The organism is Vibrio sp. Vb1166 (assembly GCF_033338695.1).
Taxonomy (GTDB): domain Bacteria; phylum Pseudomonadota; class Gammaproteobacteria; order Enterobacterales; family Vibrionaceae; genus Vibrio; species Vibrio alginolyticus.
In genome coordinates, this window is the sequence record NZ_JAWOTE010000030.1 from 1 (window position 1) to 48,777 (window position 48,777).

The window sequence follows — 48,777 nt, forward strand, 5'->3', positions numbered from 1 at the left end:
CTATGCGTTGGTTTTAGTGTTTAAGGTGGTATGCAGTGGCTTCGGTATTGCGTTGCTCACACCTTAACAGGGCGTTAGCTGTTTGTGCAATGTGGTATTGGAGAGTGAAACTAAATGGAAGCAAGATTTAATAAGTTATTAGCGTTCAGTATTGTTTTAGTCCATTTTTTTGCTTTCTCTGGGCTACTATATAAATCTCAAATTTATGGGCATATAGCGGTCTCACCCGGAGAACCTTATGGGTTCGGTGACGTTATAGATTTATTGTTTGCTTGTTTAGTTGTCTTGATGTGGTGTTTTGCGATGGTATCCTCAATTGTGGTGACTTTACTTAATATTAAAAGTAACTGGCTAGCTTCTCTGAAGGCACTTTTATACGGCACGGTTGGTCTTGTTGGTTATTTTTACGTTAATAGTCCAGTCTCCTAATACGAAACAGCTAACAAACTGTTTAAGAGGGATTCGCAACGCGTGGCATTTTTACTATGCGTTGGTTTAAGTGTTTAAGGTTGTATGCGGCGGCTTATGTATTGCGTTGCTCACCCCTTAACAGGGCGTTAAGTTTCAATAGGTAGTTCAAATGAACAAAAATACATTCTACAAATACAAATCATTAAGTAATTTTGAGTTCGTATTGGACATATTGCTTCGAGAAAGATTGTATGCAAGTAAGTATAGTGAGCTAAATGACCCTATGGAGGGAGTCATTAAGGTTGATGGTACAATCCCCGATGACCTAGAAGAAACGTGGAAGAACATACTCGAAGATCTGCGAGTATGTTGTTTTACTCCAGACGACTCAAACACATTAATGTGGGCACATTATGCAGATGGGGGACGTGGTTGTGCCATTGAGTTTGAACTGCTACCAAGTTCGGAAGTTGTTAAAGTTTCCTATCGCAACAAGCCAAAAGTTTCTAAAAATCAATTAACAACAGATAAAGCGATAGAAATTCTAAAGTATAAGGATTCGAGCTGGAAATATGAGAAGGAGTTCCGTTGTATCACATCGGACACATATGTACCGATTGCAGTGAAAAAATTGATACTCGGACCTAAAGTACAAGCCTCAACAGTAGAGCTATTACAAGGGATTCTTCGTTGCTGTAAGCCTGATTTACAAGTTGTTCAGCTCAAAGGTAAGGGGGACAGCGTTGTTGAACGTGTGCAAATGATCATAGGAAATAAAAGAGTCTATTACCGTGAGAGTGAAGAAGAATGCTCAAAATGCTTGGAGTTAGGGCACTATAGGGAACAGTTTGTTCATCGGTAAAAGAAACTTAACAAACAATTTAAGAGTGATTCAGCACGCTTGGCATTTTTGGTTTGGGTTAAGTTCAGTGTTTATGGTGGTCAAATTGGGTGTAGTGGTTGCGTGCTTCACACCTTAATTGGGCGTTATGTTCTAGAGGGATTATGGGACTAAAAAGGATTAATCACTACGTTGAAGTTCTACCCAAGATGTTTGTTGGTTGGCGGATGGGTGAAGACCTCGAAATGTTATCTGAGCTGCCTAATGGTGTCTTGTGTATTAACTTGCTCGATGGAACAGTTTCACATTCGATTGCTGGCGAGCTAGAACTGTATATTTCCAATGAGCTATCAGCTTGGTTTAGAAGTGAAGCGATAAAGGAAAATATCGATTTATCAACATTATTGAAAGCTTCTTTAACAGTTGAAGTAGATACGGATAAAGTAAAAACTATTAAAAAACGTGTAGTGTTGTTTAATTTTGACTGTATAGCTCATATAGCAACAGTGAATAAGGTCTATGAAAGTAGGCTCACGGACGTAACTAGATGGCACACGAGGCTACGAACATAACAAACTGTTTAAGAGTGATTCGCAACGCGTGGCATTTTTACTATGCGTTGCGTTTAGTGTTTAAGGTGGTATGCGGAGGCATCGGTATTGCGTTGCTCACACCTTAACAGGGCGTTAACTAACTCCTTCGATCCAGTTTATAAATTAAAGAGAAATGTTTATATGACATCAAAAGAACACTTTAAACCAATGCCATGCCATGCAGACCACCTAAAAAGGCTTTCGAATCCATACGGGATGAAATGTAAACTACTGCTAGATGACTTTGAGCTTTACTCTAAAATCGGGAAAGTCGATTTATATCGCGTGAGTCTTGCAGGCCTTTATCTAACCAGTAGTTTATACCACAAGGCTGGAGACATAGAATCCAGTCTTAGAGCAATGGATATGCATCAGTACTTTGATATTAAATTAGTGCAGTCACAGCTATTGAGTAATGGTGAGACGATTTCGGTGGTGCTCCCCAAAGCGGAGGTGACTCTAGTAGCAAAGAAAGAGGAATACAATGCTCTCGATGGCGCGCGATATTTGACCTATTTAAGTTGGCTATCTTTATTCTGTGAGCAAGTGAGTGACATCGAGTACCTTGCCAACTTAGCCGACCACCCAAACACTGAGTGGTATAATGTTCGGTCTCGTACCTTCTTTGAGCTCCAAATGGTCATGCTCGGAATAAAATCTGGCGACGTTAAGTCGTTAATTCAGAAGTTTATTGATGTGAGTACGCCTGAGTATCTTGAGGGTTTAGCCTTTGAACACGCTAACCTTGTCGATTTGCCAACGATTAATGTGATGACAAAAGTTCTAAACAAATCAGGTTGTGGTGAAGCGGAATATCAACAAGCGATGTATGAAGCGGTCAAAGGGCACCACAAGTATTGGAGTCAAAAAAAGTTAAAGGAAGAGCGTGTAGGCTATTTTGCTATGCCGTTACTGGCACTGGCAAAGCTTACTTACCAGAAATACGGTTTTCGCTTAGGGTTTGAAACGGATTATGTTCCAGAAGTGTTCTACACCCGTAATATGCCCGAGCCGAGCTATAGCTTTTTAGATATTTACAAATCGTAGTTAGTTAACAAACTGTTTAAGAGTGATTCGCAACGCGTGGCATTTTTACTATGCGTTGCGTTTGGTGTTTAAGGTGGTTTGCGGCAGCTCTTGTATTGCGTTGCTCACACCTTAACAGGGCGTTAGTACTGAATTGGTATCAAAGGTTAGAAGTTTCTGTGTTTATTGGTTTCTTTTCCTAACTTTACACCTGTTCAAATGTGCTTTTCACGTTCGCTCCGGTGGCACTAGATGCGAAGTTTTTGCTTTGATTTCATCGTTTACGGTTTCTAACTTTTGGGCTATTTCTTTGGCGCGGCTTCTTTGATGCTGTTGGTTTCAGCATCAAAAATGTAGCTTCATTGTCGCTGCGGTTGAGTTTGGTGAGCGTATCCTTTGCTAATGTGAAAGCGGTGAAAAAGAGCAGTTTGGCATGTTTTTCTTTTAGCCAACTTACGTCTTGAAGCTAGTTTTCAATTTGGCCGTTGTCCGTTTGGTTTCAGTGTTTTAATCCATAAATTTCGTGCTATATTTCAACATCTTGGGGTATGCCCAAGGCTTCAAGGGCAGCGTACTAACAAACAATTCAAGAGGGATTCATAACGCGTGGCATTTTTACTATGCGTTAATTTTAGTGATTAAGGTGGTTTGCGGCGGCATTGGTGTTGCGTTACTCACCCCTTAATTGGGCGTTAGCACTGGGTTGGCATCAAAGGTTAAAAGTTTCTGTGTTTATTGGTTTCTTTTCCTAGCTTTACACCTGATCAAATGTGCCTTTCATGTTCGCTCCGGTGGCACTATATGAGTTGTTTTCGCTTTGATTTCACCGTTTACGGGTTCTAACTTTTGGGTGCTTTCTCTGGCGTGGTTTCTTTAACGTTGAGATATTTTCGTCAAAGCTGGGTTTCTTTGAAGCTGCTGTTAAAGTCCTAAGCCTGTATCCTTTTCTAATTTGAAAGCGGTGAAATAGGGCACTTTAGCATATTTTTCTTCTATCTAATTTACGTCTTGAGGTTAGTTTTCAGTTTGGCAGCAGTCCGTTTGGCTTTAGCGTTTTAAGCCATGAGTTTCGTGCTATATTTCAACATCTTGGCATGTGCCAAAGGCTTTAAGGGCAGCGTGCTAACAAACAATTCAAGAGGGATTCGTAACGCGTGGCATTTTTACTATGCGTTAATTTTAGTGATTAAGGAGGTTTGCAGCGGCATCGGTGTTGCGTTACTCACCCCTTAATTGGGCGTTATGTGCTTTAGGAGAAAACGATGAATAAGTGTCTAATCATCATATTAGCTAGTCTTTCATTTGGTGCTCTTGCTGAAGAAGAGTCCATTGACTGTAATAATGCGATGACCACAATCGAGATAAACCAATGTACTGCTATTGAACTAGAGTCAGCACAAGTTAAATTAGACAAATATCTAAACACTAGCTTTGAGCACAACTCTCATGACCCAGAACTGATCGCAGCAATTAAGCTTGCTCAACAGGATTGGCAAGCATATATGTCCTCTCACTGTGATTCGGTTTATACGCAATGGCGTGATGGAACTATTCGTGGAGTTATGGCGATATCGTGCAAAACTAAGTTAACTAAGCAAAGAACGCACGATTTATGGGAAAACTTTTTAACTTATATGGACAGTACACCACCAGTTTTACCGGAGCCAAGTGTAGAGTAGGTTTCAACCACGCACATAATAAACTGTTCAAGAGTGATTCGCAACGCGTGGCATTTTTGCTATGCGTTGAATTTAGTGATTAAGGTGGTATGCGGGGGCTTCGGTATTGCGTGCTTCACACCTTAATTGGGCGTTATGTGCCCGAGTACCCCACGTTTAGTAGACACTTTACTAAGTTAGATCTAGGGTCTAATTGAGAGGTGATTTATGGCTAAACATCGTAATCCAGCGTACACCGAAGAGTTCCGTAAAGAAGCAGTTCGCTTGGCCAGTCTTCCTGGCCGAACAGCCGTCTCCGTTGCTAAGGAGCTGGGCATCAGTGCCCAGCAGATCCGGAACTGGAAGCGCCAGTTCACACGCCTATCTGATAAACAGTTTAACACTTTAGACGGTGTCGATTATTCGAAGAAAGAGTCTGAAGAGCTTCGAGCGCTAAGGCGCGAGAACAAGCGGCTCAAAGATGAAATGGAATTCCTAAAAAAGGTCTCGGCGTACTTCGCGAAGCAGCAAGAGTGAAGTACGAGTTCATTGAAAGCTATACAGGCGAGTACTCGATTAGCTTAATGTGCCGTACGTTAGAAGTGAGTCGAGGTGGTTACTACAAGTGGCGTCATCATGCGCCGAGTGAGCGTTCAAAGCGGCGAGAGCGCTTTGAACAGCTCGTCATGTGTACCTTTGCCCAATATCGGGCACGTTACGGCTCTGTGCGAATTGCAGAAGAGCTAAACGAAGCAGGCTATGCCTGCTGTGTGAATTATGTGGCTGATATCATGAAGGAAAAAGGTATTAGGGCGCGTAATGGTAAAGGGTTCAAATACAGCAAGGATGTGGCTGCTATGACGAATGTTGCCGACAATTTACTGCGTAGAGACTTTGAGTCTGAGACGCCAAATCAGAAATGGGTTACGGACATTACGTATATCTGGGTGAAGAGCCGTTGGCTCTTCTTAGCGACAGTGATGGACTTGCATTCAAGACGCATTGTGGGTTGGTCGCTTGGGACAACGATGACCGTCGAGCTAATCACTAACGCTCTAAAAATGGCGTTTGAGTCACGTAAGCCGCCTAAGGGCGTCATTATCCACTCAGACCGTGGTGTACAATACAGAGCCTACAAATATCAAGACTTCATGCGTAAGCATGGAGGTGTACCGAGCATGAGTCGGCAGGGTAACTGCTGGGATAATGCGGTGATGGAGTCGTTCTACAGTCGACTGAAAGTCGAACTGATATACGCAGAAGACTATCAAACTGTCGAAGAAGCCCGAATGGGCATCTTCGAATACATCGAGGTATTTTACAATCGCAGAAGAAGACACTCAGCGTTGGGGCAGGTCAGCCCAGTTGAGTACGAAAGTATGTAGTTATGTACTGTCTACTTTTTGTGGGGTACACCAACCGCAATCAATCATCTAACCTTTTCATGGCTTTACGGTAAACATCGCTACGTTCGCGTTTTCCAACTGCTAAGACGGTTACAATGATGACATCGTCTTCAACTTTGTAGACGAGACGGTAGCCCGATTGACGCAACTTAATTTTATACATGTTGTCAGCTCCAGAAAGCTTTGAAGCCGGAACATGTGGGTTATCTAAGCGCTCGATTAGCTTTTTCTTAAATTGTTGTTGCAGAGTAGAGCCAAGCTTTTTCCACTCTTTGAGTGCACTCTTTTTAAAGTCGAGTTTATAGGTCATCAATATTTACCGAAATGCTCTCTTCAGATTCACGCTCTTTAGCGATAGCTAGTAGTTCCAGATCTTCGAGTCTGTCCATCATCATTTCGTACGCTTCGGCAGGCACGCAATAAAATGCTGGTTCATTTCGGTTTAATACAGCAACAGGTTCGCCGTAAGCACTAGTTGCAACTTTCATAGGGTTAGCTTTCAACTCAGTAATGCTTGCAGCAACATCGGCTAAAATTCTAGTGGTCATATAATCGGTCTCTTAAGTGGTTTTTATGTTGGTCATTTTAGCCTCAACCAAGCGGTATAACAAGTTGCTTAAGAGTGATTCGCAACCCGTGGCATTTTTACTATGTGTCGGTTTATGTGTTTAAGGTATTATGCGGAGGCTAAGGTATTGCGTTGCTCACACCTTAGCAAGGCGTTATGTTTCACATTGATTTATAAGCAATAAATAGTTTTTGGTTTACTTCTTTGGTTACTCTAATAAGTTGTCTTCATGGTTTCAGAAATTCAATATCGGTGGCCTAAATTCTTGGATTTCTCAACCGATTTTGAGCTTCAAACCTCAGGGTTGCTTCCATTGAAATTATGGATTTATTCTGAAAATTTATCTTGCTTAAAGTCGCTTTGGTTTTGGTGATAGGTCTCAATTATTATGCGCTTTGCATTTGTTGCACTTGTCATAATGGTTGGTTGACTCGTGTGATGTGAGTTGAACAATTTCTTGAGCACAGCAGTTCTTTGTCAAGAAAGTGAGTCGTTTGTGGTAAAACATAACAAACAATTCAAGAGCGATTCGCAACGCATAGCATTTTTAGTTTGAATCGGCTTTTGTGTTTACAGCGCAATGGTTTAAGTTCTTTGGTGGCGTCGCTCACGCCTTAATTGGGCGTTAGCCGTCATGGAGCTTGCTATACTCAAAGTGATAGAATAGTATCACTTTAGTATTCCTTTGGAGCAGCTCTCATGAAAGTAGAACTAGTTACATCACTCAAACGTCAAGCAACTAAGATCCTCGCCGATCTCCACGACACCAAAGAACCAGTGTTAATTACTGAGCATGGTAAGCCATCTGCGTATCTAGTTGATGTTGATGACTACGAATTTATGCAAAATCGTTTAGCTATCCTTGAGGGTATTGCACGAGGTGAGCGTGCACTAGCTGACGGCAAAGTGGTAAGTCATGATGAAGCCAAGGACAAAATGTCAAAATGGCTGAAGTAATCTGGACTGAACCTGCGTTATCTGATCTCAATGATATCGCTGAATACATCGCACTTGAAAATATCGTAGCTGCAAAGCAGTTAGTACAAACGATCTTCTCCAAAGTCGAACGCCTACAAACTTTCCCAGAGTCAGGTCGTATTCCACTCGAGCTAGAACATTTAAGTTATCGTGAAGTTGTCGCTAATCCATGTCGTGTTTTCTATAAACAAGACGGTGACAAGGTGTTTATTCTGTTTGTTATGCGTGCAGAGAGAGATTTGCGTAAGTTCCTGTTGAGTAAGCAGTAACCTTTGGGAATGAGCGGCTAACAAACTGTTTAAGAGTGATTCGCAACGCGTGGCACTTTTACTATGCGTTGCGTATGGTGGTTAAGGTGATATGCGGCGGCATCGGTATTGCGTTGCTCACACCTTAACAGGGCGTTAGTTGCCAACGAGAAAAACGCAGCTAAAGCAGAATGTTTAGGGTTAATGTTCGTGTGTTTTTGGCTCGGTTTTCGTATTTCAATTTCTAGTTATTTGGGTTTGTAAAATCGTGCGTTGGTTTCTTTTGTTGTTGTATTCTCTATTTCAGAAATCGATTTATATGTTGAAAGTTAGCTCTGTAACATTGTTTGCCCAAAGGCGCTTTTTGGTGTTGTTAGCTCGTTTTCTACGGCGTTGTATGTTCCAAGTGGTTTCAGTGACAGACGCTTGGAAACTGCGCCTGATTTGAGTTTTCCGAAATACGCAAAGACAGTGTTGGCAAAGCGGCAACTAACTATCAAATCAAAGCTTTAGGTTTGGCAACTAACAAAGCATTCAAGAGGGATTCACAACGCTTGGCAGTTTTGGTTTGAATTGGCTTTAGTGTTTACGGCACAATGCCTTAGGCCGGGTGGTTTGCGTTGTTCACCCCTTAATGCGGCGTTAGTTGGTTCAAAGGATTGCAAGCTATGTATAAACAAACAGAGGTTAATAAAGTATTACTAAACCTCCTTTTTATCCTAAGCGCGATCATAATATTTACGTCTAGCCACATAAGCAGCGCAGTGATTGCATTATTAATCAATTTGGTTATAGCTGTATTGTTTTACTCTATGACAGTCGGAGTCAGTGGAAATAAAATTTACTGGTATTTTGGTTTCGGCTTTCTTCGCAAAGAAGTGGAACTGTCTGACATTGTACAGACTTCACTTTATGAGACTAAGTTGTATCAAGGTATAGGGATCCGTATGTTAAAAGATGGCTGGCTGTACAATGCTTCTGTGGGTAAAGCTCTTAAGTTAACACTGACTAGTGGTAAAAATGTTTATCTTGGGTGCAAAGACTGGAAAGGTCTTCAGAACGCGTTAAACTCCACCAACTAACAAAGCATTCAAGAGGGATTCACAACGCTTGGCAGTTTTGGTTTTAATCGGCTTTAGTGTTTACAGCACAATGGTTTAGTTTGGGTGGAATGCGTTGTTCACCCCTTAATGCGGCGTTATAGCTCAGGAGATAATCGTGGAATCAGAGGTACAGTCAACGGTGTTAAATTACACTCCTTTAATTACAGCTAGTTTGGGGGGGTCTTGGTACTCTACTAGGCGTGATAGTTACAAGTTTTGTTAATCACCAAAGATCAAAGCTTGAGCACAAAAATACACTAGAGCTGAAAAAAATCGAATTTAAGCGAACAAAATTAGAAGAGCTACATCTACTTTTTCAAAAGTGGGAAATTGATTTGCAGGGTATGTGCTTGGTTTTTATTCCCGTTTATAAAGGCGCAAACACTGCGGAAAATGCAATGAAGTTATCTACTGAAAATCGACTTCAGGAAAAAGGTGACTTTCAGAAGCTACAAACCATTTTGCAGCTACACTTCCCTGAGTTGTTTGATGACTTCGGAAACTTGATCAAATTGCGCGATGATGTACTAGATTATTGTCGTGAAAACAGGAGTTTTAAGCGCCAAAAACTTGATGAATTAATAAAGACTCAAGAAGCTTTCGACAATAAAGCAAAGGAACTTAAAGTTATGATGGCGCAACAGGCTAGTGAGCTATAACAAACTGTTCAAGAGGGATTCGCAACGCGTGGCATTTTTACTATGCGTTGGTTTTAGTGATTAAGGTGGTATGCGGCGGCTTTGGTATTGCGTTGCTCACCCCTTAACAGGGCGTTAGTACGGGGTTGGCATCAAAAGTTAAAATTTTCAGAGTTTACCGGTTTCTCTGCTTTGCTTTACACCTGAAACATTGTGCCTTTCACGATCTTTCCGGTGGCACTATATGCGGAGTGTTCGCTGTGAATTTACCGTTTACGGTTTCTAACTTTTTGGCTATTTCTTTGGTGTGATTTCTTTGATGCTGGAACATTTTTGTCAAACACTGAGTTTCTTTGGCGCTGCCGTTCAGTTTCGAAGTCCGTATCCTTTGCTAATTTGAAAACGGTGAAAATAGGTCAGTTAAGCAAGTTTTTCTTCTCGCCAGCTTGGGTTTTGAAATTGAGTTCAAGTTTGGTAGTTGTCTGTTTGGCTTCAGCGTTTTAAGCCATAATTTTCGTGCTATATTTCAATATCTTGGTGTGTGCCAAAGGCTTTAAGGGCAGCGTACTAACAAACAATTCAAGAGGGATTCGTAACGCGTGGCATTTTTACTATGCGTTAATTTTAGTGGTTAAGGTGGTTTTCGGTAGCATTGGTGTTGCGTTACTCACCCCTTAATTGGGCGTTATAAGCAAAGTCAGATTCAAAGGGTATCAAATGGAAATTGAGTATAAAGTTAACTGTCCAATTACAGCGGTACAGTTTATTGAATTGTTAGAAAAAACATCACTTGGTGTACGTAGACCGCTTGATGACAACCTTACAATTCAAGGTATGTTGGAAAATGCTAATCTAGTTGTTACTGCATGGTTTAACAACCAGCTCATCGGGATTGCACGTTCGGTGACTGACTTTCATTATTGTTGCTACCTTTCTGATCTAGCCGTCGATGAAAGTGTTCAATCTAGTGGTATCGGAAAAAATTTAATATTGATTACTAAAAAGCAACTAACTCCAAGCTGTAAGGTTATTTTATTATCGGCACCGCAAGCTGAAGGTTATTATCCAAAAATAGGTTTTGAACATCATCATAGTGCTTGGGTGTTATCGGAGGTTGAGCAATTAAAGAGCAGCTAGACATCGGTGCTATTTTGCTTATAACAAAGCGTTTAAGGCAGATTCGCAACGCGTGGCATTCTCAGTTCAAGTTGAGTTTTGTGTTTACGGTGTAGTTGTTTAGGTAAGGTGTAGGCGTCGCTCACTACTTAACGCGGCGTTAGCACAGGGTTGGCATCAAAGGCTAAAAGTTTCTGTTTTTATTGGTTTCTTTTCCTCGCTTTACACCTGATCAAATGTGCCTTTCAGGTTCGCTCCGGTGGCACTAGATGTGAAGTTTTCGCTTTGAGTTTATCGTTTACGGTTTCTAACTTTTGGGCTATTTCTCTGGCGTGGTTTTTTTGGTACTGAGAAATTTTCGGCAAAACAAGTGTTTCTTTGTCGCTGTTGTTCAAGTTCGAAGCCCGTATTCTTTGCTAATTTGAAAGCGGTGAAAAAGGGCAGTTAAGCATGTTTTTCTTCTAGCCAACTTACGTCTTGATGTTTGTTTTTAGTTTGGCACCTGTCCGTTTGGTTTTGGTGTTTTAAGCCATAAATTTCGTGCTATATTTCAATGTCTTGGCGTATATCAAAGGCTTTAATGGCAGCGTGCTAACAAACAGTTCAAGAGGGATTCAGCACGCGTGGCATTTTTAGTATGCGGTGGTTTTGGTGTTGAAGTGCAATGCGGCAGCTTAGGTATTGCGTGCTTCACCCCTTAACTGGGCGTTAGTTTGCAAGAGGAAAAACGCAGCTATATCGCAAGTTCTAGTGGTAAAAGTTCAAAGTTGAAATTGTCGTATTGGTGTTCAATTTCAGTGTTAATTAGCGTGGTAAAAGTCCAAAATTGGCATCGTTTCACGGTTGATTTGTTCTTTGGTGCGGCGACTTTTTGGTTAACTAAGTTGAACTTTTTTGCTGAAACTCTGCTCGTTGAGTTTGTTGCTACAAAAGCCGATTTACTCGCTGCGAGGACGTTTTCTCTGGTGTGGTAAGTTCACGTGGTTTCAGTGGCTTTGTTGAAAGTCCGCATTGTGAGATTGCCTTTCCAAAAGCAGTTTCTGGTGTAGTGAGTTCGTTTTCTGCGGCGTTGCTTGTTCCAAGTGGTTTCATTGACTAGCCGCTTTGAGACTACGCCTGACTTAAGTGCATCAAAGCACATAAATTTTGTTGTTCGCAAAGTTTAAAACAACGTAAAATCAACCTTTTGGGTCTGCAAACTAACAAACTGCTCAAGAGGGATTCACAACGCGTGGCATTTTTACTATGCGTTGATTTTAGTGATTAAGGTGGTTTGTAGCGGCTTCGGTATTGCGTTGTTCACCCCTTAGCAGGGCGTTATGCGTTTTATCGACTAGAGGATTATCGTGTTTGAGAAATTAATTGTTGTCATTTTAGGCGGTTTGGTCGGTTTTCTTTTAACTATCCTCAAAGAGTCTGTTGCTGCGAAAAAGTCAAAAGCAGCAGAAACGTACTACCTTGCAATTATTGTCACGAGTAGTATCGAGCAGTTTATAGTCGGTTGTCGTGAAGTCGTCACTGATGATGGCACCGAAGATCAGAATGGATACACTTACTATCACTCGAAAACCCCAAGCTTTATTCCGTTAGAACTTGAGGTTGATTGGAAAATACTTCCCCAGGATTTACTCTACGATTTGTTAAACCTACCTCAATTGGTTCACGAAGCTAATTCATATATCTCAGCTGTAAGTGATTATGCTGCTACACCTCCTGATTTTGCGGAATTTTATGAGGCGAGAGCAACGAAATATGCTGCTTTAGGTTTATTAGCCATTCAAATGTCTGAGAAACTTAGAGAATTAGGTGGTTTGCCAAAGCGTAAAGTAGAAGAGTGGGGTGATCGGCAAACATTCTTGTTGGTTCTTCATGAGAACGAAGAAAGAGAAATAATGCGAAAAGAGTTTCAGCAGAAAATGCTAGATTCTTTGAAGGCTCAGGCACACGCATAACAAACAATTTAAGAGTGATTCCCCACGCTTGGCATTTTGAGTTTGGGTTAAGTTTAGTGTTTACGGCGTCTAATTTTAGTATCGTGGTCGCGTGGGTCACACCTTAATTGGGCGTTAGCCGTCAAAACGGAGAAAACATGGAAGTACAATTTTTAGAGAAAAATTCTGATTACGAGTCAGTCCTAGAAGTGTTGTTACAACTTCGCCCAAATTACAACTTAGATACTTTGTCTGGTCAGATCGAGAAGCAGCAATCAAATGGTTACCAAGTCGTCTATGTCAAATCGCCAGAAGGCGTATTAGCAGCAGGCTTTAGCGTAGGTGAAAAGCTTGCTTGGGGTAAGCATATTTACATTGAAGACTTGGTAACTAATGTGCAATTTCGTTCGAGTGGAGTAGGTAAATTTATTATCGATTGGTTTAAAACATATGCTTTAGAAAGCGGTTGTGAACAAATACATTTGGATTCTGGTGTTCAGCGTTTTCCAGCACATAAGTTCTATTTACGCGAAGGTTTCAATATCGCTAGTCACCACTTTTCTATAGTCGGCGTCCAAAACGGCTAACAAAGCGTTTAAGACGGATTCACAACGCTTGGCATTTTTGGTTTGTATCAGCTTAAGTGGTTACGGCACAATGGTTTAGGTTAGGTGGTCGCGTTGTTCACCACTTAACGTGGCGTTAGCCAACATTTGGAGTTTATTGCTTGAAAAAGATGATAGAAGAAGCTTTTGCTCAGTATGATGCAGGGAAAAGACCCCAAAATTACGGAAAACCGGGTCACTGGTATGTATTAAGTGATAGCAATGGTATATATCCAGCGAAGATAATTTGGGCTTTGGCAAACGGTATTTCGGATACAACAGAGTTTCATTCAAAATATGCACGAGAGCAGTTCTCTCGTCTTGGCTTTCGCTTGTTTGATAACAGAGATAGTGAGCAGAATGACTTTGACGAAAAAATTAAGAACTCACTTAGCACAAGCTCCGAAGCTAGGAGAAAACGCTTAGCTAAAGCTAATAAAAAACCTCAATTTGTATTGGAGTTGGTTACAAAATTCAAACGAAACCCTGATGTAGTAGCTGAAGTATTAGTAAGAGCAGGGGAATACTGTGAGGGTTGCAGTAAAAAAGCTCCATTCCAACGTAAAAAAGATAGGAGCCCATACCTTGAAGTGCACCATATTGTCCCTTTAGCGAAAGGAGGAGATGATACTGTAGAGAATGCTATTGCTCTGTGTCCCAATTGTCATAGAGAAGCCCATTTTGGCTAACAAACTGTTTAAGAGTGATTCGCAACGCGTGGCATTTTCACTATGCGTTGGTTTTAGTGTTTAAGGTGGTATGCGGCGGCTTTTGTATTGCGTTGCTCACACCTTAACAGGGCGTTAGGCGTCATTTATAGATGATAGGTTCAATGTGAAAGATATAAATACACAAATGATTTTGCAGTTAAAACGAAGAATTTTAGAAAATTTTACTGCTGAAAACTGGATCGAGTTAGGTTTGATAACTGACTGCACACACCTTATCGAACATCATTCAAGGTTATTGCGTAGTCTACATTTTGGTGATGAAGACTATAGCGGGTGTATTATTAGCGTTTTACGCTCTATGGTTGATCACAATGCAAATGCCCTAAAAGAAACCGAGGCTTACTTAAATGAATGGTATCCTGATCAAAGCGCTACATACATTTCTGCCAAACCGTCTGAGAGGAAAATTACGTTTTCACCAAATGTGTTTTCAATACCGGATAGTGACGTGGAAGATGATTTAGTAGCGGTTATGATGCCTTTTGCTGGTTTTAGTAGTGTTTATGACGCGATCAAAGGCGCAACAGAAGATGCAACGCTTAGATGTCTACGAGCTGACGATATATGGAAACACTCGTCCATAATCCAGGATATATTTAGTCTTATCTACCGTGCAAAAATTGTGGTGGTAGACTTTTCCAATAAAAACCCGAATGTTATGTATGAAACAGGTATTGCTCATACCCTCGGTAAAACAGTCGTCCCAATAGCACAAAATGTAAGCGACATTCCGTCCGATATGATTCATCACAGAGCTCTGATCTATTTAAACAACGGTGAGGGCCTTCAAACTTTGAGAGAGCAGCTAGCAGGTAAACTCAAGCTCCTGAGCGCCTAACAAACAATTTAAGAGTGATTCAGCACGCTTGGCAGTTTTGGTTTGGGTTTAGTTCAGTGTGTACGGTGGTCAAATGAAGTACCGTGGTCGCGTGCTTCACACCTTAATTGGGCGTTAGGAGGGATTATTTTGAAGCGATTTTTACTAGCAGCTTTATCCATAGTGTTTTTGACAAGTGATTCAAGTTCTTGCAAAAGCAGAAACGACCCTAGTAGTCCTATAAATATCGCAATTTATCAGATGATTGAGGGAAAAAGCAGCTCGTATGCTCAACGTTTGTTGAAGAAGGGAATGGACGTTAATACAGTCAATTCATGTGGAGCGTCACTATTACTCATGGCGTCATTTCTTGGTGACCATGAACTTGTAAAAACTTTACTATCAAGTGGTGCGCTCCCCAACATACAGAATTATGAAGGGAATAGCCCAGTTTTTGCATCTGCTAACTTCTCCAATAACAAAATATTAAAGCTACTTCTTGATAATGGAGGTGATCCCAATTTACTTCTTACTCAGGAGTATGTTTACAACTCACCATTAATGATTGCTGCAATCAATGAGAATATCGAAGGTGTTAGGTTATTATTAGAGGCGGGAGCCGATTGTAATTACCGCAATCAATTGGGAAATTCAGCAAGAAAAATTGGTGAGGCTTCATTGAATTTAGAGCTGAAAGCATTGCTTATGGCGTGCGACAATCCCACCTAACAAACTGTTCAAGAGGGATTCGCAACGCGTGGCATTTTCACTATGCGTTGGTTTTTGTATTTAAGGTGGTCTGCGGCGGCTTTGGTATTGCGTTGCTCACCCCTTAACAGGGCGTTAGTCGCCAGAAAAAGCTAGAAGTCAAAATCATGTTTCTAAGCTCAAAACTTGGCTACTGGTTGTTTGATTCATAGTTCCATCTTCGACGGTCAAAGCTCAGTTTCATCGGTTCTAAATCAATGCATTGCTATTTTCCAAGCGGTTGTTTCGTTCTTTGGTGGTGATAGAGCGGGGCAATCGAAAATCTGTTTTTGGTTGCAAATCTGCTCGGTGAGTTGGTTGGTTTAAAAGCTTATTTAATTGCTGAAAGGACGTTTTCTCTGGTGTTGTAAGTTCCACGTGGTTTCAGTGACTTTGTTGAAAGTCCGCACTGTGAGATTGGTTTTCCAAAAGCGCTTTTTTGGTGTTGTCAGTTCGTTTTCTGCGGCGTTGGCTGTTCCAAGTGGTTTCATTGAATAGCCGCTTTGAGACTACGCCTGACTTAAGTGCATCAAAACACATAAAGTTTGTTGTTCGCAAAGTTTAGTTCGGCTTAAAATTGTCGCTCGGTGCCTCGCGACTAACAAACTGCTCAAGAGGGATTCGCAACGCGTGGCATTTTCACCATGCGTTGAATTTAGTGATTAAGGTGGTAAGCGGCGGCTTCGGTATTGCGTTGCTCACCCCTTAGCAGGGCGTTATGCTCTAGGAGGGAATTTTGCTCAATTTACTGAAGAAAGTGGTGCTAATCAATCTTGTTGCAGCATTGATTGTTATTCTCTTAGCTCAGTTTGTCCCCTTCTTTGCTACTACTCAGCCAGTCGACTTTCTGTTCTTCGTTGTTATCGTGAACTGGGTTTTAGCAAAGCTTATGTGGGAAGGTGGCGTATATAGTAAAACAGCGCATATGGATGATTCTAGAACAGATAAAGTTTACAAAATGGTAGAAGGTCATGATTTCGAAGAAGACCAACGAGAGCAGCATAGAATGAACTTCCAGACAGGTTTGGTTTTCTTTATTGCAGGGCTTCCAGCGTTTATCACTTGCTTAATTCTCCAATTTCTTTGAGTACGAGCATAACAAATTGTTCAAGAGTGATTCGGCACGCGTGGCATTTTTACTATGCGTTGGTTTTAATGGTTAAGGTGGTATGCGGAGGCTTCGGTATTGCGTGCCTCACACCTTAACAAGGCGTTAGTCGCCAGAAAAAGCTAGCAATTAAAATCATGTTTCTGAGCTTAAAATTTAGCAGCAGTTTGTTTGGAACACAGATTCATCGTCGATCTTTAGAACTTAGTTTTAGCTGTTTTGAGTCCAAAATTTTGCAAGTGTCCTAGCGATTGTTTTGTTCTTTGGTGCTGACAGAGCAGGGCAATCGAGAGTTTGTTTTTGGTTGCAACTCCGCTCGGTGAGTTTGTTGGTACAAAAGCCGATTTACTCGCTGAAATGACGCTCTCTCTGGTGTGGTAAGTTCCACGTGGTTTCAGTGACTTTGTTGAAAGTCCGTACTGTGAGATTGGCTTTCCAAAAGCGCTTTTTGGTGTTGTCAGTCCGTTTTCTACGACGTTGTTTGTTCTAAGTGGTTTCATTGAGTAGCCGCTTTGAGACTACGCCTGACTTAAATGCATCAAAGCACATAAAGTTTGTTGTTGGCAAAGTTTAGTTCGGCTTAAAATTGTCGCTCGGTGCCTCGCGACTAACAAACTGCTCAAGAGGGATTCGCAACGCGTGGCATTTTTACTATGCGTTGAACTTAGTGATTAAGGTGGTTTGCGGCGGCTTTTGTATTGCGTTGCTCACCCCTTAGCAGGGCGTTATGTTCAAGGAACGTTAATAATGAAAAACGCAATTTTTATTGCATTAATATCAATGTTTATTGCTGGGTGTGTTGGTTTCAATGATTCGCCAGAGGCTAGACTAGTTCACAATGCATCCTTGATGAAAGTTCGAATACAAGATGAATTGAACCAGCAAGATGAGTATCTAGGGTACGATGTCCGTGTAAACTTCAAACTTAATGATAAAGCTGAGGTTACCGAATTCTCGGTGCTAAAAACTAGTGGGCTTCGCTCGTTTGATAACGCGGTCGAAAAAGCAGTAAAGAACAGCTCCCCATTCGAATTTTTATTAAGTCTAAGTCCGCAAGAGTTCGAGCAGTTTAAAGATATTAACCTTACCGTTGATTTAGAGTAGCCGTGAACATAACAAATTGTTCAAGTGTGATTCGGCACGCTTGGCATTTTTACTATGCGTTAGTTTAGTGGTTAAGATGGTATGCAGAGGCTTTTGTATTGCGTGCCTCACACCTTAACAAGGCGTTATGCGTATTAGGGAACATCGTAGAAGGAGATATCGTGTTTATTGAAAAGTATCAGTGGTTTTATGCCGCACTTTCAGGCTATTCAGCCACTTCGCTTTTAGTTCTTACAAACGTAAGTCCCGCAAACTTTGGCTTTTGGCTTATGTTGGCTACGATTGCGTTCGCAATATGTTTACCTGTATTCGCAACTTTTTCAATGACGTATTGGATATTTCTAAAGTACAGAGTTCCTCAGAAGAATGTAGCTTTGTTAATAAATAGCCCAAAGAGCCAGAAAGTAACAAGTTACAGTATGTATCTAATAGCATTTGCATCGCTATTTATAATAATACATCTAAGTTATATCGCCGGAGTTACCGCTGCCGTAGCCTTGTATTTTAGTAAAAATTTCAGTCTTACTGCTTATACAAAGTAGGTATAACAAATCCGTGGTTGGATGCTGTAGAAAGAAGTCCAGGTAATGCACCCGATTTAGAACCCAACTAAAATACGCATAACAAACGCTTTAAGACGGATTCGCAACGCTCGGCGGTTTTGGTTTGATTTGGCTTTTGTGTTTAAGGTGCAATAATCAAGTGTTGTGGTAGCGTTGCTCACCACTTAAGCGGGCGTTAGGGCACAGGGCGAAAATGGATAGAATCGTAGAATTAATCAAGCAAGATCCAGTTAGAGTTAAAGCCTTAGAGTGCGTATCTAAATTGGGCTTGCCTCAGTGTTACATTGCAGCTGGTTTCGTTCGTAATCTTGTTTGGGATGCACTGCATGGCTTTGATGTAGCAACACCATTGAACGATGCGGATGTTATTTACTTTGCTCCAGACGAGAACGACCCTAATGCATATTTACACCGCGAATCTCAGCTCAAGCAGCTAATGCCAGAAGTTAACTGGCAAGTTCGTAACCAAGCACTAATGCATACTCGGAATGGCGATTTACCCTACACATGCTCCCTTGATGCTATGAGCTATTGGCCAGAACAAGAGACAGCTGTTGCCATTCGACAAGTCGCACCTGATAGCTATGAATGTATTGCAGCTTTTGGGTACGAATCCTTATTTGGTTACTGTGTCACACATAACCCTAAAAGGTCACGAGAAACGTTTGAAAATCGTGTAAATTCAAAGGGCTGGCTAGTAAGGTGGCCATCTTTGAGAACAGTGCCCTAACAAAGCATTTAAGAGTGATTCGCAACGCTTGGCGTTTTCGCTTCGCTCAAGTATAGCCAAGCGCTGCTCACACCTTAATGCGGCGTTATATTTTTGAGGTGGTTCCATGAATAAACATATACTTAGAGATGTGGCAGTCTGGCTAGCTGCAGGTACAGGTGTTCTTTATATTCTCGGAAATACCTACTACATATCTTGGTTAAGGACACTTGGTCTTAGCTCATCTTTTTTGCCTAAAGACACCCCTCAGCTTTTACAGATCGGCTTCGCACCATTTTATACGTATGGTTTATGGGCTATTGCTTTTTTAATTCCAATTTTATGGTTGTTGAGATCTCTCACTAAGCAGTTATTTAGATTAATTGTTATAACTGTTCGGAAGTTAATGCCAGATTTTTACAATGAAGCCGCGAAAGCTTGGAACAACGAGGGAGCAACTTCTAAGCCTGTGACGCCTCAAAAAGTTAGTGAATTTTCAGAAACACTGGACTTTGTCATTAACAACTTAATGTTTTTATTCTTGTTGGCTCTAGTTTACGGATTTTTAGGATCATGGTTTGCATTTGATAAGCTGGAAGATATAAAAAAGAAATTGTGTATCAACTAGGTGATAGTGAATTGAGCATACTAACATGTTCGAGTATTACATCTTTGTGCGCGGTATATAACTATGATGACCACCAAACAGAGATCATCAAGATAGAAAGCCTCGCCAGTTCAGTTGTCGTGTCAAAGCCTGACGGGCTGTACGAACGACTATTTTTGAAGTCTGCGGATAAAAAAATATAACAAAGCATTTAAGAGTGATTCGCAACGCTTGGCAGTTTCGCTTCGCTCAAGTATAGCCAAGCGCCGCTCACACCTTAATGCGGCGTTAGCTTAATGGAGAAAGTTTTGACTAAAGTAGTTGTAGGGATCTTGTCCCTAATGGTAACTACAGCATATGTAATCGGTTTTTTATATGATGCTGCTTTTCTAGAAAAACTAGGATTTGCTCACTATGAAATGATTGGCGACTCTTTGGAATACCTGTCTATCGGTGGCATGTATCTGTTTTTCAATTTCTCTTCAGGTCTCGCATTTTTTATGCTTGTTGGTGCGTTAATTGGTTGTGGCTATATACCTCTGAAAAGGTTTATAACGGCTAAAGCTAATTGGGTTGGTTCCTATTTAGACTTGCAAAGTTTGCCTTACATTCTAATTGGCTTACTTCCTGTCTTATTTGTTGCTTTCGTACCTGTGGTAAATGATGCGAACGAACTATCAGATCAACATTTAAAATCTGAGGCAAATACGCAAGTCTGTAAACTATCTGATCAACAGTGTCTCAATGGTATTGTTGTAAAGTATAGGGATGGAAAGTTGGTTTTTTTATCTAAGGACAAGTCTACTTATAATCGAGTCATTGTAATACCTGAAAAAAACATCGCTATTGTTCAGCAATTAAGCTAACAAACTGTTCAAGAGGGATTCGCAACGCATGGCATTTTCACTATGCGTTGGTTTAAGTGATTAAGGTGGTATGCGGTGGCATCGGTATTGCGTTGCTCACCCCTTAACAGGGCGTTATGTGTTCCGTACGGAGAGAGGAAATAATGACAAAGAGAACACTGGTTTTACTCTATCCGGGGGCTATTTCCTATGAAGTAATGTAAGCGATAGAGTGTTTAGGAGCGTATGGGAGAGTTGATATCACCACCCCAGAGAACCACAATCATACCGATTCATCAGGTCTAAGAATTTGCCCCACTGTTAACTTTGAGGACATATGTATTACGGACTATCAAGCTCTTCTGATCCCTGGAGGAAATCCTGACTCAATAATGGAAAGCGACCCAATTGCTAGTTTCATCCAGAAAGCCTATGAATCATTACTAGTTATTGGTGGCATATGTGCGGGAGTATTAGTCTTAGCAAGAGTTGGCATCCTAAAGGGCGTTAAAATTACCCATAATTATACGGAAAAATATGCCCCAGAATCTTCGGTACTGCTCACTCGACCATATTGGGAGGGGGCTATCTATGAAGAGTCGTTGGTTCAAATCGACAAGCGTATAGTGACAGCGATGCCCAATGGGTACGTTGATTTTGGGTTAGCGGTGGCTGAAGCCCTAGAGTTGCTAGATCGTAAGCAAAAACAGTTTATTCTGAACTATCACAAGCAAGGTGCTCATTAAACACATAACAAATTGTTCAAGAGTGATTCGGCACGCGTGGCATTTTTACTATGCGTCAGGTTTAGTGGTTAAGGTGGTATGCGGAGGCTTCGGTATTGCGTGCCTCACACCTTAACAAGGCGTTAGGCTTCGTAATTGTACAAGCCCTTACTTGTGGTGTGGCATTCTAAAGGTTGTTGTAAATTTGGATAAAAATTATGTGTAATAAACTTCTAACGTCAGTGCTAGCGAGCTTCCTACTATCAGGATGTGTGTACTCTGTCCATACTTCCAAACTTGATACACCAATTAAGAAGCAAGTTTTAGAAGAGCAGGAGGCAACTAACTTTTACTCTGAAATGTCGATTGATAATGTAGAAAAAACGGCATCAATTGGCGATGAGTTGTTTAATGTAGCTCGTTATTACGAAACTGTTGATTTCTATGAAATCATTCCGTTTTCTAGCCCAACTAGTGTTCGTTTCCCTCAGAATCAAGAATGGACAGCAACTCACGAATACAATGACGGTATATCTGGTGATTTACTCGTGTATACAACCCCCGCATACCACCGCAGCCAAATCGGTGTAATTTTGGATGAACAGTATGTTGTTTCCACTTCAGAGCCGCTGGTTCAACTTAGTGGTGCAAAAGAAGGGCGTCGTTGGAAGCTGGCTGGAGAGGGTAAATTTTTCTCTTTAAGAGAAAAAAGCACCCGTGTTACAGACGACCCACGTTGGGGATTGAGATTTGGTGGTGTTCAATCAGGAATGTATGTTTTTGAAATTATTAATCGCTCTGAGTCAACAGTTACCGAAGTTTTACAAACTTTGAAAGTTACTGAACAAGATTTTATGTCGGGTTTTGTAGTAAGAAATGTATTTGTAAAAGGGACTCGTAGCTATAAGGCTGGTGTGATTGGGTTTAAAGCTAAAGACTTGAAAGCAACCAAAGCCTAACAAGGCGTTTAAGACGGATTCCCAACGCTTGGCGACTTGAGTTCAAATCAGTTTTAGTGTTTAAGGTGCAATGGTTTAAGTTAAGTGGTGGCGTTGCTCACCACTTAACGCGGCGTTATGTGCTTGGAGGAAAAATGCAATTTATCGAAGTTAAAAGTAGCCAAATTCCGCTAGATTTGCTGCTCGAAGCAGATCCTTCTAAGGCGAGTGTTTCATCATATTTATCAGAATCATGGTGCTTTGCTGCGCTAGATAATGAGCGTATTTTGGCGGCATGTATAGTGAAGCCTGAACCCCAAAACCTTGCTGAAATCTTCAATGTTTCGGTATATCCCGAGCTACAAAGTCAAGGAATTGGATCTCAATTACTCAAGTCAGTTCTGTCTCAGCTACCAAGTAAGGGAATCACTCGTGTTGAATTGGGTACAGGTACCTTTGGTTATCAACTGACTTATTATCAGCGCCTTGGTTTTCGTGTTGACTCGATCATCAAGGATCACTTCTTACTGAATTACCCAGAGCCAATCTATGAAAATGGTATTCAACACAAAGACATGCTGAGATTGTACGCACAGATTTAGCACGCACATAACAAGCAATTTAAGAGGGATTCACAACGCTTGGCACTTTAGCTTCTACTTCAGTTTTAGTGTTTATGGCACAATCCCTTAGGTTTGGGTGGAGGCGTTGTTCACCCCTTAATTGGGCGTTAGGCATCAAGGAGTCGTTGTGAAAGTTGGTGATATAAATATTGGTGAGTTAAAGCCAATCCCAGAACCGGAGTTATGTGACGAAAAGGAAGTTTTTGCCTTTTTTGGGTTAGCTTCGTTCAATGCACAGTGCGCTGAAAAAGCCCTAGTAAACTTCGCGATGGGTTATAAAGTCGTCGATAATTCAGCACTGAATCAAGAAGAGTGGTTAGAAATATACAATGGGTTAAATGCCCATACATTTGGTCGTCTATTGGGACAAGTTAAGAAGAACGTTGATCTACCTTATGAGTTAATAACACATCTTGAAGCTACTCTGAAAAAGCGTAACTGGCTAGCACACGATTTCTTTTACGATTATGCAATGCATATGTCAGATACTGATGGTCGCAAAGAAATGATCACTGAACTCCAGAACTTGATACACACTTTCCAAGTTGCTGATCATGCGGTAGAAAAACTGAGTTTGAAAGTGTGGGAAACAATGGGGATTACTGAAGATTGGCTACAAAATGAAGTTGCAACTCAACTTAAAGAGTACCATTCGGGAAAAGATGCCTAACAAACTGTTTAAGAGTGATTCGCAACGCGTGGCATTTTTACTATGCGTCAGGTTTAGTTGTTAAGGTGGTATGCGGTGGCTTCGGTATTGCGTTGCTCACCCCTTAGCAGGGCGTTAGTTGCACAGGGAGGTTTCGTGGAAGAATTAGCAGGCGGAAGAAAGTCCGCAATATATCGAGATGGTGAAGTTGTCTATCGACCTGTGCAACCGTGGAGTTCTACAATTCACCTTATTTTGAAGCATCTTGAGCGAGAAAATGTAGCTGAATGCCCCAAATTTCTTGGTGTTAGCCAAGATCAGGAAGTCCTAAGTTTTGTTGCTGGTAATACTTATAACTACCCACTAGTTGGTGCAATCGCAACTGATGATGCACTCATATCAGCAGCCAAATTATTGCGTAAGATACATGACTCAACTGCGCTGCTTTTAGAACAATTAGATGTTAATACACACAAGTGGATGCTAGAGCCAAGAGAGCCTTTTGAGGTAATCTGTCATGGTGACTTTACCCCGTACAATGTTTCCCTTTCCGAGAATACAGTTGTTGGTGTATTTGACTTCGATACTTCGCACCCAGCGCCAAGAATATGGGATTTAGCATATTCGGTTTATTGTTGGTCACCTTTCAAAACAGACAGAAATGATAAGTTAGGTACAATCTGTGAGCAGGTGGCTAGAGCTAAACTATTCTGTGATAGTTACGGTGCTACGGAGTCCGAAAGAAATCACCTAGCTGACGCAATGGTTCAGCGATTACAGGCTTTAGTTTCATTCATGCGTAGGGAAGCGAAAAATGGTGATGAATCCTTTGTTGAAAATATAGAGCAAGGTCATCTCCAAGCCTATCTAAATGACATAGAATATATCACTGAAAATAAACATAAAATTCAGTGCGCATTGTGCAACTAACAAAGCATTTAAGAGTGATTCTCAACGCTTGGCATTTTCCATTCTATCGTTGAGTTCAGTGTTTACGGTGGCCAGGTTTAGTTTCGTGGTTGCGTTGTTCACACCTTAATGCGGCGTTATGTGCTTGGAGGAAAAATGCAATATATCGAAGTCAAAAGTAGCCAGATTCCGCTAGATTTGCTGCTTGAAGCCGATCCTTCTGAAGCGAGTGTTTCTTCATATTTATCCGATTCATGGTGCTTCGCTGCACTAGATAATGGGCGTGTTTTAGCTGCTTGCATAGTGAAGCTACAAACCAATAGTCTTGCTGAGATATTCAATGTCTCTGTATATCCAAAGTTACAAGGTCAAGGTGTTGGTTCTGAATTGCTTAAGTCGGTTCTGTCTCAGTTATCAAGTAAGGGAATCTCACGTGTTGAACTGGGTACAGGCACCTTTGGCTATCAACTGACTTATTATCAGCGTCTTGGCTTTCGGGTTGACTCAATCGTCAAAGATTACTTTTTGCTGAATTATCCAGAGCCAATCTATGAAAATGGTATTCAACACAAAGACATGCTGAGATTGTACGTACAACTTTAGTACGCACATAACAAAGCGTTTAAGAGGGATTCTCAACGCATGGCAGTTTTGGTTCAAAGCTTAGCTTTTGTGTTTATGGCACAATGGTTTAAGTTGGGTGGCATCGCGTTGTTCACCCCTTAACGCGGCGTTAGTACTGGGTTGGCATCAAAGGCTAAAAGTTTCTGTTTTTATTGGTTTCTTTTCCTCGCTTTACATCTGATCAAATGTGCCTTTCAGGTTCGCTCCGGTGGCACTAGATGTGAAGTTTTCGCTTTGGGTTTATCGTTTACGGTTTCTAACTTTCGGGCTATTTCTCTGGCGTGGTTTCTTTGGCGCTGAGAAATTTTCGGAAAAACAAGCGTTTCTTTGTCGCAGCTGTTCAAGTTTGAAGCCCGTATTCTTTGCTAATTTGAAAACAGTGAAAAGGGCAGTGAAGCATGTTTTTCTTCTAGCCAACTTACGTCTTGAAGTTAGTTTTCAGTTTGGCAGTTTTCCGTTTAGCTTCATGGTTTTAAGCCAACAGCTTCGTGCTATATTTCAATGTATTGGTATGTACCAAAGGCTTTGCGGGCAGCGTACTAACAAACAATTCAAGAGGGATTCGTAACGCGTGGCATTTTTACTATGCGTTAATTTTAGTGATTAAGGTGGTTTGCAGCGGCATCTGTGTTGCGTTACTCACCCCTTAATTGGGCGTTATGTACCTAAGGGGTAACTGGAATTATGAGTGATTTTGTTCGTAAGGTTGGTGAAAACTGGAGTCAGATTGGTGCTGGCGCTAGTATAAAACGTCAATCAGCTGGTGCGACGAATCATGTTTTTCGTATCCAATCCTCAGAGACTTATTATCTTAGAAAATATAGTGTTCGCAATGTTGCTAAGATCAAGTTAGAACATGAGCTGCTGAGAAAGTTATCGCAAAATTTGAATACTATAATTGCCCCTGTTTTGACGCGCGATCACCACTCCTTTTGTAAAATAGGTGATGAGTTTTATGCTCTATTTCCTGAAGCAAAAGGAACGTTAATCGAAAAAAGTGCTCTGTCTGCGTTTCATGCTTTTCAGTTGGGAAAAGCCCTTGCTGACCTGCATGTTCAACTCGCTTCCGAGGTTGGAAACGACTTTCCAACAATTGAGCTTTCTTGGGATAAAAGTGCTTGGGTCGATAGACTACAAAAAATAGTCGCAGCTATTGAAACAAATAGTGAATTTGATATGAATAACTCGGTGCTACGAAGAGTAAAACAACAGCGTGATTATCTAGCTAGCTCAGAAGCTACGCACTCATATACCCCGTTAACAAGCAGGCAACTAATCCACGGCGACTTTCATCATTTCAATGTCTTTTTTGATTCTAATTGCACAGTAAGCGATGTGATCGACTGGGATTTAGTGCAAAACATGCCTCCTGGTTATGAATTGGCGAGAGCATGCATGTATATGTTCGATTTGGAGCTTCATAGGTCATTAGCTTTATTAAAAGGCTATCTGTCTGTCAAGCCTCTATCCCGATTAGAGCTTAACGATGGAGCAAAGGCGTGGGCTGTTTACGCCGACCACTATGTGTGGGCTTTGGAGGAAGTATTTTTAAAAAATAATACAGCGGCACAGAAGTTCATACCTCAAAGGGACTTTATCCCTTTTATGGAGCAATGGCTCCAAATTGAAAGTGCCTTGTTTTGAGGCGGTACATAACAATCTGTTTAAGAGTGATTCGCAACGCGTGGCATTTTTACTATGCGTTGGTTTTAGTGTTTAACGTGGTATGCGGTAGCATCGGTATTACCTTGCTCACACCTTAACAGGGCGTTATGTGCACAATCAAATTCAACTAAAATTTGCAGTATTGGGAATGGTGTAAAATTTAGAGTTTTCGAGTTCTAACATCGTCATAGCGCTTAAGCCAACATTCTCCCTATTTAAGTTTACCCATTTCAAAAAGTTTGTTTGTGGAACGAACTCAACAAATTTTTTCCGAAGCACTTCGCTTGAGATCGGAATGATTACACCAACACTTTTAAAAGCAGCTTTGATTATCTTAATGTCACACTTGTAAAGTTCTCGGGAGTAGTCTGCAGAGGTTTTATTTAGATAGTTAAGCTCAATATTAAAGCAATAGAGCTGACGAGATATGCTGACTTCATAGCTATGAGCAGTTTGTACGCCCACTTTGTAAGCGCAGTGAAATTCCCAATCCTTAACACCACCAATACCTACAGACTTCATGTTAGACAGTCTATGCCTAGGGTTCTTTGTAATCCCTATTTTAAAGACATCTATAGACGGGGAGTAAGCTACATAAATATGGTCACAGATGTATTTATTTCTACGATAAGGCGTATCTAATGCACCTTCAGGTATTTCGCTAACCAAAGTAACCGCCATAATGTAATTTATTGCTCAAACAGTAGCATATTTGTTAACTACGAAAGTTGAGTTAAGTGGAAAAATGCACATAACAAAGCATTTAAGAGTGATTCCCAACGCTTGGCATTTTCAGCTCAAGGTTGGGTTTCGTGTTTACGGTGGTATGGTTTAGGTCAGGTGGTAGCGTTGCTCACACCTTAATGCGGCGTTAACTGGCGCAGAAAATACGAAAGCACAATGATACAGTTTCTCGGTTCAGAGATTTAACGTGTTCGGTCGGTTTCCTTAGCTGAGCTAATGCGACTAATTTCAGTTTGATACTTAAGTTTACTGATGTGAAAGGCGGCACAAAGCCTTCTAATAATATAAGGCATTCGCGATTAGTTCGGCGCACTTACATCGCCGAAGTATGGTGTTGTGAGACGCATTTCAAACTAAAGATAAACGGTAATTTTTTGGTTAAATACATATTTGAGTTAGCTTTGCTAATCATTAATTAGCAAAACGAGCTTTGGCGAAAGTGGCTGAAAGATCGGCGAAAACTGAAAGGCGCTCAGTTAACAAACTGTTCAAGAGGGATTCGCAACGCGTGGCATTTTTGCTATGCGTTGGTTTTTAGTGTTTAAGGTGGTATGCGGCGGCTTCAGTATTGCGTTGCTCACCCCTTAACAGGGCGTTAGTTTCATAACATTTCCTATACGCCACTGAGTGCATATGTTGTTCTTTTTACTTCATAAAATAAGCCCTAAAATTATACATGGATGAGTGATGAGTAACGTAATTTCAGTTAGCAGTTTACCGTATAATTTGCCAAGCCATGAGCAAGAACAATTAAGAATATTAGCTAAAATAATCGGTTTTAAACCAGAACTACTTGTTGGGACTGGAAAAGTAGAAGTAGATGCGATTTGTTCGATGATCTTGTATAGACATCTCAGTCAGAAGCAACGAGTAGATGCTATGAAACTGATACGAAGTGTTTCGAATAGAGCCTTAATGGGAAAACTAGTAACAGGAGCGCTAGACACTACTTTTGTTAACCCACAATATGGCATGTGGTCAATGACTGAGAAAGAGTTACAGTCTGATAAAGATTTTCATAGCTTTTTAGACAATTTCGCTAGTTATATAGGTATTGGTGCTTCAAGCCTTGGACTCAAAGACCTATACAAGGAATCTAAAGCTAGAGGTAAACTTGGCAGAGGTGGTTTAGCTATGCTTGTCATTTGGGGATCTGTTGCGTTTAATAAGTCTGAATTAAAAAAAGTTAATACAGAGTTAGAAAATCGAAGTGTACGATTGGTTTCGGGGCTTCATCAATGATTTCAAATATTATTTCTTATGTGCTTGTCACTGTCTTCGCTATATGGTTGTGGAATGATGCTCCAGCTCAACATAGAGATAACCTGTTCTATGTGGCCGTAGTATGTTCTCAAATCGGTTTCTTTATTTATTCTCGAAAGTTAGAGAAACTTAAAAATAAGGTAGAAGACTTGGAAAATAAGCACTCTCTAGAAACAAAAAACTAACAAGGCATTTAAGAGTGATTCCCAACGCTTGGCATTTTTTATGTCATCGTTGGGTTTCGTGTTTAAGGCGTACAGGTTTCGTCTGGTGGTAGCGTTGCTCACACCTTAATGCGGCGTTAGCAATATAAGAGGAAACCGATATGTCAGGTATCACAGACCTAGACGAATTATTGCGTTCGATGAGTCCAAAACTAATGGAATCAGAGTTTGTGTTTTGTACAGTTTCTGGTGTGCTAGCAGACTATGTTGACCTAAATCCAGTTGCCACGTTTATTGAATCTGAGGGTTTAACTTTGGTTCTAGAGAAATCAGCGGCAGAAAAGGCAGGTTTGTCGTTTGATGGTACATATAGTCAAATAACTCTGACGGTGCACTCCAGTTTGGAAGCTGTAGGTCTTACAGCAGCAGTGGCTAGCAAGTTAGCATCAAAGGGTATTAGTGCTAATGTCATTGCAGCTTATTATCACGACCATATCTTTGTTCAAAGTGGTAAAGCAGAAGCGGCAGTTTCAGCATTAGAAGAGTTCAGTGCATAGGGTTAAGCCATATTGCTAACAAAGCATTTAGGACGGATTCCCAACGCTCGGCATTTTTGGTTTACTTTGAATTTAGTGTTTACGGTACAATACTTTAAGTGCGGTGGTCTGCGTTGCTCACCACTTAATGCGGCGTTAGGTGCTAGAGGGAAAAGGTAGATATGGAAATCGCTTTTCGGCAAATAAGTATCGATGATTTAGACTTATGTGTTGATGCTAGAAAAGATGCATACTTTTGTAGTTTCGGTCATTACGACGGATTCGATGATTTCATTAGTGGTTATCGCGAGCGAGTTATTGAGCGTTTGGTGACTCCAGAGTAGTTCTACATTCATATTTTTGTTTCTGGTCAGTTCGCAGGACAGTTGGAGTTTCGCAGTTTTTCACCAGAGCCTGAAACTGGTTATGTGCATCTGATTTATTTAAAATCAAATTTCCGTGGCTTAGGGCTAGCTCCTAAGTTGCAGGATTACATCGCAAATGTCTTGTTTAGAGCAGGTTGTAAGCGTGCAGTACTTTCAGTAAGTCGAACTAACACTAGGGCTCTTACTTTTTACAAGCGCCATAATTGGGAGTTTGTGCGTAAGAATCCAAAGCACGATGAAACTGACTTTTATCAGCTGTGGTTACGCACCTAACAAATTGCTTAAGCGTGATTCAGCACGCGTGGCATTTTTAGTATGCGGTGCTTTTGGTGTTGAAGTGCCATGCGGCGGCTTGGTCATTGCGTACTTCACACCTTAGCAAGGCGTTATGGCGCAGGGCAAAATTCAGCTAAGGGAACTAGATGAGTGATAAAGTTAAAGTAGCCTTGCAGTGGCTCAAAGAAATCTTGGATGCAGAGGATGTGGAGTATCAAATAGTCGGTGGGTTAGCGGCAACCATTCATGGTGGTAGTCGGGAAATCGCAGATATAGATCTTTATATTCATAACTCTGACGCAGACAAGGTGTTATCGCATGTAGCAAAATACATATCAAAGCCGTTAGATCATTATGCCGAATATGGTTGGGATTTAGAGTATTTCCAGTTGGTTTACCAAAGTCAAAAAATTGAAATCGGTTTGTCTCAACATACGAAGATACAATCACGTCAAGATGGTTCTTGGCACCAGCTTGAAATCTACTTTTCAGAATCAGTTCTTAAAGATTATCAAGGTATCGAGTTGCCAGTCATCCCAGTTAATCGTTTAGTCGAGTACAAGCGGATATTGGGTAGGGAAGTAGACCAAATTGATATACAAGAGCTAACTTTGAGTTCATCGCCATAACAAAGCATTTAAGAGGGATTCTGGTTTTTTGTTCAAGTTTTTGTTTTATATGAATAAAATAAATTTTGCCCTAGGTTGGGGTGACATTTGGGGTTACACCGGAAAATAACTTTTAAATGTGATTTGTATCACGTTATTTTTGTAGGTGATTCTTGTTGAATGGTCTTGTTCCATGCTCAGCCACTTTAGGTGGGCAGTGGTATTTTGCTGACCGAAACTGGCTTCATCTGGGAACCTACATTTACCACTTCAAGTTCCATGTGTTCTGGGATCTTGATGACTTCAATTTCGATTTTTTTTAAAGTCGTCTTGGGGGCTCTGGGATTGATTGGGATGTTTGTTTGGGGCGTGAAGTTATCTAGGAAAAACCATGTGATTGAGCAATTAGTAGATTGGATCCGGATAATAGTGCTTACCAAACCTTCCTTAACAATATAAGCATGAATATCGCGATCAGTTAATCGCCCACCGGATGAATCCATCGCTCGGGTCATAATATACGGGCGTAACTGCTTACGCTCCCCCAGCGCTAAGAGAAGCTGGTTGATCATTCATGTAATCCTTCAGCCTCCTCAGCTAGGAGTATTTGTACCTATTTGTTCAATCTGCTTCAGCTGATTTCGAGGAGCCTAGTGATTTGGATTCGAGACTGCGCGTCTTTGAAATGTGCTAATGCGAGCAAGCGCATAAACCTGCAAATCACCCGCAGCCCCACAATACATAATCTGCTGAGTTCCTAGTGATGCAATTCTTAGACAACCAAATCCTGTTTGAACTCTACCACAGCAAGTTAGAGCAGGAGAAAGAAGAGTAATGATATTTGAAGAACTAAGGTATAAAAGCGATAAACAAACCGAGCAAGACGCAGTTCAATCAGTACGCAATGGGAACTGAACTGGTGGTTAGTGTTGTTTTAGATCCACAAAACCTAGGCTAACACTTGAGAAAAGTGATCAAAATACAGCTGATTCGTCGAACGCATTTTCGACCGCGTCTATGGTTGGAGTAAAGGAGCCGGATGAAGTCACTAAAGACTGGTTTGTTTCCCCCCGACTTCATGACCTTACACCATAGTAGCGAATTGGGAATTTTGACAAATGACAAACCAAGATAGAATTGAGTAGTTTTCCACTATTTGCAGTGTTTTTTTTCTAGAGAGCAGGCTGTTTCACGATCCTTATAAGCTTGCTCCGACTTCCCTAGATGGTCAGCTGCGATAGCACGAACATCAAAGTATACGGCTTTAGTCGGATCGAGTGCAATCGCCTTATTCAAATCAGCAAGAGAGGCATTATAGCGTTCTATAAGCCCTAAACCATATCCACGGGAAGCAAATAAGTTTGCCATTGTGGTCTTGTCTTCGCTTCCGTCTTCTTTGATTGCTCCCAGATCGTTCAGGTATCCACAAGCGCTGATTGATCTGATACCCGAGTGTATCCCAATAGGAAGGAGCGGACTCTGGGTTAGCTCTCTGAACCCGTTTGATGAGATCGGAAAGTAGTGCTTTAACTTGCCTGCAATTCGCTTGCCCCTTACAGAACAGTCCTGGTGGAATAAGTCCTCGTCGCGTTTCCTCTCCTGAAGCCTGATAGCTAAAAATGCCATCGTCAATACAATCGCGCCATCCTATTTTCTCTTTATCCTTAGTGTAGCCAAACTGAAGAATGGCTCCTTCACCTACAGAAATTGTTGAAGTCGGTTCAATAATATCAAGTGAGAATGGGTCTGCTTTTAAAAGATCGACCATTAGGTTTGAAACATTCCATTGTCGCAGGTCTTTCGGACATCCTTTAATAAGGCGCTCTCCTTTCGTAACAGGATGGAGGTCACTTTGAGGGCCATCGCTGACGCAAGTCACGTTAACGATCTGAAGATGACCTGATAGGGCGGGACGCAATGTCGCAGGGCTGGCTTTATATTCTATACGGTTCTTACCATACATGATCCACTTGCCACCACGTACAAGTTCTTTGATTTGGTGCAACAATGCTCGCTCTCCTTTTGCCTCCAGACGCGGTTTGAGGCGGTTGGAGGCAGAGATTCCCGATTGGTCGGCTAACGTAGGAATTCTGACCAGTTTTGACCTGAATTGTTTGAAGTCCTCTAGAAATTTTTCTTTAAATTCGATGAGACTGATATTTGCCTCATCCAGTTTTCCAGAATCTGCAAGCACGAGAATGAGAGCCTTGCGTGCTTCAACATTACTTGGTGCTATCGCAATCAATCTCCGGTAGTCCGTGATCGCTTCAGGAAATTGTCCAGCTTTTGTCAGAACTTGTGCACGATAAAGGAGATGACGATTATAGCTGTCACTTCCGGTATCTGACATTGAAAGAGCAGTTGTGTAGTCGGTTATTGATGAAGTTAAATTGCCTATACTGGCGTAACTGCTGGCGCGGTTGGCATAAAGCGCAGCCGATGGGATGACTCGGATAGCTTGGGTGTAATCTGAAATAGCGTCGTCATGTTTCCCTGCAAATGTGAATGCCATGCCTCGGTCGAAATGGGCACTAGCGCGTTCGTAATCGTTACGAGCGAGTATTAGGAATTTGCTTCGAACTTTTGCTGATTCATCGAACTTACTATTTGCGGAATAAGCTTGGGCGATGGTATCGAGTAAAACAACATTATTGGGCTGTTGGATTAGATCATAATTCGCGGCTTTGATGATGAGATCAGGGCAGTAAAACATCGCACCGGGATCTTCGGTGAGCTTATTGAGTTGTGGCAGCAATCTGAAGCCTCCTCTCACTGATTCAGTTTTGTTGACATCAGCGCTTCGAGCGTCGGAATATTTCTGGTGTCAGTTCAACGGCTTCGCACATGGCGGGAATGTCTAGCAGCGTGATATGACTTTCGCACTCAGTAATAAAACCATCGTTTTTCAGTTTTTTGAACGTTCTAGAAAGCGTCTCTGGCGTCATACCTAGCTGTGTTGCAAGCAGCTTTTTCGTCACGGGTAACCTAATTTTCCCTTCGCTTCTCGATTGAGCGCGATAGAAGTCAGCCAGCTTCATCACCAGTCTTTGATTCGCGTTTACTTGCGTCAAAATGTTCACGGTATCCATCAGCTGGTGGATGCGATTTGTCATGTAGTTCATTACTTTTAATGAAGTTTGTGGAGATTGAGTAAACACCGCTAACACATCTTGGTAGTGGAAAACAGACAGCTCGGTGTCCTGAACGACGCGGGCACTCATCGGATAGGTCCTTGGGGACATAAACATCGCCATTTCCGCAATCATTTCTCCCGCCATGAATACTCGAAACAGCTTTTCGTCGCCGTTTGGCATCAAACGAAACAATGAAACTTTTCCTCTCTCTACCAAATACATTTTTTCCGCAGGTTCGCCACGTTCAAACAGTTGATGCCCTGCATCGCAATGCAAAGGCGAGCGTTTTGAGAAGAGTTGTGTTTTTTCTTCTTCGTTAAGGAGCGAAACAATAGAGCCGGGCACGCTGTTTTCCTTAGCTTGATAATTATCAAGCAGCAAATTCGGACTTGGAGGATAAGATACAAATAATAATCATTATTGATTAATGTGCCAACTTATCCAACCTGAGAAAGGAGAACAGTTATGGACGGTATTAGCCACGTATTTCGATGGGTTGCCTTGTGCGGTCTGGTCGTTCTTTTTGTTCCCGTCGCCATCTTTGCTTAGGAGTCATTATGTCTAAACGATTAGCCATGCCTAATGAAGGGCGAGAAGTGACAAAAACACCGGGACACTGGGTACTCGCTCAACTGGGTAAGAAAGTGCTGCGTCCTGGTGGCAAAGAGCTGACACAAAAAATGTTGCAAGGGTTGGCAATTACCCGTGATGACCGCGTTGTCGAATTCGCACCCGGTATGGGTTACACCGCACGTTTGTGCTTGGAAAAATCCCCAGCAAGCTACACCGCTATCGAACAAAATCAGCAGGCAGCCGAGATTGTTCGCTCTTACTTACAGGGTTCAAACCAACGTTGTCATGTCGGGAATGCACAAGAGACAGGGTTAGAGCCGGAATGCGCTTCTGTGGTTTACGGCGAAGCCATGCTGACGATGCAATCTGATGCGCGTAAAAACGAAATTATTGCCGAGGCTGCTCGAATCCTCGCGACTCATGGGCGTTACGGTATCCATGAGTTGTGCATTACGCCAGATACAATCGATGAAGATAAAAAGCGCGCGATTCAAAGAGAAGTTTCCGAGACCATTCAACACCCCGCCAAACCCATCACCCCCGCTGAGTGGAAAGCTCTGATGGAAGAGAATGGCTTGGTCGTTGAATTTGAAGCCGTTGCTCCAATGCATTTACTCGAACCAAAACGTGTTATCGCCGATGAAGGCTTGAGTGGGTTCTTAAAAATCGTGAAAAACGTACTGACTAAACCGCAAGCGAGAAAGCGTGTGTTAGGCATGCGTAAGATTTTCCGCAAACACGAAAAGAACCTATCTGCGATAACGCTTGTCGCAAGAAAGAAGGAAAGCTAAATCATGTTTGAATACACCTTGTATGAAGATCTCGCCAGCGAAGTGGATATCCCCAAAGCGGGCATTACGAGTTGTCCTATGTACAAAAGTGAGCGTTTGCGAGGCGTTATCTTCGGTTTCGCCGAAGGTGAAGAAATGAGCGAACATACTGCAGCAGTGTCAGCGATTGCACAAATACTCGAAGGAGAATGTACGTTCACGTTAGAAGAAGAGGCGAAGGAACTAAAAGCTGGCGCTTGGTTGTTGATGGACGCGCATTTGCCTCACAGCATTATCGCGAAAACGCCATTGAAGCTGATGCTGTACCTGTTGCGCGAGCCTAAGTAACACGTAGTATTGAAATACAAATCAATGTAAATTCAGCCCCAACCAAGTGTTGGGGCTTTTGCGTTTATTGCTGGCGGTACTTATCTGACGAAGTTCTGCAATCCTGCCACGCTGGCAAAGTTATAGAGAATAAAACCCGATGCCACCATGGTGACTGCTAACACGAGGTTAAGCGTATTGCTCAAGTTGGCATTGGGTTTGGCGCTGTGATTTTTCATTTGGCGTTGAATCGTTAAAGCGTTGAACACCAATATCGAGTTGGTCATTGCCGTTCCTAAAGCCATCACGAATGTCGCGACCATGCCCCACATTAAGCTGCCTAGCATGTTAGAGAGAAACAGGACCAGCACCGCACCAGTACAAGGGCGGAAGCCGATGAGTAGCAGTGCTTTCCATGAAATATTGTCATTAGAACCTGCGGAGTCATCATCTTCTTGAGATGGTGTTTGCTTGATACGGCGTTTAACCACAGACGCAAACTCTTTCAAGGCTAATAAGATAATAAACACCGCACAACCTTGCGTCAGCAGACGAACATTATCGGAAAGGCTGAAAGCAAACTGCTCTGCAATCTTGGCAGTAATCACGAAAAGAATGCACGCGCTCGCGGCTTGTAGGGCGGCAATAATCGCCATTAACACAAGTGCTTGTCGGCGACGGTAGCCATGAATCAAGCTCATTGACGTCACTGCCGTTTTACCGTGTCCAGGGGCAACCGAATGCAGTAAACCATACAGAAAGCTGAAGCCCAACAAGTACAACAGTTGCCCTTGGCTGATGAGCATCAGGTATTCACTGATATACCGTAGTTAATCATTTTAGCTTTGTGAAGAAAAAAATGGATTCCTTTGGAATCCATTGAGTTGACTAATTGCGATTCTTTATTTTGTCTTTGGTAGGGAGTAATACTATTCTCTATACATGCCGTACACACAAGTCACGATGTACTTAATAAACGTTACGAAAAAAGCAGATTTATCTGCCTTAATAGACAATACATCCTTAAGTTACTATATAACAATAACATCGGAGCACTTTGTGTTGTTAGAATTGGTAATCAGCCACAAGACCGAATGTACGAGGTCCGCCCATTTCGATAAGATCATTCTTATGGCGAAGAACGTAATCTTCATCTGTTGCATTCTTAATGTAGGCCCGAATGGTGAGATCATTCATGGCATAACCTGCATTGAGATTCAATATGGTGTAGTCGCCTGCTGACGTACTTCGGGTGTTGGCGAGATCTGTAAAGTAATCCGTTACGTGATTAACACGAGCACCAAAGAAAATGCCCGAATCTAGCTGTTGGGTGAAGCCAAGACCAGCCGACACTTCAGGTGCATAGCTGAACTCATTCCCATTTAAGTTTTCAACAGTACCGCTTGGTCCTTCGGTGATTTCTGTTTTTAACAAGCCTACAAATGCGAATACGTCCAGACCTGAGTCAAACCAGTAATTGGTTTCAACTTCAGTACCGTATGTTTTTCCTTTAGGGATGTTTGCTATGTAATTGTCGAAACGATTTCCACTGTCACCATACACGACCGTTTGATAGTTTTCATAGTCGTTGTAGAAGACATTTGCAGTCAAACCAAGTCTATTTTCAAGGAAAGTTGAACGGGAACTTAGCTCATAAGTCCAGACTTCTTCCTGCTCAAACACAAAGACCTGTTGTTGGTACTCGTTGTATCCAAGTCCGCCAGCGTTGTATCCTTTACGAGCAGTAAGTCCAAGCATTGAATTGTCTGATACATTTAAAGTTACACCGACTTTTGGTAGCAAAATACCGTTACTTTCATCAGCATTGAAATCGAGTGGGAACCTTGCGTGGTCAAAATCACGCTTCAGCTCATCTTTTTCGTAACGAGCGCCAAGTAGCAAGCCCCAACGGTTATTGAGCTGGACTTTTGAATCGAAGTAAATTGAGTTGGTCAGAACTTTATCTTTACGCTTCATCGAGTCTGTTTGCGTATCCTGATCTTTGTAAAAACTGCTTACCCCGACAATGGCATTGTATTTGTCATCTAACGAGTTATAAGATAGCTTCGCTTCTGCGGTGTAGTTTTTTTCATCAACATCACCCCACCAGTCCGTACGAGGATAAGCTTTGAATTTCGTATTATAGTCTCGGCGCGCAAGCAATACATCAAGGGTTAATTCATCATTGATTAAGTAATTTATGTCAAAATTTGCATTCCAGCTTTCGGTTGTTTGACGTCGAGTACCGTTTTCATCAATGTATTCAAACTTACCTTTTTCAGAAACCAGATTTGTATATTGACCTTCTTCATTACGGCTAGCCAATGTTAGTTTTAGCGTAAGCTTATCGTTAGACATCGGTTTGAATAACAGCTTACCTCTCACATTATAGGATTCAACTTCAGAAGGGTCCCATGGATATTGGTCATTATCGGGCAGCGAGTAATCAATTGGTGTATTACCCTTTGTGCCCTCGGCGGCTAATCGAAATGCGAGCTTTTCAGACACGATTGGGGCAGAAACAACACCAGCTAAGTGATATTTGTCATCTTCGTTTTCGTAGCCACCACGAACTTTACTTTCAAAGTGGAACGTTGGATCTTTGGTTTTGATGACCACCGCGCCGCCAATACTATTTCGGCCTTGGTTGGTTGATTGAGGGCCTTTATAAATCTCTACTTGTTCTGTATCCCACAATCCGGCTTTACCAAAGGCTTCACCAGTCCATGACTCTGACACGCCATCAACGGTTGTATTCACCCTTGGTGTCGCTCCTGTCATGAAGGAAAGGAAGCCTTCACCAGGCCCACGACCATCGACACCTCGAATATGTGGAATACCAGAAGGGGCATTCAGTACATTCGGGACGCGATCGAGTAGATCGTAGTATGTTTGATCTTCGCCATTGTCTGCTTCATCAGTAAAAACGGTGACTGAGCTTGTGTTCTCAGCAAGTGTACCACCGAGTTTTTCACCAAGTACCACAATGGTTTCTAGGGTTGTTAGGGTTTCTTGGCCTTTCTTAGTATTGCTGTTGTCCACTTGCTCTGCTGAAAGAGTGGTGCTGGCTCCAAGGCAAATTACACCAATGAGCATGGCAAGTTTAGTCTTGCCAGTATTAGTGATGGTGATGCCACTGTTTAAATCCATGGGCTTCATGACCTGAGTATTCCTTAATAAAAAAAGAAGAAAACATTTGATGTTGTAACAACATTTATGTAAAAAAGTGTTGCGGCAATAATACTAATGATAATTATTATTATTTACAACAATGATGATATAAGTTTGTGCTATCTCATTACTAGAAGATATGCATGAAGTATCGACGTACAAGTTGGATTTGTGATGGATATAAAGGCTTTTCGAATAATAGAAAATAAGAATATCAATAGTGTTTTAAGTGGTTTGCTTGAAGATAATGAAGAAGTAGGAGCCCCATGTTGGTGGAACGAGGTGCAGACAAAAGGAACACCTTTTATCCTTTCCCAAGATAATACAAGCGTTGAGCTGCTATTTCTTTGGCGAAACACGGATGACAGTGTTAAGGAAATATACATTGATATCAATGGTATTACTGATCATCACAGCTTTGATATGGCAAGGCTTACTCATGTCAAAGGAACGGATGTTTGGTTTTATAAGGCAAGGGTAAACAGTACGTGGCGTGGGAGCTACACGTTTATTCCAGTGACACATGAACGCGTCCAACCAGCGTACCACGGAACATACCAAGAGAAACGCACCAAGCATCGGGAGTGGTTGAGAACCATTTTTCCTCTTAGTGTTCGCGATGATTTAAGTAAAAACAATTTGTCAGCCTGCGAATGGGGACGTTCGAAAACGCCGCTATCTATGCCAAAGGCAGTATCGCAAAGTGCTTGGTCAAGGTTCGATACAAAAAATGGCAATGTTCAGGCAGGAGCGGGCATGCAGCTGGCTTGGACTAGCCAGTGTTTAGGTAATGAGCGCTATGTTTGGTTGTATTCGACAGCCAGCGCTGACCAAATGGATGAACTGCCATTGGTTTTAGTCTTAGATGGTCAATTTTGGTCTCAATCCATGCCTCTGTTCAGTGCGCTGACCGATGCGACGAGCAGCGGTCAGCTTCCACCTGCCTTGTATGTCTTCATTGATGAAATCAATGGAGCGCTGCGTAGTGAAGAATTCAGTTGCAACCCTTTGTTTTGGCAGGCTATCACTCAAGAACTGCTGCCGTTGGTTGGTCATTATTTCCCAATTACTAATGAGGCTAATCGTACGGCTGTTGTTGGGCAAAGCCTTGGTGGTTTGAGTGCGATGTATGCCGGATTGAACCATCCGGACCGTTTTGGTGCGGTTGTTTGTCAGTCGGGTTCATTCTGGTGGCCTGATTTTTCGTTAGTGAAGCCACCTAGTGAATATTCTCCTCTTCAAACAAGCGAACCTTTAACTCAAATGAGTCAATTGGTTCATTCTGGCCTTGGTTCTAACGTAAAGCTAAGTGTTTTTATGGAAGTTGGGTTAGGGGAAGACATCATGGTGGACTTGAGCCAAGACCTATACCAGCAACTTAAGCAACAAAACCATCGGTTATCGTTTCGCACCTTTGATGGTGGACATGAACGCCTGTGTTGGCGCGGAGGCATCATTGATGGGTTGTCATATGTTTTTAATTTTGAATCCTGATTTTTCTATGATTGGAGTTAACTATGTCTGAGAAATACATTAATCCTTTTGACGAACCTGAAAACCAGTTCTTTGTGCTGATTAATCACAACAATCAATATAGTTTATGGCCTGAGTTCAAAGGGATCCCTCCTGGCTGGAAAAGCACATTTGGTCCGTCACTAAAGCAAGGCTGCATTGATTATATCGAAGCGAATTGGCACGACATTCGTGTGTAAAAAACAAACAAATAGCCACGACGATAATAATTAAATTTCTAAGGAATAAACCAATGCGCACTCAACAAGTGCAAGATAATTTATGGCCTCTATTGGGCACACAACAAGGAATTTGGTTCGCTCAGCAAATGATGCCAAACCCTGAAGAATTCAACGTCGCACATTATGTAGAAATTGAAGGTCAAGTTGATACGTCGGTTTTTAGGCAGGCAGTGGCCAAAGGGCTTAACACTGCAGATTCATTACATTGTCGTTATGTAGAAGTCGAAGGCGTAATCAAACAGCAATTTCTAGCCGGAACGGCTTTAGAAGATGTTCTGGAGGTTTTCGATTTTTCCCATTTAGAGCAGCCAAAAAATGCTGCATTGGAATGGATGGAAAAAGATCTGCAAACAGCCATTGATATTCAAGGCAATGTAAGACGCTACCGTCACTGTCTAATTCAAATTGGCTCCAAGCAAGCACCAAAGTGGCTTTGGTACCAGCGTTATCACCATATTGATGTTGATGGATTCAGTTTTAACGCAATTAGCCAAAATATCACCCGTCACTACAATCACATGACACTCGGAACGTCCGAGCCTGAAGGTTTTACACCAATGGCCAAGGTAGTCGCGGAACATGGTCAATTTATCGAATCAGAGCAATACGACAAAGCACGATATTTTTGGAAGGAGGCCGGAAGGTCGTTGCCCGCTCCGCCTTCTTTAACCACAGGTGGAACCGATAAGGCACGTTTTGGTGTTGTTAAGCAGCACATTAGTCTTCGTGGTGGCGATTGGCTACATGCGCAAGGCAATAATGTACTGCCTTCAGAGCTCGCAATGGCTCTTGTGTTTGCGTATTTACATTTACACAGTGGCAATGACGACGTCTGTGTCGGCTTCCCGTTTATGCGCCGAATGGGCAGTTCGGCAATGAGTGCCTCTGGTGCGGTTGTGAATGTACTACCTTTGGCATTTTCTGTTGATAAAACTATGAGTATTACTGATGTCGCTCGGGTGATGAATAAAGCCATCAGACAAGCTCGTCGTTACCAAATGTATGATGCAGAGCAAATCTCGCGTGATTTAGGCAAAGTAGGGCAACCCTTGTACGGACCAATGCTCAACTTCAAGCCATTTGAAGATGAACTGCATGTTGGTAGCAATAAATCGAAAACGAATATCTTATCTGCAGGTCCGATCGATGATATTGAATTTTCTCCTGCATTAAGTAACAGCAAGCTCGAGATTGAGATCACAGCCAATGCGCAAAAGTATAATACCCAATCATTAACGATTCATGCTAATCGATTTGCCAACATGGTAGAGCAAATCGCGCAAACCCCATCCATTACACTCGCTGAAATTGCACTTGTTCCTCAAAGTGAACAGCAAAGTATTGATGATTGGTCTGTTGGCAATCGATGGCAAGATCCGTATCAAGATAAGTCTGTTCTTGATGTTTTGGAACGCAATGCTGCACAAACACCAGATGAAACTGCGCTCGTTTATAAGCAACAAAAATGGAGCTTTCAGTCACTGCGTGAAGCCATTGAGCAGCGCGCTGCTCAGTTGCGTACTTTGGGTATAAAACAAAAGCATGTTGTAGGCGTGGCATTGCCTCGAAGTCCAGAAACCGTGGTTACTATGCTGGCTATCATGCGCTGTGGTGGGGCTTACTTGCCAATAGATCTTGATTATCCCCAAGAGCGTATAGAGACTATCCTTGAACAGGCTCAACCTCAAACAGTTATTGTTGAAGATAGAGAAAACCTGTCATGGGGGGAATTAGCAAACTGCACAACACTTGCTGAATTAACCGCTCAACAGATTTCAACCCCAGAACAGATTGATATCTCCAAGCATGATGTCGCCTATATCGTATTTACCTCAGGCTCAACAGGTAAGCCGAAAGGTGTTATGAACACACATGGCGCGTTACTTAATTTACTTCATTCTCATCAAAACTCTATCTTTGGGAAGGCGATATCAAGCCTAGCGACAAATCGTTCAACTGAGCCGGAAAAGATTACGGTCAGGGCCTCACATACGACTTCATTTTCATTTGATGCTTCTTGGGAACAAGTTATTTGGATGCTATGCGGGCACACGCTTTATCTTTACGATGATGATCAGCGCAAAGATGCCTATGAATTAGTTAAATGTGTAGAAAACGACCGCATCGATGCAATGGACTTACCCCCATCGCTGTTTAATCAGATGCTTGATAGTGGGCTTATGGAGCAGGTTTATACTCCGACTCTGGTTCTCATCGGCAGTGAAGCGATACCAGAAAAACTGTGGGAGCGGGTGGGGAATTACCCTCAATTGTTGGTAGAGAACTTCTATGGCCCAACAGAATTTACCGTAGATGCCGTGAGTGCTCCTCTAAATGCAGATACCACCCCTGTGATTGGCCGTCCGATACTCAACGCTAAAGCCTATGTTTTGAACAATGCATTGCAAGAAGTGCCTGTCGGCGTAGCCGGTGAGTTATACCTTGCAGGTGCAGGGCTGGCGAAAGGCTATTTGAATCAACCGGGAATGACAGCAGATCGATTTGTTGCCAATCCATTTGAGCACGGTCAGATAATGTACCGTACGGGTGACTTAGTAAAATGGCGCGAGAATGGGCAGTTAGACTTTATTGGTCGAACGGATGATCAAGTCAAAATTCGTGGTTTCCGTATCGAACTTGGGGACGTAGAAAGCGCAATCAACAATATCCCAGATGTGGATTCATCCGTGGTGATTGCAGAACGTTTTGGAGATTCACACCGTTTAATTGCGTATTGCACATTAGTCAGTCATGCGAAGGGGCATACCTCTGAGCAGCAATTACTCGATGAAATGAGTCAGGCATTACCAGAATACATGGTTCCGGCAGGTTTGATGATCCTTGACGCGTTTGCGTTAAACGTCAACGGGAAAATCGACAGAAAGTCATTACCAAACATTGATCTTACCAATCGCGAAGAAGTGATAGCTCCGGTTACAGCAGAAGAAGTTGCTCTATGTAGTGCCATTGCAGAATTGCTTGGTGTTGCTGATGTTGGCATTTCAGATGATTTCTTTAACCTCGGTGGGGATAGTATCTCCGCAATGGGGCTTGGCACCATTTTGCGTAAAGTTGGCTTCGAACTCCGCCCCAAAGAAATCTTTGCCGCCCGTAGAGTCGGTGATATGGCAAAAGTGATGAAGCTACTTAACCAGCAAGAGCATGTGGCGCAAGAAGGGCAAATAAAGCCGTTGCCAATGTGGCGATGGTTTGAAGATACCTTCTCGGAGGACACCAACTATGTTCAAAGTGTCTTTGTCGAAATCGAAGCTGATGTTACGTTGAGTGCGCTACAACGAGCGCTGGTGAAACTGGTATCGATGAATTCGGTGTGTCGCTTAATAAAGAAAGAATCGCAATATTATATCGAATCGATAGATCAACTTGATGTCGCATCGTGGGTGGAGCATCTAACAGTAGGCGAGCTAAAACATGCCGATATTGATGCCATATTTGATCAGTATGGTAAGACAATGAGCTTGGCTAATGGTCAGTTATTACGGTTAGTGATGTTAAGTGATAGTAAAGGGCAATGTGGCCTGATGATCTTAGCCCATCACTTGTTGATTGATGGTGTCTCTTGGCGTGTGTTATTGCCTCAGCTTAAATCACTAACTCGCGCGGAAGTTTCCGGTCATGACATCGCCATTCCAAACGAAGTCACGGGTATCAATACCTGGTCTCATGCGCTGCACAATTATTTGGATGTCGCGGCTCAGCAAATGGCGGATTGGCGAGCACGAGAAAGTCGTTCTGTCACACCGTTCAAACCTGCGCAAGAGGATTGCCGAGTTAAGCATTGCCGAAATAAACTGGCAGCCGCTACTACAGAGCGTGTGCTTGAGTTCGGTCAACTGTCAGAGTCGATTGATATTGAAGAAATCTTACTTTCATCCGTAAGTGCTGCCATTGCTAATGTGTTTGGCAACGAGGCGATTAAATTCAATCTTGAATCTCATGGGCGAGAAGAGTTTGACTCGTCCATCAACCTAAGCCAAACCATGGGTTGGTTTACCACAGAGTATCCTTTGGTTGTGGCGTTGCCGGAATCAGGGACAACGGTTGACTTGCTGCGTGAGGTAAAGCAAGCCAAACGGAGTATTAAGGATAAAGGGTTGGGGTATATGGCTTTGCTCCATCTTGATAATCCTCATCGTAACGAGTTAAAAGAACTAGCAAGTCGTTATAAGTCGTCGGTACTCTTTAACTATTTGGGCCGATTTGAGCAATCGTCAGAGAAATGGTCGCCACAAAGTCGAGCTAGAAAATTTGCTGATACCTTTGCTGTTCTGTTAGACAGTGAACAAGCACTGCAGCACGATCTCGAACTGAATATTTTTGTCGATGAAAATGCAGCCGCGCCCGTATTTGCATTGAACTGGTCATGGAACGAATTCCAGTTTAGCCAAAATGAAATCGATGTTATTAGTGATAAAATTGAAGAGAATCTGAATTCCATAGTTGATTGGCTTTCTTCGAGAACAATGTTGGCTGAAGAGCTAAAAGTGCCAGCTGAATTGACGGTTGTCGGTATTTCATTGCCACAAGCTTCAAGTCTTGAAAAGCGATATGGTGAGCTTGCAGATGTGCTTCCGGCCTTGCCTTTACAAGAAGGATTGTTATTCCAGTCACAACTGGGTGATGAGAACAGTAATTACAATTCAACAACGCGCTTAACCTTTAACGGTGAAATCAATATTGGACATGTTAAGCGTGCTCTTAATGTGGTGATAAGCCGTCATCCTCAATTAATGGCTAAGTTTGATAGTGATATACTGGGTAAAACCGTTCAGCTTATTCCTAAGGAGCTTGGTGAGTGGCCAATCGAGAGTCATAGCATTACTTCGATGGAAGAAAGCGAGCAGCAAGCGTATCTGACTTGTTATGAGAAAAGTGAGCTGACGCGTCAGTTTGATCTCAGCAACCCTGAACAATCACTATTAAATGCGAGTGTGATTTATCATGGTGATAACCAAAGTACTTTGTACATCTCAGCTCATCACTTGGTGGTTGATGGTTGGTCGACGCCGATTTTGTTGAGAGATTTCCTAACGGCATATGCAAGTAGTGCTGATGTTTTAACGCCGATTAGTGCAAGTTATGCCAGTGTTGTTGAGCAGCTTACGGGAAGAGATAAAAAAGCCGCTCAGCAACGATGGGTGGATGTGTTACAGGGCGTGAACCCAGCCATTGCATTTGAAGATATTCCCGTCACAGATAGGCTCAACGAGCTCGAACTGTTTATCCCAGAAGACAAAACTCGAGCGATCAATCAGCTACTTCGCCACTATGGCCTTACCATGAACTCATTAATGCAAGGTGTTTGGTCGAGCATTCTTGGCAGCATGATGGGCAGAGAAGATGTAGTGTTTGGTACGCCGATATCAGGTCGTTTTGGTCATGTGGAAGGGATTGATGAACATATTGGTTTGTTCAGTAATACCATTCCGGTAAGGATGAAACTCAAACCAGAGCTAAGTTTGCTTGAGCAGCTAATAGCGCATCAAGAAATTCAGATTCAATTACTAGAGCATGATGAACTTGGTTTGGGTGAAATTCAGCAATTGGCTGGCGGCGAAACGCTATTTGATACGCTGCTGGTGGTTGAGAACTATCCAGACCATTCTGATTGGTTTAACAAAGACTATGCAGGGGCGCAGCTGTGCGATATTCATAACCGTGGCTACACTCATTACCCATTAACGCTCTTAGTGTTACCGGGTGAGCAGATCCATATTCTGTTTGAATACCGCGATACAGCGGGTGTCGCTGAGCAAGTAATGCAGCGCTTTGAACAAGTGTTAGATGCGATTATCGCGTCACCAGAGGCAAGTTTGACCCAGTTAGATTTACGTCTTGCTGATGAAATTGAGTTACAGCAACGTATTAACCAGACCAAAGTTGCGTTACCAGAGCAAACCTTGCGTTCGTTGATGGCGCAACAAGCTGAGAAAACGCCCGAGAAGCTTGCTTTGATTGATGAAGACCGAAGTTTCACTTATCGCGAAATGAGAGGGCAGGTGAAAGCGATAGCAGAGTTACTTTGGCAGCACAAAGTGAGTGTTGGCGATATTGTTGCCGTTGCGTTGTCACGAAGTACGAAGTTAAGTCTTGCGTTCAATAGTATTATTGAATGTGGGGCCGCTTACTTACCGCTTGACGTGGGTTATCCAGACGAAAGGTTGGCGTACATGGTCAATGATGCGAAGCCTAAGCTGATCATCACGACATCTGAGCACCGAGCGCGCTTTTCTGCATTCGGAGAGTTGCTGATTTTGGATGAACTTCCTAAACCAGTGGCTTCCACGCTGACGGAAGAGAAGGATGGACTTACGCCTTATCATGGGGCCTACATTATCTATACATCTGGCTCGACAGGGAATCCGAAAGGCGTGTTAGTTTCGCATCAGGCTATCGTAAACCGCCTGAAATGGATGCAGCATGAATATACACTCAATGCGCAAGATGTGGTCTTGCAAAAAACGCCATGCAGTTTTGATGTTTCCGTCTGGGAGTTCTTCTGGCCGCTGATTGAAGGTGCGAGCTTGGTCATGGCACCACCGGAATCGCATAAAGATCCGGAGTGGTTAATGCAGATCATCAATGACTACAAAGTGACAACCATGCACTTTGTACCGTCTATGCTTGCTGCGTTTATGGCATCGATAGAAAACAGTCATGAACAAGGTGAGCGTGTCGCTCGAAGCTTACAGCGTGTTTTCTGTTCTGGTGAGGCATTATCGAAAGAACTGTCTAATCAATATGCACGCTGGATAGAGGCGCCATTACACAACTTATATGGTCCAACTGAGGCGGCGGTTGATGTGACGTATTGTCCGGCTTTTGGTTCTATTTTAGCTGAAAGCTTAGGGACGAGTGTGCCGATCGGTCTACCCGTATGGAATACGCAGGTGTATGTGCTAGATAGCTTCCTGAGAGAAACGCCAGTGGGTGTCCCCGGTGAGTTGTATCTAGCTGGTGATCAATTGGCTATCGGCTATTTGAACCGCAGTGGATTAACGGCAGACAGGTTTATTGCGAATCCGTTCTCGAGTGGGGAGCGTATGTACCGTACAGGAGATGTTGTTCGTTGGCTACCCTCTGGAAAAATCGAATACCTTGGTCGAAGTGATGATCAATTAAAAATTCGTGGTCAACGGATTGAACTGGGAGAAATCGAAACGGCGCTTCAATCGCTTGCAGGTGTTAAGCAGGCCCTTGTCTGTGCAAAATCCTTGAGTAATGAAAAGGCCATGGCGGGTGCGGATGATCGCCAGCTTGTGGGTTATGCGATCCTCAATGATGGTGTCGAAACGGAGAGCGAAACTCTGCGCAGCAAACTGGCAGAGCATTTGCCAGCTCACATGGTTCCTGTTGCCATTATCTTGATGGAAGAATACCCATTAAGTGCCAACGGCAAACTTGATCGCAAAGCGTTGCCTCTCCCGAGTGACGTTGTTACTGGTTCTGGGCGAACGGCACGACCAGGGATGGAAACTCAACTTGTGAGCATATTTGCTGACGTGTTAGGGCTGGATACTCTGTCTGCAGAAGATGATTTCTTTGCCTTAGGTGGTCACTCATTAATGGCAATGAAGCTGGCAGCAGATATTCGTCGAATTCTTAATGTTCCTGTGACCATTGGTCAAATCATGGTGAATCCAACACCAGAGAAACTGACGGCATTATTATTAGACGATGAAGCGCTAAACGATCCAACTCTTGCTGGCTTTGGTGAAGTCCTGCCAATAAGAGCGGGATCTGGTCCTGCGCTCTTCTGCATCAATTCCGCCTCTGGCTTCGCGTGGCAATATACAGGTTTACCTAAATATCTGGATGGTCACTATCCAGTGTTTGGTCTGCAATCACCACGTCCAAATGGTGCCATCTCTGCGGGGCGAGACATGGAAGATGCTTGTGATATTCATATGAAAGCATTGAAGCAATTACAGCCTGAAGGGCCATACCATTTACTAGGCTATTCCTTTGGTGGAACAGTAGCTCAAGCATTGGCATCTAAACTGCGACGTCAAGGTGAAGAAGTTGCATTCTTAGGCTTGCTAGATACCTACCCACCTGAAGGCCAAGATTGGGAAGGGCCAATGAATGAAGAGGCGCAAGACGAGATCGAAAGAGAAAAGGATTTGTTCTTAGCAGCAAATGACATTACAGATGATGAATTGGACAAGCAACGTATGGCGATGTTTAAAGATATTACATCGAACTATGAAGATGCTGTTCGGCTATTATCTAGTGCAAAATCATCACTTTATGATGGTGAGGTGAATTTGTTTGTGGCTGAACGTACCTTACCGGAGGGGTATGACATTGATGCGCATTGGAAGCCATTTATTACCAGCTTGCACAAGCATTATTTTGAGTGTTCGCACGAAGATATTATCGCGCCTGAAAACGTTGGTGATGTTGGGGAGCAGCTAAATACGTTGCTTAGTGGACTCCCAAGTTTGAAGTAACAAAAATAAAACCGGCGAAATCGCCGGTTTTTTATTTTCAGCCCTAAACCACCTACTTCAGTAGGTGGTTATCATCCGTTTCGGCTTTGCCTGTAAAACTACTCATGCTAA

The 48,777-nt window shown here is 42.3% G+C and carries 47 protein-coding genes and 1 pseudogene; 39 read left to right on the forward strand and 9 right to left on the reverse strand.

Annotated elements, in window-relative coordinates; translation table 11 throughout:
* Positions 1–114: 114 nt before the first annotated feature.
* From R7E51_RS20780 to R7E51_RS20820, 7 genes are all read left to right on the forward strand, one after another.
* On the forward strand, positions 115–429 hold the full coding sequence (locus R7E51_RS20780) for a hypothetical protein (RefSeq protein WP_041170521.1): 315 nt from the start codon (positions 115–117) through the stop codon (positions 427–429).
* 151 nt (positions 430–580) lie between these two features.
* Complete coding sequence (locus R7E51_RS20790; protein ID WP_017821975.1) at positions 581–1,273, forward strand: DUF2971 domain-containing protein; 693 nt, start codon at positions 581–583, stop codon at positions 1,271–1,273.
* Positions 1,274–1,479: 206 nt separating this feature from the next.
* Complete coding sequence (locus tag R7E51_RS20795; protein ID WP_127891239.1) at positions 1,480–1,824, forward strand: hypothetical protein; 345 nt, start codon at positions 1,480–1,482, stop codon at positions 1,822–1,824.
* A gap of 162 nt (positions 1,825–1,986) precedes the next feature.
* The gene (locus R7E51_RS20800; RefSeq protein WP_017821971.1) at positions 1,987–2,892 is read left to right on the forward strand and encodes an Imm49 family immunity protein; all 906 of its coding nucleotides are present in this window, start codon (positions 1,987–1,989) and stop codon (positions 2,890–2,892) included.
* 1,241 nt (positions 2,893–4,133) lie between these two features.
* Positions 4,134–4,550, forward strand: a complete 417-nt coding sequence (locus R7E51_RS20810; RefSeq protein ID WP_206958509.1) for a lysozyme inhibitor LprI family protein — start codon at positions 4,134–4,136, stop codon at positions 4,548–4,550.
* Positions 4,551–4,757: 207 nt separating this feature from the next.
* On the forward strand, positions 4,758–5,066 hold the full coding sequence (locus R7E51_RS20815; RefSeq protein WP_004413754.1) for a transposase: 309 nt from the start codon (positions 4,758–4,760) through the stop codon (positions 5,064–5,066).
* On the forward strand, positions 5,063–5,914 hold the full coding sequence (locus R7E51_RS20820) for an IS3 family transposase (protein ID WP_193294308.1): 852 nt from the start codon (positions 5,063–5,065) through the stop codon (positions 5,912–5,914). The genes R7E51_RS20815 and R7E51_RS20820 overlap by 4 nt, the downstream gene beginning before the upstream one ends.
* Positions 5,915–5,954: 40 nt before the next feature.
* On the opposite strand, the gene R7E51_RS20825 is transcribed toward R7E51_RS20820, so the two are convergent.
* Together R7E51_RS20825 and R7E51_RS20830 are read right to left on the reverse strand one after the other, a co-directional pair.
* Positions 5,955–6,245: a type II toxin-antitoxin system RelE family toxin gene (locus R7E51_RS20825; protein ID WP_005377002.1), complete on the reverse strand. Its 291-nt coding sequence runs from the start codon at positions 6,243–6,245 to the stop codon at positions 5,955–5,957.
* Positions 6,235–6,483 carry a type II toxin-antitoxin system Phd/YefM family antitoxin gene (locus R7E51_RS20830; RefSeq protein WP_005377003.1) on the reverse strand — a complete coding sequence of 83 codons (249 nt, stop codon included), beginning with the start codon at positions 6,481–6,483 and terminating at the stop codon, positions 6,235–6,237. Before R7E51_RS20830 ends, R7E51_RS20825 begins: the two co-directional genes overlap by 11 nt.
* A gap of 719 nt (positions 6,484–7,202) precedes the next feature.
* Here R7E51_RS20830 and R7E51_RS20835 point away from each other — a divergent pair.
* The 11 genes from R7E51_RS20835 to R7E51_RS20890 all read left to right on the forward strand — a co-directional run bounded on the left by R7E51_RS20835 (position 7,203) and on the right by R7E51_RS20890 (position 16,504).
* Positions 7,203–7,460 (forward strand): type II toxin-antitoxin system Phd/YefM family antitoxin, encoded by a 258-nt coding sequence (locus R7E51_RS20835; protein ID WP_005448240.1) that lies wholly within the window; start codon positions 7,203–7,205, stop codon positions 7,458–7,460.
* Positions 7,448–7,750, forward strand: coding sequence for a type II toxin-antitoxin system RelE/ParE family toxin (locus tag R7E51_RS20840; RefSeq protein WP_017822001.1), 303 nt, complete (start codon positions 7,448–7,450; stop codon positions 7,748–7,750). Before R7E51_RS20835 ends, R7E51_RS20840 begins: the two co-directional genes overlap by 13 nt.
* Before the next feature lie 647 nt (positions 7,751–8,397).
* Positions 8,398–8,811 (forward strand): hypothetical protein, encoded by a 414-nt coding sequence (locus R7E51_RS20845; RefSeq protein WP_206958508.1) that lies wholly within the window; start codon positions 8,398–8,400, stop codon positions 8,809–8,811.
* A 221-nt stretch (positions 8,812–9,032) separates the two neighbouring features.
* Positions 9,033–9,491, forward strand: a complete 459-nt coding sequence (locus tag R7E51_RS20850) for a hypothetical protein (RefSeq protein WP_021033947.1) — start codon at positions 9,033–9,035, stop codon at positions 9,489–9,491.
* 696 nt (positions 9,492–10,187) lie between these two features.
* Positions 10,188–10,607 (forward strand): GNAT family N-acetyltransferase, encoded by a 420-nt coding sequence (locus R7E51_RS20855; protein ID WP_017822044.1) that lies wholly within the window; start codon positions 10,188–10,190, stop codon positions 10,605–10,607.
* Between the two features lie 1,325 nt (positions 10,608–11,932).
* Positions 11,933–12,538, forward strand: coding sequence for a hypothetical protein (locus R7E51_RS20865; RefSeq protein WP_017822041.1), 606 nt, complete (start codon positions 11,933–11,935; stop codon positions 12,536–12,538).
* Between the two features lie 137 nt (positions 12,539–12,675).
* Positions 12,676–13,104, forward strand: coding sequence for a GNAT family N-acetyltransferase (locus R7E51_RS20870; RefSeq protein WP_021033943.1), 429 nt, complete (start codon positions 12,676–12,678; stop codon positions 13,102–13,104).
* Positions 13,105–13,253: 149 nt separating this feature from the next.
* Positions 13,254–13,811: an HNH endonuclease gene (locus tag R7E51_RS20875; RefSeq protein WP_017821394.1), complete on the forward strand. Its 558-nt coding sequence runs from the start codon at positions 13,254–13,256 to the stop codon at positions 13,809–13,811.
* A gap of 145 nt (positions 13,812–13,956) precedes the next feature.
* Positions 13,957–14,691, forward strand: a complete 735-nt coding sequence (locus R7E51_RS20880) for a hypothetical protein (protein WP_021707813.1) — start codon at positions 13,957–13,959, stop codon at positions 14,689–14,691.
* A 129-nt stretch (positions 14,692–14,820) separates the two neighbouring features.
* A complete protein-coding gene (locus tag R7E51_RS20885) occupies positions 14,821–15,399 on the forward strand; it encodes an ankyrin repeat domain-containing protein (protein ID WP_017821397.1) in 579 nt (192 codons plus the stop codon).
* A 754-nt stretch (positions 15,400–16,153) separates the two neighbouring features.
* Positions 16,154–16,504 (forward strand): hypothetical protein, encoded by a 351-nt coding sequence (locus tag R7E51_RS20890; protein WP_017821402.1) that lies wholly within the window; start codon positions 16,154–16,156, stop codon positions 16,502–16,504.
* Between the two features lie 218 nt (positions 16,505–16,722).
* On the opposite strand, the gene R7E51_RS20895 is transcribed toward R7E51_RS20890, so the two are convergent.
* Positions 16,723–17,025 (reverse strand): hypothetical protein, encoded by a 303-nt coding sequence (locus R7E51_RS20895; protein WP_081096695.1) that lies wholly within the window; start codon positions 17,023–17,025, stop codon positions 16,723–16,725.
* A gap of 247 nt (positions 17,026–17,272) precedes the next feature.
* Here R7E51_RS20895 and R7E51_RS20900 point away from each other — a divergent pair, with 247 nt between their 5' ends.
* The 11 genes from R7E51_RS20900 to R7E51_RS20950 all read left to right on the forward strand — a co-directional run bounded on the left by R7E51_RS20900 (position 17,273) and on the right by R7E51_RS20950 (position 26,465).
* The gene (locus tag R7E51_RS20900) at positions 17,273–17,629 is read left to right on the forward strand and encodes a cell envelope integrity protein TolA (RefSeq protein WP_017633715.1); all 357 of its coding nucleotides are present in this window, start codon (positions 17,273–17,275) and stop codon (positions 17,627–17,629) included.
* A gap of 756 nt (positions 17,630–18,385) precedes the next feature.
* Positions 18,386–18,922 (forward strand): nucleotidyltransferase family protein, encoded by a 537-nt coding sequence (locus R7E51_RS20905; RefSeq protein ID WP_017821412.1) that lies wholly within the window; start codon positions 18,386–18,388, stop codon positions 18,920–18,922.
* A gap of 106 nt (positions 18,923–19,028) precedes the next feature.
* Positions 19,029–19,529 carry a hypothetical protein gene (locus R7E51_RS20910; RefSeq protein WP_017821413.1) on the forward strand — a complete coding sequence of 167 codons (501 nt, stop codon included), beginning with the start codon at positions 19,029–19,031 and terminating at the stop codon, positions 19,527–19,529.
* Between the two features lie 287 nt (positions 19,530–19,816).
* Positions 19,817–20,374, forward strand: a complete 558-nt coding sequence (locus tag R7E51_RS20915) for a hypothetical protein (protein ID WP_021707815.1) — start codon at positions 19,817–19,819, stop codon at positions 20,372–20,374.
* A 239-nt stretch (positions 20,375–20,613) separates the two neighbouring features.
* Positions 20,614–21,099, forward strand: coding sequence for a DJ-1/PfpI family protein (locus R7E51_RS20920; protein ID WP_318128316.1), 486 nt, complete (start codon positions 20,614–20,616; stop codon positions 21,097–21,099).
* Positions 21,100–21,350: 251 nt separating this feature from the next.
* On the forward strand, positions 21,351–22,037 hold the full coding sequence (locus R7E51_RS20925; RefSeq protein WP_146107059.1) for a hypothetical protein: 687 nt from the start codon (positions 21,351–21,353) through the stop codon (positions 22,035–22,037).
* A gap of 134 nt (positions 22,038–22,171) precedes the next feature.
* The gene (locus R7E51_RS20930; protein WP_017821417.1) at positions 22,172–22,618 is read left to right on the forward strand and encodes a GNAT family N-acetyltransferase; all 447 of its coding nucleotides are present in this window, start codon (positions 22,172–22,174) and stop codon (positions 22,616–22,618) included.
* Between the two features lie 148 nt (positions 22,619–22,766).
* Positions 22,767–23,309, forward strand: a complete 543-nt coding sequence (locus tag R7E51_RS20935; RefSeq protein ID WP_017821418.1) for a hypothetical protein — start codon at positions 22,767–22,769, stop codon at positions 23,307–23,309.
* 135 nt (positions 23,310–23,444) lie between these two features.
* Entirely contained in the window at positions 23,445–24,218 is a 774-nt protein-coding gene (locus tag R7E51_RS20940) for a phosphotransferase (protein WP_206958507.1), read from the forward strand.
* A gap of 135 nt (positions 24,219–24,353) precedes the next feature.
* A complete protein-coding gene (locus tag R7E51_RS20945) occupies positions 24,354–24,800 on the forward strand; it encodes a GNAT family N-acetyltransferase (protein ID WP_017821421.1) in 447 nt (148 codons plus the stop codon).
* 705 nt (positions 24,801–25,505) lie between these two features.
* On the forward strand, positions 25,506–26,465 hold the full coding sequence (locus R7E51_RS20950) for a phosphotransferase (RefSeq protein WP_017821423.1): 960 nt from the start codon (positions 25,506–25,508) through the stop codon (positions 26,463–26,465).
* Positions 26,466–26,609: 144 nt separating this feature from the next.
* Here the strand turns inward: R7E51_RS20950 and R7E51_RS20955 are convergent, their stop codons facing one another.
* Positions 26,610–27,167 carry a GIY-YIG nuclease family protein gene (locus tag R7E51_RS20955; RefSeq protein WP_021707816.1) on the reverse strand — a complete coding sequence of 186 codons (558 nt, stop codon included), beginning with the start codon at positions 27,165–27,167 and terminating at the stop codon, positions 26,610–26,612.
* Between the two features lie 750 nt (positions 27,168–27,917).
* Between R7E51_RS20955 and R7E51_RS20960 the strand changes: the two genes are divergently transcribed.
* The 5 genes and pseudogenes from R7E51_RS20960 to R7E51_RS20980 all read left to right on the forward strand — a co-directional run bounded on the left by R7E51_RS20960 (position 27,918) and on the right by R7E51_RS20980 (position 30,484).
* A complete protein-coding gene (locus R7E51_RS20960; RefSeq protein WP_017821426.1) occupies positions 27,918–28,472 on the forward strand; it encodes a hypothetical protein in 555 nt (184 codons plus the stop codon).
* Between the two features lie 346 nt (positions 28,473–28,818).
* Positions 28,819–29,214, forward strand: coding sequence for an ACT domain-containing protein (locus R7E51_RS20965; RefSeq protein ID WP_017821429.1), 396 nt, complete (start codon positions 28,819–28,821; stop codon positions 29,212–29,214).
* A 161-nt stretch (positions 29,215–29,375) separates the two neighbouring features.
* A pseudogene (locus R7E51_RS20970) lies at positions 29,376–29,852 on the forward strand (GNAT family N-acetyltransferase).
* The gene (locus tag R7E51_RS20975; protein WP_017821431.1) at positions 29,815–29,958 is read left to right on the forward strand and encodes a hypothetical protein; all 144 of its coding nucleotides are present in this window, start codon (positions 29,815–29,817) and stop codon (positions 29,956–29,958) included. Before R7E51_RS20970 ends, R7E51_RS20975 begins: the two are co-directional and overlap by 38 nt.
* Before the next feature lie 43 nt (positions 29,959–30,001).
* Positions 30,002–30,484: a hypothetical protein gene (locus R7E51_RS20980; protein WP_017821432.1), complete on the forward strand. Its 483-nt coding sequence runs from the start codon at positions 30,002–30,004 to the stop codon at positions 30,482–30,484.
* A 185-nt stretch (positions 30,485–30,669) separates the two neighbouring features.
* Here the strand turns inward: R7E51_RS20980 and R7E51_RS20985 are convergent, their stop codons facing one another.
* The 3 genes from R7E51_RS20985 to R7E51_RS20995 form a co-directional block, all read right to left on the reverse strand.
* Entirely contained in the window at positions 30,670–31,035 is a 366-nt protein-coding gene (locus R7E51_RS20985; protein ID WP_206958506.1) for a hypothetical protein, read from the reverse strand.
* A gap of 740 nt (positions 31,036–31,775) precedes the next feature.
* Positions 31,776–33,218: a tetratricopeptide repeat protein gene (locus R7E51_RS20990; RefSeq protein ID WP_017821433.1), complete on the reverse strand. Its 1,443-nt coding sequence runs from the start codon at positions 33,216–33,218 to the stop codon at positions 31,776–31,778.
* A 37-nt stretch (positions 33,219–33,255) separates the two neighbouring features.
* Positions 33,256–33,942 (reverse strand): Crp/Fnr family transcriptional regulator, encoded by a 687-nt coding sequence (locus R7E51_RS20995; RefSeq protein WP_206958505.1) that lies wholly within the window; start codon positions 33,940–33,942, stop codon positions 33,256–33,258.
* A 212-nt stretch (positions 33,943–34,154) separates the two neighbouring features.
* On the opposite strand from R7E51_RS20995, the gene R7E51_RS21000 reads away from it, so the two are divergent.
* Complete coding sequence (locus tag R7E51_RS21000) at positions 34,155–34,961, forward strand: class I SAM-dependent methyltransferase (protein WP_206958504.1); 807 nt, start codon at positions 34,155–34,157, stop codon at positions 34,959–34,961.
* A 3-nt stretch (positions 34,962–34,964) separates the two neighbouring features.
* Positions 34,965–35,288, forward strand: coding sequence for a cupin domain-containing protein (locus R7E51_RS21005; RefSeq protein WP_017634330.1), 324 nt, complete (start codon positions 34,965–34,967; stop codon positions 35,286–35,288).
* A gap of 80 nt (positions 35,289–35,368) precedes the next feature.
* On the opposite strand, the gene R7E51_RS21010 is transcribed toward R7E51_RS21005, so the two are convergent.
* Together R7E51_RS21010 and R7E51_RS21015 are read right to left on the reverse strand one after the other, a co-directional pair.
* On the reverse strand, positions 35,369–36,073 hold the full coding sequence (locus R7E51_RS21010) for a nickel/cobalt transporter (RefSeq protein ID WP_206958503.1): 705 nt from the start codon (positions 36,071–36,073) through the stop codon (positions 35,369–35,371).
* A 259-nt stretch (positions 36,074–36,332) separates the two neighbouring features.
* Positions 36,333–38,426: a TonB-dependent receptor gene (locus R7E51_RS21015; RefSeq protein WP_017634328.1), complete on the reverse strand. Its 2,094-nt coding sequence runs from the start codon at positions 38,424–38,426 to the stop codon at positions 36,333–36,335.
* A gap of 186 nt (positions 38,427–38,612) precedes the next feature.
* On the opposite strand from R7E51_RS21015, the gene fes reads away from it, so the two are divergent.
* The 3 genes from fes to R7E51_RS21030 are packed head-to-tail and all read left to right on the forward strand — an operon-like array spanning position 38,613 to position 48,666.
* Positions 38,613–39,932 carry an enterochelin esterase gene (gene fes, locus R7E51_RS21020; protein ID WP_206958502.1) on the forward strand — a complete coding sequence of 440 codons (1,320 nt, stop codon included), beginning with the start codon at positions 38,613–38,615 and terminating at the stop codon, positions 39,930–39,932.
* A gap of 23 nt (positions 39,933–39,955) precedes the next feature.
* Positions 39,956–40,150 (forward strand): MbtH family protein, encoded by a 195-nt coding sequence (locus R7E51_RS21025; RefSeq protein WP_206958500.1) that lies wholly within the window; start codon positions 39,956–39,958, stop codon positions 40,148–40,150.
* A 53-nt stretch (positions 40,151–40,203) separates the two neighbouring features.
* Entirely contained in the window at positions 40,204–48,666 is an 8,463-nt protein-coding gene (locus tag R7E51_RS21030; protein ID WP_206958498.1) for an amino acid adenylation domain-containing protein, read from the forward strand.
* Positions 48,667–48,777: the final 111 nt, after the last annotated feature.

Coding starts and splice junctions, on each gene's coding strand:
- R7E51_RS20780 (WP_041170521.1), top strand. CDS start 115: ATGGAAGCAAGATTTAATAAGTTATTAGCGTTCAGTATTGTTTTAGTC.
- R7E51_RS20790 (WP_017821975.1), top strand. CDS start 581: ATGAACAAAAATACATTCTACAAATACAAATCATTAAGTAATTTTGAG.
- R7E51_RS20795 (WP_127891239.1), top strand. CDS start 1,480: ATGGGTGAAGACCTCGAAATGTTATCTGAGCTGCCTAATGGTGTCTTG.
- R7E51_RS20800 (WP_017821971.1), top strand. CDS start 1,987: ATGACATCAAAAGAACACTTTAAACCAATGCCATGCCATGCAGACCAC.
- R7E51_RS20810 (WP_206958509.1), top strand. CDS start 4,134: ATGAATAAGTGTCTAATCATCATATTAGCTAGTCTTTCATTTGGTGCT.
- R7E51_RS20815 (WP_004413754.1), top strand. CDS start 4,758: ATGGCTAAACATCGTAATCCAGCGTACACCGAAGAGTTCCGTAAAGAA.
- R7E51_RS20825 (WP_005377002.1), bottom strand. CDS start 6,245: ATGACCTATAAACTCGACTTTAAAAAGAGTGCACTCAAAGAGTGGAAA.
- R7E51_RS20830 (WP_005377003.1), bottom strand. CDS start 6,483: ATGACCACTAGAATTTTAGCCGATGTTGCTGCAAGCATTACTGAGTTG.
- R7E51_RS20835 (WP_005448240.1), top strand. CDS start 7,203: ATGAAAGTAGAACTAGTTACATCACTCAAACGTCAAGCAACTAAGATC.
- R7E51_RS20840 (WP_017822001.1), top strand. CDS start 7,448: ATGGCTGAAGTAATCTGGACTGAACCTGCGTTATCTGATCTCAATGAT.
- R7E51_RS20845 (WP_206958508.1), top strand. CDS start 8,398: ATGTATAAACAAACAGAGGTTAATAAAGTATTACTAAACCTCCTTTTT.
- R7E51_RS20855 (WP_017822044.1), top strand. CDS start 10,188: ATGGAAATTGAGTATAAAGTTAACTGTCCAATTACAGCGGTACAGTTT.
- R7E51_RS20870 (WP_021033943.1), top strand. CDS start 12,676: ATGGAAGTACAATTTTTAGAGAAAAATTCTGATTACGAGTCAGTCCTA.
- R7E51_RS20875 (WP_017821394.1), top strand. CDS start 13,254: ATGATAGAAGAAGCTTTTGCTCAGTATGATGCAGGGAAAAGACCCCAA.
- R7E51_RS20895 (WP_081096695.1), bottom strand. CDS start 17,025: ATGAAACCACTTAGAACAAACAACGTCGTAGAAAACGGACTGACAACA.
- R7E51_RS20900 (WP_017633715.1), top strand. CDS start 17,273: ATGAAAAACGCAATTTTTATTGCATTAATATCAATGTTTATTGCTGGG.
- R7E51_RS20905 (WP_017821412.1), top strand. CDS start 18,386: ATGGATAGAATCGTAGAATTAATCAAGCAAGATCCAGTTAGAGTTAAA.
- R7E51_RS20910 (WP_017821413.1), top strand. CDS start 19,029: ATGAATAAACATATACTTAGAGATGTGGCAGTCTGGCTAGCTGCAGGT.
- R7E51_RS20930 (WP_017821417.1), top strand. CDS start 22,172: ATGCAATTTATCGAAGTTAAAAGTAGCCAAATTCCGCTAGATTTGCTG.
- R7E51_RS20945 (WP_017821421.1), top strand. CDS start 24,354: ATGCAATATATCGAAGTCAAAAGTAGCCAGATTCCGCTAGATTTGCTG.
- R7E51_RS20950 (WP_017821423.1), top strand. CDS start 25,506: ATGAGTGATTTTGTTCGTAAGGTTGGTGAAAACTGGAGTCAGATTGGT.
- R7E51_RS20955 (WP_021707816.1), bottom strand. CDS start 27,167: ATGGCGGTTACTTTGGTTAGCGAAATACCTGAAGGTGCATTAGATACG.
- R7E51_RS20960 (WP_017821426.1), top strand. CDS start 27,918: ATGAGTAACGTAATTTCAGTTAGCAGTTTACCGTATAATTTGCCAAGC.
- R7E51_RS20965 (WP_017821429.1), top strand. CDS start 28,819: ATGTCAGGTATCACAGACCTAGACGAATTATTGCGTTCGATGAGTCCA.
- R7E51_RS20975 (WP_017821431.1), top strand. CDS start 29,815: ATGAAACTGACTTTTATCAGCTGTGGTTACGCACCTAACAAATTGCTT.
- R7E51_RS20980 (WP_017821432.1), top strand. CDS start 30,002: ATGAGTGATAAAGTTAAAGTAGCCTTGCAGTGGCTCAAAGAAATCTTG.
- R7E51_RS20985 (WP_206958506.1), bottom strand. CDS start 31,035: ATGATCAACCAGCTTCTCTTAGCGCTGGGGGAGCGTAAGCAGTTACGC.
- R7E51_RS21000 (WP_206958504.1), top strand. CDS start 34,155: ATGTCTAAACGATTAGCCATGCCTAATGAAGGGCGAGAAGTGACAAAA.
- R7E51_RS21005 (WP_017634330.1), top strand. CDS start 34,965: ATGTTTGAATACACCTTGTATGAAGATCTCGCCAGCGAAGTGGATATC.
- R7E51_RS21010 (WP_206958503.1), bottom strand. CDS start 36,073: ATGCTCATCAGCCAAGGGCAACTGTTGTACTTGTTGGGCTTCAGCTTT.
- R7E51_RS21015 (WP_017634328.1), bottom strand. CDS start 38,426: ATGAAGCCCATGGATTTAAACAGTGGCATCACCATCACTAATACTGGC.
- fes (WP_206958502.1), top strand. CDS start 38,613: ATGGATATAAAGGCTTTTCGAATAATAGAAAATAAGAATATCAATAGT.
- R7E51_RS21025 (WP_206958500.1), top strand. CDS start 39,956: ATGTCTGAGAAATACATTAATCCTTTTGACGAACCTGAAAACCAGTTC.
- R7E51_RS21030 (WP_206958498.1), top strand. CDS start 40,204: ATGCGCACTCAACAAGTGCAAGATAATTTATGGCCTCTATTGGGCACA.